Genomic DNA, 56,449 nt, shown 5'->3' on the forward strand with positions numbered 1-56,449 from the left:
ACCACCTTCCCTTAAACTCCCTCTCAAACCCCTCTTCCCTCAACCTTTCCCTATCCCCCCAGAACATCATCGCCCCGGAAGAGCTGCGCATTATGAAGAACTGACACGGCGGTGTCAACGAGGATTTCAATTCCCTTTAATGGTCTGGCCGTTTTGGCGCTAGAATAGCCTTCTCCTAATGTTCCCCGGCGTTTCGCTCCGAGCCATGAGATCAGTCGAGCTTTTATCCCCCGCAGGCACCTTGAAGAACATGCGTTTCGCCTTCGCCTATGGGGCCGATGCGGTTTATGCCGGACAGCCCCGCTATAGTCTTCGGGTGCGCAACAACGACTTTCTGGAGCAGAACCTCGCGACCGGAATTGCGGAGGCGCATCAGCTGGGCAAGAAATTCTACCTGGCCGCCAATGTATTGCCCCACAACAGTAAGGTCAGGACATTCCTGAAGGACATCGAGCCCATCGTAGCAATGGGTCCCGATGCGCTCATCATGGCTGACCCGGGACTGATCATGCTGGTGCGGGAAAAGTGGCCCGAGATGCCGATTCATCTTTCGGTCCAGGCCAATACCATGAACTGGGCCAGCGTGAAATTCTGGCATTCCGCCGGAATTCAACGAATCATCCTGTCACGAGAACTTTCCCTGGACGAGATCCAGGATATCCGCCAGCAATGTCCCGAGGTGGAATTGGAGACCTTCGTGCATGGCGCCTTGTGCATTGCATACTCCGGGCGTTGCCTGCTTTCCGGCTATTTCAACCACCGCGATCCCAATCAGGGAACCTGCACGAATTCCTGCCGCTGGAAGTACGATGTGGCCGGCGCCGAGCAGAACGCAGAGGGCGATTTCGTTCCCGCCAATCTTGGCCTGACTCTGGACACACTGCGGCAAGCGGACTGCGGCGCAGCGAATCGGCACCCGCTGGCCGACCGCGTCTATCTACTGGAAGAAGAAAACCGCCCCGGGGAACTGATGCCCGTGATGGAGGACGAGCATGGTACCTACATCATGAACTCGAAAGATCTTCGAGCGGTCGAACACGTGCATCGGCTGATCGAGATCGGCGTGGACAGCTTGAAGATCGAAGGACGCACTAAATCCCATTATTACGTCGCGCGCACCGCGCAAGTCTACCGCATGGCCATCGACGACGCCCTCGCCTCCAGGCCCTTTGATCCGAAGCTGCTTGGTGTGCTCGAGAACCTGGCGCAGCGCGGCTACACCGACGGGTTCTATCAACGGCATCACACGCACGAACAACAGAATTACCTCCGCGGCCATTCAGAGAGCCACCGCCAGCAATTCGTCGGCGAAATCACTGCCTACCACCCCGACACCGGACTGGCGGACGTCCTGGCCAAAAACAAGTTTGGCGTTGGCGATCGCCTGGAATTAATCCTGCCCGAAGGCAACTGTGACATCACCATCGATCACATGGAAGATTTCGATGGCAACAGCCTGCTGGAAGCACCTGGGGGAGGCTGGGAGGTGCGGATTCCCGTACCTGCGGCGGCATCTGACAAGGGGCTGCTGGCACGCTATCTACGCTGAGTTGGCAACAGGTTCCATCCCAGTCAATCATGAAGAGGGGCCCTTCTTAGCCCCCGTGCGAGAAAAGCAAAAATGCTGGATTTGCAGGACTTGATCGTCCAATACGGCTATTGGGCGCTATTCATCGGAACCTTCCTGGAAGGCGAGACCATCCTGATCATCGCCGGCTTCCTGGCTTATGGCGGCTATCTGGCACTGCCTTGGGTGATTCTGTCCGCCTTTCTTGGCACCTTCGCCGGTGACCAGACATTCTTCTTTCTGGGGCGCAGCAAAGGCATCCAGTTTCTGGAAAAACGACCACGCCTGAAACGCAAGTCCGAACGGGCGTTCAATTTGCTGCATCGCCACCAGATCCTCGTCATCTTGGGCTTTCGCTTTCTCTACGGCATCCGCAACGTGACGCCCTTCGTCATCGGTGCGAGCAACCTCAATCCCTTGCGCTTTTTCCTGCTCAACTTTTTGGGAGCCCTGACCTGGGCGGTCAGTTTCGGTTACCTCGGCTACCATCTCGGCACCCTTGCCGAAACGGCACTGCACGACATACACCGATACGAAAAGGTGATCCTGATCGTGTTGCTGGCAGGCGCGACTCTGGCGTTCCTGATATCCAACCTGCGCAAGAAATAGCGTTTTCAGGCCCCCGGCCTGGGCCACTGGTAGCCGCGCAGCAGGCCTTTCCAGTAGATAACCGGCAGCACATAGCGCTTGAGTTGGTACATGCTCCAGCGTTCCTTGCTCTGATCAAAGGGAAACGTCTCGCAAGGCTTGAGGTCGTAGTCGAACTCCGCCAGGATCAACTTGCCGTAACCCGTGACGAGCGGGCAGGACGTGTACCCGTCATACCGAGCCTCGGGCTGCTGTCCCCGCATGACAGCCGAGAGGTTTGCCTCCAGCACGGGCGCCTGGGCCCGGACGGCTGCCGCCGTCTTGGAAGTCGGCAGACTGCTGGCATCGCCGATGCCGAAGACATTGGAAAAGCGCGAATGCTGCAGGGTTTCCTTGTTCACATCGACCCAGCCCGCCTCATTCGCCAGAGGGCTTTGCTTAACGAAATCCGGCGCACTCATGGGCGGCACCACGTGGATCATGTCGTAGGACTGCACCACCTCCTCGCCGCTTTCAGTGTTGCGGAACACGGCCTCCTTCGCCTCGCCACGGATGGCGACCAGATTGTGCTTATAGCGCACGTCGATGTTGCGAGGGCCCACCACCTGTCGGTTCAACGCCTCGGCATAATGCGGCGCTGAAAAAATGCTGGGCGTCGCGCAGTAATAGATGACATTCGATTTGTCGCGTAGCCCTTGTTTGCGAAAATAGTCCTCCGCAAGGTACATGATCTTTTGCGGCGCGCCGGCGCATTTGATCGGTGGCGGCGGGAAGGTGAAGATCGCGTTTCCACCCTTGAAGCCGCGAATGTTCTGCCAGGTGCTCTCGACCGTGTCGTAGCTGTAGTTGCTGCAGACACCGTTCTTGCCGAGGGCCTCCGGCAGGCCGTCGATCTTGTCCCAGTCGATCTGCAGCCCTGGCGCAACCACCAGATATTCATACTCCACCTCAAGACCGTCCCGGGTTCTAAGAAGATTCTGCTCCGGTCGGAATTCAATCACCGCGTCACGAATCCATTTCGCCCCGGCTGGGATCAATTCAGCCATGGGCTTTCGCGATGCCTCGCGCCCTATCACACCACCTCCAACCAAGGTCCAAAGGGGCTGATAAAAATGATGTTCAGACGGCTCAATAATTGCGACATCATTGCATTGGGCGCCCCGCAACATGCGCGCGGCGACTCCAAGACCCGCGGCACCGCCGCCGATCACAACAAGCTGGTGGTGAATTCTGCTGCTCATGGATGCCTTCCCCCTGGATGAAAGCTCGTGACTGTCGTTATAGTTTTCGACTGAAATAGGCCCTGCAACCCCAGGCCGACGCGGTCGAGGTCATACGGGGATTCTGCATCCCAGTCCCGGGGCTTGACAACCCCACCGCGGGCCACGACAACTAGCGTCACGACCATTAAGAAACCATCCCGCTTATGTCCGCTATCCGCTTGCCCTCGCTTAACACTCAGATAGTGCTCGGCGCTTCCGCCGGCATCGGCCTCGGATACGCCTTCAGGCTCACGCCAGACTCGAACTTTTCAGGCAATGGACTGTTCGTTTGCGGGCTCATCGGGGGGCTGTTCGTGGACCTTCTGAAGATGGTGCTGATACCGCTGATCTTCACATCCATCGCTACCGGCATCGCGAATCTGCGCGCCCACGCGTCCATGCATCGGGTGTGGCAGTGCACATTGGTCTATTTCCTCACCGCAACAGCGCTGGCCACCTTGCTTGGATTGCTTAGCGCAAATATTTTCGCACCGGGCGCAGGCATCGAGGTGACCCTGTTCCAACAGTCCATGGAGCACTTCGATCCTAGCCATCTCAGCCTCGAAGAATTTTTTACCCACTTGCTGCGTGGGCTGTTCATGAATCCGGTAGCCGCCATGGCCCAGGGTGAGGTGCTGCCAACGGTCATGTTCGCGTTGTTGGTGGGGATAGGCTTCGTTGTCTCGGGGGAAAACTCCCAACACCTGCTGACCCTGCTCACAGAACTCCTGCACATCGTGATGCTCCTCGTCAGCTGGATCATGAAACTGGCTCCCCTCGGGATCCTGGGCCTGCTGGCCAAGCTCACGGCGACACAGAATCCGGCGCTGTTTACCGGCCTGGGCAAGTTCATCGCGGTCGTGGTGGGCAGCACCCTGGCGCACGGAATCATCGTATTGCCGCTCCTTTTGTACCTCGTCACCGGCGTGGGTCCGCGGCGCTTTTTCAGGGGTTCCCGCGAGGCCCTCACCACTGCTCTGGCAACCTGTTCCAGCAGCGCCACCCTGCCCATCACCATGCGATGCACCGAAATCCAGCTTGGGGTATCGAAAGACATCGCACGCTTTGTGCCGCCACTCGGAGCCACCCTCAACATGGACGGCACAGCCCTCTATGAAGCCGCTGCCGCGCTCTTCGTGGCTGACCTGACCGGCGCAGAACTGAGCCTTGCCCAGCAGGTGGTGGTCTGCTTCACCGCCATCATCGCCTCCATCGGCGCGCCCGGCATCCCCAGCGCCGGCATGGTGACCATGGTGATGGTCCTGCAATCCGTAGGGTTGCCCGCCGAGGCGGTGGCGATACTACTGCCCATCGATCGGCTGCTCGACACCGTTCGCACCATGGTCAATGTGGAAGGCGACATGATCGGCAGCCTGATCGTCCAACGGCTGGCGGCAAATCCGGATAAAAACACTTCGTAGAAATTTCCGGGAATTTGTGCTGAAGTGAAGATACTAAAACCAAACCTATCGCAAGGTAGGGACGGAAAGTCGCGGATCCTGCCAAACAGGAAAGTCGAACTGCCGAGAATGACCATCGTCATGGTCAATGGGGCGTTCGGCTTTTTTCATTGCTGAAGTTCGGCCCTGCCGCCAGCCCTCTAGGCTGATACGCCGAACCGGAACCCATGCACCAAAAGCCAACAGCCGGACGCACCCTTAACTCATTTTAGGGAGGGGCGTGTCATGTTCCTTTCACTTATACAACTCAGAACAAGCTACCGCGCCACACTCCGCTGGCTCTGGTGTGGCCTGCTAGCCATATGCCTGGGGTTCTTCAGCACGACCGCGTCTTCTGGTGATAACGTGTGGTTTCAGGACCATTTCGGGGATGAAAATTCCTTGCCTAACTGGACCGTGTCTGGCAACGCAAGGATAGAAGATCGGATGCTGCGCCTTTGGACATGTACCTGGCACTATTACTGCGAAAGCCTGGGAGAATGGGCGTTCGATTCCTTCGTTCTGCTAAATCAGTCAAATGAACGGAACTTTGAACTGACCGCGCAATTAAATCCCTCCGATCCCACTTCTGGCCGCATCATTTTCAACGCCACAGATTACGCTATTGACCGAGGGAAGGCTTACTCCGTTTCGTTCGGCAATACGGATAGCACTGCTGCTGATTTGGCAAGTCATTTCAACCAAGCCATCTTGCGACGAATGGATATTGATCCTCTAGGAATTTTCCCTTACGGTGCCGAATCAACCATCGTCGCAACTTCTACATTTGACCCCGTCAATATTCCCGCCGTTGCCCGTTTAGTGGTCACTGGCGGGAAGATTCAGGTATTTCTGAAAGACAAGAAAATTTTGAGCTTTAACGACCAAATTCCGCTGCCAGCCGGAATGGTTGGGCTTGGAACTGGATATGATGGTAGCACTGCGAAGTTCGACGATTTTACGCTCGTAGCACTCCCGGACCTTCGCTGCAGCACTGACGCCAGGGTCGACGGCAAAGACCGTATATGCCAAGGGGGGCTATTCGAACACAAGCTATGGGTTTATCTGGGGCCGGATAACCAGAAAACCGCCCGTGTGGACTTCTACCTAGACGGCAAATTCCGTCGAAGCGAGTTCCATGCCCCTTGGGAACTGGATGGCGGCTCCATGAGCACACTGCTCACCGGGCCTCATGAGATCAAGGCCAAGGTCCATTACAAAGATGGCACCGGCGCAACCCTTTATGCGGGATTCGAGGTCGGCGAAAATTCGCTGCGCTGCAGCCCCGATCCTGTGCTTGACGGGAACGACGCAGCCTGCGACGGCGGCACCTTCGACGCACCGACCTGGGCTTATTGGTGGCCTGAAACCGGTGTCAAATCCATCGATTATTTTGTGGATGGCATTTTTCACCGTACCGAGCGCCTCCCCCCATTCGAGTTGGACGGTGGCGTTTCATCGGCGTTGCTTCCTGTCCGTTACTACGCATACTCCGACAGCCAGATCAAAGCGGTCGTTCAGTTCAAGGATGGACGTCAGCCATTGACCATTGAGTCCAAAGCGAGCGTGCAGCAATCCGCCCCCGCACAGATTCTATGCAGTTCTGATGAAACACTCGATGGCGCCGATCCACGCTGTGCGGACAGTGATTCCGGTTTGCCCCGGGTTTATCTGTGGCCCGAAGATGGCGTCGATCGGGCCGACTTTTACGTCGATGGCAAATTCCATCGCACCGAACGCTACTCACCATACGAACTGGATGGCGGCGCGTGGACAACCTTACCGGCGGGCAGGCATGCCATAACAGCGGTCATTGACTTCACGGACCGGGAGAAGCCGACGACAGCGATCACGAGTCAAATCTACGTGTTCCAATGAGGCTGTCGAGCACACATCACAGCCCTCTTGGCGAAGCCAAGGCCAGGCTTTCGCTAGAGGGCTGCGCTAGGCGCGAAGAGCCTCCCCCTCGAAAGCGATGCCTTCCCAGCCGTATTTCATGAACGCCCGGATGTTGGCATGACCTGTCCCCTCGGGATCCTCAAGGACATCCTTCCAGTAAAAATCGCCAAACAGGGCAAGCGTCTGTTCCGGCGTCAATGCGTGCAATCTCGCAAACGCGAAAATCTTGCAGGACCCCTCGTTCTTCCCGGCTTCGTTGACAACACAGTCCTCACCGCCGCCATTTCGAAACGCCGTCGGCGTATATTCATAGTTCTCGGCGATAACCGACAGGGTGTCCTGAAAAGCGACGCGCTCGCCGTCGCGGACCTTCTGCAAAAATGCTTCGATGCTCATGTTTTCTATGGGTGATATGAAAAGGGAGACGCCTGCGCGCTTAGCAAGCAGGTAGGCTCAGCGAATCAGCGCCGACAGGGATTTGAACTGAGGATGCGCGGCATCGCCCAGCCACTCGAAGACCACCGACTCCACATTGGTGACAATAACGCCGGCGGCCGCCATGCGCGCCAAGGCATTACGCTTGTGCTCCAGCTTGCGTGAGCAGACGGCGTCCTCGGCCACGAATACCTGAAACCCTTCACCCATCAGTTCCAATGCGGTCTGCAGGACGCAGACATGGGTCTCCTGGCCGGCAATGACGATCTGCCCGCGCTCGGTGCTTTTGAGCGCAGCCAGGAATCCATCGGCGGCGCAGCAGGAGAACGCGGTCTTTTCAAAGCGCCGCGCGTGGTCCGGCAAGGCCTCGACCACCTCCGGCGCGGTGGGTCCGAGGCCCTTGGGGTACTGTTCGCTGTACAACAGCGGCAAGCCCAGTTGCGAAGCGGCCGCGGCAAGGATGCACGTCGATCGGGTCACCGCCGCCCGCTCCGCCTCCGGCATCGCGCCGAACAAGCGCACCTGCAGGTCAATCAACAACACCTGGGCCGCATCGGCCCTGCACATCAAGGGATTCATGCTCGTTCCCTGGTTGATTCGATCACTTGGGCGCCTTCAACAAGGGCACCAGTTTCTGCCAGACCAGATCCATCATGACCGGCTGCGCCTCGCCGTTGGGATGCAGCCCGTCGCCCTGCATCAGGGACCGGTTGCCGCCCACGCCGTCCAGCAGAAAGGGTACGAAGTCGGCCTTCTGCTCGGCAGCCACTTGCGGGAACACGCCTTCGAACAGCTCGGTATAGCGGCGGCCGTAGTTGGGCGGTATGCGCATGCCCACCAGCAGCACCTTGGCGCCGGCTGCGCGGCAGCGCGCGATGATGCCGGTCAGATTCTCCTTGAGCCGCGCCGGCGGCAGCCCGCGCAGGCCATCGTTGCCGCCCAGTTCCAGGATCACGACGCCGGGCGCATGGCGCTGCAGCAGATCGTCGACCCGCGCCAGTCCACCGGCGCTGGTGTCGCCTGAAATACTGGCGTTAACGATGCTCCAGTCCGCATGGGTCTGCTGCAAGCGCTGCTGCAGCAGGCCGACCCAGCCGCGTTCCAAATTTTCCAGGCCATAGCCGGCGCTGATACTATCCCCGAGAACCAAAATCGTGCCGGCGAGACTAAGACCGGGAGCCAGCATCACGACGAAACAGAGCAACCAGCGAATGCGAGAGACGATGCCAATCATCGAAGCGGAGAACATCAGCAAATGGGTGGATACAGCCGACGGCCGGCTGGATATATTGACAGCAGTGGGACTCTCGATCAACGCGGCGGAGACCGTCGCCATCGTCGGGGCCTCGGGCTCGGGCAAATCGACCCTGCTCGGACTCCTGGCGGGACTTGACCTGCCTTCCGCCGGAGACGTCCGACTGGCGGGCAAGAACCTATCCGGACTCAGCGAAGACGGCCGGGCTCTGATGCGATCAAGACACGTGGGATTCGTGTTCCAGGCCTTCCAATTGCTGGCGAATCTCACCGCGCTGGAAAATGTGATGCTGCCCCTGGAATTGCTCGGAGCCCCGGACGCCGCCAAGGCGGCGCGGCACATGCTCGCCCGCGTGGGTCTGGATAAACGGCTGCGCCACTATCCGCGACAGCTCTCTGGCGGCGAACAGCAAAGGGTGGCCCTGGCGCGCGCCTTTGTCACCTCGCCGCCGATTCTGTTCGCCGACGAACCCACCGGCAATTTGGACAGCAAGACCGGACGCCACGTGATCGACCTGCTGTTCGAACTGAATCGCGAGCAACGCGCCACCCTGGTTCTGGTCACCCATGACGAGGCGCTGGCCTCCCGCTGCGGCAGGACGGTGCGCATCGAGGAAGGCCGCGTCGTCGAGGACCGCCCATGAGCGTGCGCAGTCAGCTGGTACTGGCCCTTCGGTTGGTTCGCCGCGACTGGCACAGCGGCGAGTTGCTGGTCTTGATGCTGGCCCTGCTGATCGCTGTCGCCAGCGCCACCGCCGTCAGCCTGCTGGGACACCGGCTGACCCGTACCATGACCCTGCAGGCGGCGGAATTCCTGGCCGCCGACCTGTCGGTGCGCGACCACGATCCTTTGCCCGCAGACTGGGACGAGGAAGCCAGGACCTTAGGCCTGCGTCACGCCAGAACGGTGGAGTTTTCCAGCGTGCTGGTGGAAAACGAGGACATGCTGCTTTGCGGCATCAAGGCCGTAAGCCCCGGCTACCCCCTGCGCGGCGCCCTGCGCAGCACGCTGACCGATATGACCGCCGAAACGGCAACCCAGGAGGTTCCCGAGCCCGGCACGGCCTGGGTGGAGCAACGTGTGCTGACTTCGCTGAACCTGGCCGTGGGGCAGACCATCCACGTGGGCGACCAGCCATTGACCGTGACCCGCATCTTGACCCACGAACCCGATCGGCGCGGCGAATTGTGGAGCCTCTCGCCCCGCGTGCTGATGAACCTGGCCGACCTGGAGGCCACCCATGTGCTGCAACCCGGCAGCCATGCGCATTTCTACGCCATGTATGCGGGCGATGAGCCCGCCGTGCGGGCACTGAAGGCCCGGCTCAAACCCAGGCTCGCCGCAACCCAGCAGCTGGTGGATGTGCACGAGGACCGGCCGGAAGTGGGCAATGCCATCAACCGCGCCGAGCGCTACCTGGGCCTGAGCAGCATCGTGATCGTATTGATCGCCGGGGTCGCGGTGGCCATGAGCGCAAGGCGCTATAGCGAGCGGCATTTCGACATGACCGCCATGCTGAAATGCCTGGGCGCCAGCAAGGCCGAAGTGCTACGCCTCTACCTGTTCCAGTTCCTGGCTATCGGGCTGGCCGGCAGCCTGGCCGGCTGCGCCCTCGGCTTCGTGGCGCAGGAGGGCGTGCTCTACTTCTTGGCGCGCATGCTGCCGCACAGCCTGGCAAGTCCGGCCTGGTACGCGCCTCTGTTTGGCGCCGCCGTCGGTCTGCTCATTCTTCTGGGCTTTGCCTTGCCGCCGGTGCTGCAGTTGCGCGGCCTGTCGCCGCTGCGCGTGCTGCGCCGCGACCTGGCGCCTTTGCCTCCCAGCGGATGGCTGGTCTATGGCCTGGCTGCCGCGGCCCTGGCGGTGCTGATCTGGCGCTATACCGAAGACGGCCGCATGACAGCCATGGTGCTGGGAATCGGATTTGCCGCCCTGGCCGGCACCGGCCTTGTTGCCTTGGGCCTGCTGCGCGGGAGCCGACTGCTGCTGCCGCGCCTGGGACTTTCCTGGCGCTTCGGACTGCAGAACCTGACCCGCCAGCCGCGCCTGGCCGTCACCCAGATTCTGGCTTTCAGCCTCACCCTGGTGGCCATGCAGATCAGCGTATTGGTGCGCACCGAACTAATCCAGGAATGGCGTCAGCAACTACCGGAGCAGGCGCCCAATCAGTTTGCCCTGAACCTGTTCGAAACCGACCTGGCCCATTTCCAGGCGCTCAGTGAACGCGAGGGCTTCAAGACCAGCGCCTATTACCCGGTGATACGTGGGCGTCTGACCGCCGTCAACGGCGAGGACGTGCATCGCATCGCCACCAAGGAATCCCAGGGGGAGGCGGCCATCAACCGGGACCTCAGCCTGACCTACAGCGGCGAACTGCCGCCCGACAACCGGATACTGCAAGGCCGCTGGTGGAACGATTGGACACCAGGGAACGAACCGGGCGTCTCGGTCGAGGCCAAGCTGGCCGAAAGCCTGGGGATACGCCTCGGCGACCGCCTGAGCTTCACTCTGGGCGACCGCAGCCTGGTGGCGCGGGTCGCGAGCTTGCGCAGCGTGCGCTGGGATGCGATGACGCCCAACTTCTACATGATCTTCGAACCCGGCGCATTGAAAGACCACGCCCGGACCTACATCACCAGCTTCTATGTTCCGCCGGAACAGAAGTCCGCCCTGTCACGCCTGGCAAAGGCCTTTCCGGCCGTCACCCTGCTGGACGTGGAAGCGCTGCTCAAGCAGTTCCAGACCATCCTTCGCGAGGTCACGCTTGCCATCGAATTCGTGCTGGCCTTTGCCTTGGCCGCAGGCATAACTGTTCTGTTCGCGGCAGTGCGCGCCACCCTGGACAGCCGCTTACGCGAAGATGCGCTGCTGCGCGCCATGGGCGCAAGCCGCAAGCTGCTGCGCCGCAGCCAATGGCTGGAATTCTGTGCGCTGGGCTTTCTGTCCGGGGTGTTGTCCACCGCCATTGCGGAGCTCATCGCCTGGAGCCTGTTTGTCCGCGTCTTCGACCTGGAACCGCACGTGCATTGGGAAATGTGGCTGTCCGTGCCGCTGCTGGGGGCCGCGTCGGTGGGCGTCGCGGGGTATCTGAATACCCGGGTGGTAGTCAGGGAAGCGCCCTGGAAAGCGCTCAGGGATTTGTAAGCCTTTCAAACACGGCGATGAGTCGGGTCACCCATCGCCGCTCGGTTTGATCAATTGCTAGAAATATTGACCTTGGGCGTCCAGCCCGATTTGCCGGCGCATTCGCCGTCTTTCACCGTGACCTTGGCGTAGGGAATGTAGGTGACGACCGTTTCCTCAACCACCGTGGCCGTCGCGCCCTGCTTGATCAGACAGATGAACTGATCCTTCTCCTCCCCCGAGTCCTCGAATCCCATGCGCGGCACAGCCGTCAGCCAGGTATCGCCGACATTGGGGTTGCGTATGACCACGGTCTGCCCGACGCCGACCGCGCCGGTCTTGACCTGACCCATTTCGCCGTCCTTGCCACCCATCATGAGCGCCAAGATCACCACGACCACCGCGCCACCCGCTGCATACAAGGCTTTCGGATTGTTCTTGAACAACTCGACTATGCCGCCGGCCCCGCCGCCCTTGCTTTCGTTTTGTACTTGGTTTTCTTCAGACATTTTTTGTTTTTCCTCCTCTTTATGGGATTCTCCCCTGGGGTTTATTTTGTAACAGCTTAAGGAGCAGGCGCACGTTAACACGTTGACGGTGCATTTGAAACACTGCTTCCCGGGAGCTGAAACCGCGCCTCGTCCGGATCGGTCGAGGCGCTTTGCGACAACCCTTTCCGCGCAGCGGACAGGCGAAATGGCGCATCGAGCCGTTGGACAGCGCCGATTTGAAAAAGTTGTCGCTTCGCGAGCAAATTCCGCGCGCGAGCGTGAGCTCAGTGCTTGCAGCCGCAGGCTCCGGAACCGCACCCCTGAAAGCTGGGTTCCGGCTTGCGCCCGCCGCCCATCACCGCGGGCGCCGACAGGAGCTTGCGCACCTCGCCGCCGCAGGCGGGGCACTTGGGCGCCGGCTCGCTGATCTTATGGTTGACGGTGAAATGGTTCTCGCAGGCTTGGCATTGGTAATCATAAGTTGGCATGATCGTTCTCCGGAATGGACAGCAATTTGACCTTGCAATCCTAGCGCAACTGCAGACCGGATTCACAGAGGAAGGCCTGATCCCGAGGATGAACTTTGTCCCCGGGTCAAGGTCGGAGGTAAAACAAGCAGAACATGCAGCCAGGAGCGCGTGATGCCCGATCCCATCGGCCGTTTCAAAGAGGTCTTCAACCAGCTCGACGCCAGCAATCTGGACCTACTGGGGGAGATCTACGAGTCCGACGTCGTTTTTCGCGATCCGGTGCACGAACTCAAGGGCCTTGAGGCGTTGCGCGGCTACTACGCCCGGCTTTACGAGGGCGTCGTCAGCTGCCGCTTCGAGTTCGAGGATGAATTGATCACCGACGGCCGCGCCGTGCTGGTGTGGGTCATGCACTTCGAGCATGCTCGCTTTTGCCGGGGCGAGACCTTGAGCCTGGCTGGCGCGAGCCACCTGCGCTTCGGCGAAAAGGTCTTCCTGCACCATGACTATTTCGACATGGGCGCATTCATCTACGAGAAGGTGCCGCTCCTCGGCGGCGTGATTCGCGCCATCAAACGCCGGCTTTGACTCAGGGAGACACTCCGTGAAACTCGCCATAGTCGGTACCGGCATTTCCGGCATGACCGCCGCCTCGCAGTTGTGCGAATCCCATGATCTCAGCATATTCGAGGCCGGCGACTACATCGGCGGCCATACCCGCACCGTGGACGTGGAACTTAACGGACAGCGCCTCGCGGTAGACACGGGCTTCATCGTCTTCAACGATCGTACCTATCCGCATTTCGAGGCCATGCTAAGAAGCTTGGATGTTCCGGTTCGCAACACCAACATGAGCTTCAGCCTGTGCTGCGAGCGCAGCGGACTGGAATACAACGGCAACAACCTCAACGCCCTGTTTGCCCAACGCCGCAACCTGTTCCGGCCGTCCTTCCACCGCATGATCCGCGACATACTGCGCTTCAATCGCGAAGCGCCGGCGGAACTCGACAAACCGGGGACGGAATCGACCCTGAGCGAATATCTGGAAGCCAACAACTACAGCCGCGAGTTCCGCGAGGACTACATCATTCCCATGGCCGCCGCCATCTGGTCGGCAGAGCATGACATCATGGGCCGCATGCCGCTGCGCTTCTTCGTGCGCTTCTTTCTCAACCACGGTTTGCTCAGCATCAACAACCGGCCCCAGTGGAAAACCATCGAAGGCGGATCGCGCACCTACATGCAGCGGCTGGTGGAACCCTTCCGCCCGCGCATCCGCCTGTCCACCCCGGTGGCCGGCATCCGACGCCAGGCCCAGGGCGTGGAGATCGAACTGGCCGACGGCACGCGTGAGCGCTTCGAAGGCGTCATCCTCGCCACCCACAGCGACCAGGCCCTGAGCCTGCTGCGTGACGCGAGCGATGCCGAGCGCGAGATCCTGGCCGCCATTCCCTACCAGGAAAACGATGCCGTGCTGCACACGGACACCCGCATCCTGCCGCGGCGCAAGCTCGCCTGGGCCGCATGGAACTACCATCGCCCAGCGCGGGAGCAGGAGCGCGTGGCGGTCACCTACAACATGAATATCCTCCAGGGCCTCAAGACCGCGGAAACCCTTTCCGTCACCCTGAACCACACGGCATCCATCAGGCCCGAGTGTATCATCCAGCGCACGACCTTTCACCATCCCGTATTCACGTTTGCCGGCCTGCATGCCCAGGCGCGCTGGGCGGAGATCAACGGCGTGCGCCGCACCTGGTTTTGCGGCGCCTACTGGGGCTATGGCTTCCATGAAGACGGCGTCAAGAGCGGGCTGCGCGTGGCGGAGCAGATTCTCGAGGGAGCCGGCGAGTGAACTCCTGCCTGTACCTGGGATACGTCCGGCACCGGCGCCACAGCCCATGCCGGCACCAGTTCCGCTATCCCCTGTTCATGCTGCTGCTGGATCTGGACGAGCTGGATACGGTATTCCAGGACCGCTGGCTCTGGTCCGTGGGACGACCCAACCTGGCCAGCTTCCGCCGCGAGGACCATTTCGGCGACCCCGCAACCGATCTCGCCAGCTGCGCCCGCGATCAGGTCCAGCAGGCCCTGGGCCGTCGCCCCGAAGGGGCAGTCCAACTGCTCACGCACCTCAGATACCTGGGTTATTGCTTCAACCCCATCAGCGTCTTTTACTGTTTCGACTCAAACGGCAGGCTGGACGCCCTCATCGCGGAAGTCACCAACACCCCTTGGAAGGAGCGCCGTCTCTATGTCATCGACGCCCAGGCGGCGGAAACAAACGGCAGGCTGAAAACCTGCTTCGCCAAGGACCTGCATGTCTCGCCCTTCATGCCCATGGACCTGGATTATGACTGGCGCAGCAGCCCGCCCGGCAACACGCTGTCGGTGCACATGAACGTGCGCCGCGCGGAGGCGGTTCTGCTGGACGCGACCCTGTCCATGCGTCGCCAGCCGCTCACCGGCTCGAATCTCGCGCGGGTTCTGGCGCGTTTTCCGTGGATGACGTTCAAGGTGATCTTTGCCATCCACTGGCAGGCGCTGCTGTTGTGGCTGAAACGCGTGCCCGTATTCGACCATCCACCCGTCGCCCTGAATTCCCCAGCACCGCCTTCGGAGACCTGAACCATGCTGCAGCTCGCGCCCGCCCCCGGTGAACCCGATTCTGCATCGTCATGCCTGCGCAGCCTCAACCGGCTGGACTACCGGCCATTGTCGCGCCAGGCCCAGCTATTTCGACGCGCCGTCTTCGGACGCTTGTCCAAGCTGGAACACGGCATTGTCACCGTGATCGACCACGACGGCCGGCATCGCTTCGGCCAGGGCGATGCCACCAGCGGCCTGCACGCGGAACTGCATATCACCGACCCGGCCGCCTACCGCCGCATCGCCTTGCAGGGAAGCATCGGCGCCGGCGAAGCCTACATGGAACAGCAATGGCTGGCGGACGATCTGGTCGCGCTGATCCGCATCTTCGCCCTCAACCGAGAGGCGCTGGACGGCCTGGAGAAGGGGCTGGCGCTGCTGTACCAGCCCGTGGCCTGGGCCCTGCACCGTCTGCGGCGCAACACGAAGCGCGGCAGCCGCAGCAATATCGCCGCCCATTACGATCTGGGCAACGACTTCTACCGCTTGTTCCTCGACGAGACCCTGATGTATTCCTGTGGCGTGTTCGAGGATGCGGCAAGCGACCTGCACGCGGCGTCGATGGCCAAGAACGAGCGCATCTGCCGCAAGCTGGAACTGGGACCGAACGACCATGTGCTGGAGATTGGTACTGGCTGGGGCGGCTTTGCCCTGCACGCGGCTTCGCGCTATGGCTGCCGCGTGACGACGACCACCATCTCCCGCGAGCAGTACGAACTGGCGCAGCAACGGGTGCGGGAGGCGGGCCTGGACGACCGCATCACTTTGCTGTTCGACGATTACCGCGACCTCAGCGGCCGCTTCGACAAGCTGGTGTCCATCGAAATGATCGAGGCGGTCGGCTACGAGTATTACCCCACCTTCTTCAGGCGCTGCGCCGAACTCCTGGAACCATCCGGCATGATGCTGCTGCAGACCATCACCATCGCCGACCAACAGTACGACCGCGCCAAGCATTCGGTGGACTTCATCCAGCGCTACATCTTCCCTGGCGGCTGCCTGCCCTCGGTGACCGCCCTGTGCCGGGCCGCCACCCAGGCTTCGGACCTGCGCCTGTACCACCTGGAGGACATTGGTCCCCACTACGCAACCACCCTCAGGCACTGGCGGGAGCGCTTCCACAACCGTCTGGACGAGGTCCGTGCCCTTGGCTACCCGGACAGCTTCGTGCGCATGTGGGAGTTCTACCTGTGCTACTGCGAGGGCGCGTTCCTGGAGCGGGTGATCGGCAACGTGCAGATGCTCCTGGTCAAACCCCTGTGCCGCAGGGATTCCCTGACCCCGGCCTTGTGAGGCCTTATGGCGAAACTCCCCAACTTTCTGCTGTTTCAACTGGGCTGGCTCGGCGTCGCCTTCAGCGCCGCATCCGCCCTGCCCTGGCTCGCGACCGCCGTGGCGCTGCTGGTCCTGGGGCTGAACCTGGCCTTCTGCGCGAGGCCCTCGGAGGAGGCTAAACTGGCGCTGGGCGCCGGAGTCTTGGGCCTGATGCTGGATTCGCTACTGACCGCAACAGGCTTGCTGCGCTTTGACTCCGGCCAGTGGGCCGGTTGGCTGGCGCCCCACTGGATCGTCGCCCTGTGGTTGATGTTCGCCACCCTGCTCAACTCGAGCCTGGACTGGCTCAAGGGCCGCTACGTCCTGGCGGCGCTCATGGGCGCCGCAGCTGGCCCCGTGGCCTATTGGGGCGGCGCCCGCCTGGGCGCCCTGAGCCTGGCGGACCCAACCTGGACCAGCTTGGCGGCGGTGGCCCTGGTCTGGCTCATCGCCATGCCGGCCCTGCTCCATCTGGCCGAGCGCTGGGACGGCGTCCACCCCGAACCGCAGCCCGCGCCGTGATGCTCTTTCTGTGCACCTGGCTGGTAGTCGCATCGGTCATGGCCGGGTTCTGGATGCTGCAACGGCAGTCCGGTTCCGCCAATCTGGTGGATGTGGCCTGGGCCGGCCTGACCGGAAGCCTCGGCCCCTTCTACGCCCTGATGCTGGACGGCGACCCGCGCCGGCGCGGCCTGGTGGCGATGATGGCCGCCGCCTGGGGCTGGCGTCTTGCCTGGCATATCTGGCAAAGGGCGCGCCGCCACCCGCAGGAAGACGGCCGCTACCGTTACCTGCGCGAACACTGGTCGCAGCACACCCAGCTCAAGTTCTTCGCCTTCTACCAGGGGCAGGGCATGGCGGTCATGCTGTTTTCGCTGCCGTTCCTGGTGATCGCCGCAAGCCCGCAGTCCGCCCCCACCGCGGCCCTGGTCGTGGGGCTCCTGATCTGGGGCCTGTCGCTGGGCGGGGAGGCGCTGGCCGATCTGCAGTTAGCCCGCTGGCGCGGCGACCCGGCGCGACGGGGGCAGACATGCCGCTCGGGCCTGTGGCGGTATTCCAGGCACCCCAATTATTTCTTCGAATGGCTGCACTGGTGGAGCTATGTGTTCCTGGCCTGGGGCAGCCCTTTTGGGTGGGTCGCCCTGCTGGCCCAGGCGCTCATGCTCGTCTCCCTGTTCCAGGTAACCGGCATCCCCCACACGGAACGCCAGGCCCTGGCCAGCCGTGGCGACGACTACCGTGCCTATCAGGCCACCACCTCTCGCTTCTTTCCTTGGTTTCCAAAACATGTTGCAGATCGCCATTGACTGGATGGAACGGGGCCTGCTGCCGGACGCCGCCGTGCGTTTCGGCATCCGGCGTTTGTTGCAGCAACGCCTGCAAGAGCTGCACGAGGCTGGCAGCGACGGCCAGCAACGCTTTCTCGCCTCCCTGCGGGAAGGCCCCATCGCCCAGGCGACGGAACAGGCCAACCGCCAGCACTACGAGGTGCCGGCGGCATTCTTCCGCCAGATCATGGGCAAGCACATGAAGTACAGCGCCTGTCTCTGGGAAGCGCAAGTCGAGACCCTGGATGAGGCCGAAGCGGCCATGCTCGCCCTCACCTGCCGCCGAGCCGGCCTCGCCGACGGACAGCGCATACTGGAGCTGGGCTGCGGCTGGGGCTCGCTGTCCCTGTGGATGGCGCGGCAGTACCCGGGCGCCAGCATCCTGGCCATGTCCAACTCCCACGGACAGCGCGCCTACATCGAAGCGGAGGCGGCCCGGCAAGGCCTGAGCAATCTGCGCGTCGTGACCGAGGACATCAACCGCTTCGAGCCGGACCCCGGCTTCGACCGCATCGTCTCGGTGGAGATGTTCGAGCACCTGCACAACTATGAGGAACTATTCCGCCGCCTGGCCGGGTGGCTGAGGGACGACGGTCGGGTGTTCCTGCACGTATTCAGCCACCGCCAGTACGCGTACCCCTTCGAAACCGAGGGTGAGGACAACTGGATGGGCCGCTATTTTTTCACCGGCGGGCTCATGCCCAGTGAAGACTTGTTCGAGCGGGTACAGGATGAGTTTGCCGTGAGCGCGCGCTGGCGCGTCAACGGTCTGCACTACGCAAAGACCTGTGAAGCCTGGCTGCAGAATCAGGATCGCAACGGCGCGGCAATCAAATCGCTGTTTGCCGAGGTCTATGGCGCGGATGCCGAACGCTGGTTCCACCGCTGGCGCGTGTTCTTCATGGCCTGCGCGGAGCTGTTCGCCTACCGCGGCGGCGAGGAATGGGGCGTAACCCACTGCCTCATGGAAAAAGCTCAGTCGGCCAGTTCGTAGACCAGACGCGAGCCCTTGAGGTCCGACTCCAGGCGCACCCACTCACGGTTGTCGGCGTACCAGAGATCCATGTCGATCTCCTTGCCTTTCAGCTTGTAGCGCACAGCATTGAATTGACGCTGCCCTATCTTCACCGATTCGCTGCCCACCGCGCGAATACTCACCGGCTGATATTCACCGGTCTGGGAATTCAGCAGCCGCTGTTGCTTCAGGAATTCCGGGTTCCAGTAGGCGAAGCTCATCACGCAACCGGGCAGCACGGCTTCCCGCCCCTGACTGAGCGCCTTGAGACCGGCGGGCGTCTTCGCGGCATCCACCGCCAACCGATCGCCACCGTCATCGGTCCGCGCCTGCATCGACTCCAGGCAGCCGGATGACCAGACCTCCCGGTTCTGGTGCTGATAGCGGTACACGTCAATTCCGAGAAAACTGACCTTGAAGGCGGCCTCGATATCCACCTGCTCCTTGTCCCCGCTCCGGGAAATGCGGAAACGCTGCTCGCCGATATCCTTGCCATCATAAAACACCTTGAAGCGCCAGGCGCTGCGCTCCGCCGTCGCGACAGCCCCCTGCCACCCAGGAACCAGCAGCAGGCCCGCGCAAGCCGCGGCCAGCCAGGCTCTCTGCCGAAAAACATGCCAGATACCCATGCGCCCCCTCCTCACATTGTCTGACCGCGGGTTCAGTCACCCTGCATTGCGTTTGATGGCGCGGCGGACCCAGAGTTCAAAACGGCTTGATTGTCGCCAGCAGCACGATGGCGAACAGGAACAGCACTGGCACTTCGTTCATCCAGCGGAAATACACGTGGCTGTGGAGATTGCGGTCGTTTTTCAGTTCCAGCAGCCACTTGCCGCACCAGACGTGGTAGGCCACCAGCAGCACGATGAGCGTCAACTTGAGGTGCAGCCAGCCGCTGGCCGCATACATCTCCCAAGCGTAGTCCGCCAGCATCCAGATGCCGAACACCAGGGTCAGCACCATGCCGGGTGTCATGATGCCGAAATAGAGCTTCCGCTCCATGATCTTGAAGCGCTCGATGCTGACCACATCGGAACTCATCGCATGGTAAACGAAAAGGCGCGGCAGGTAGAACAGCCCGGCGAACCAGGTCACCATGAATATCAGATGGAACGCCTTGAGCCACATCAACCTACACCTCCGTCAGCAAAGCTTGAATTCGCGCCGTCAACTCCTGCAGGTCCAGAGGCCCCAGGCGGCGCAGCACGATGGTCCCATCGCCCGCGATGAGCACGCTGTAAGGCACCCACTCCACCCCGGCGAAGGCCCTGGCGTGCTCCCCCTTCAGGTCCAGCGCCACCGGAAAGGGAATCCCCAGTCGGTCCACCACGGACTTCACCTCGCTAGGCATGTCATAGGACATGGCGATGCCGATGACCTTCAGCCCGGCAGGGGTGAATTTCCGGTACAAATCGGCCAGGGCCGGCAACTCCTCGATGCAACTGCGGCAGTTGGACGCCCAGAAATTGACGAGTACCGGCGAACCACCGAGATCACGCAGGGTGATGCGCTCCCCGCTGATCGTCACCAATTCGAGATCGGGCGCGCGCTCGGCCAGCCGCGTCCAGGTCCAGACGGCCGCAACCACGGCGCAAAGCGCGAGGGCCGTCAGGGCCAGCCACTTGCCTCTTGTGGACACGAAATCCCCCATCAATGCAAAGGGCGGCTGGCCCCTCGGCTCAGCCGCCCCTCGAATAATGAATGGGCTTATTGGTCCAACTGCTGGATGCCGTCCAGGAACCAGGTGGGCTGTTTGCTGTGCTGCGGACGCACGAAATGCCAGACCTCCCTAACCTGCTGCGGTTCCTCGCCCTGCGCTTCGCGCATCAAGACATCGAACAGCACGCTCGCCCTGCGCTCAGAGGCCTCATCACGCACTTCCAAGAGACGCGCATCGACATTCAGCAGCTCGGTCCGGTTGTCGCCACTGCGCTCGCGCAACTGATCCTGCAACTCCGCGAACACCTTGTCCGTGGTCAATGCGCGCAGGTCAGCCACGTCACGCTGGTCCCACGCCTGCTGCATCTGCGCATAGGCTGCGCGGGCCCCGCCCAGGAAGGCGCTTGCATCGAAGTCGGACGGAACCGCCGGGGCCGCCGCGGCGCCAGACCCGGAACCCAGGCCGCCCTTGCGGGACAGGATGTCGGTGTCGAACCCGGCAGGGCTGGTCGCGGGACGGGCGCTGTCCGCGCGGCGCTGGTAGCCCGCCTCATAAGCCGCCGGCTCGACGGGCACCTGCGCGGGACCCGCCGCCGTGCCGTAGCGACCTTCCTGTGCCGTTCCCCGGCGCGCGGCCAGCAGCTTGAACAGCAGGAAGGCGATGCCGGCAAAGATCAGGATGTCGAGCAGGTTGATGTGCTCGAAGGCCCCGCCGAACAGCATGGCACCAAGCAGACCGCCCAGGGCGAGCCCGCCCAGCATGCCCATAAGGCCACCACGGCGACCCATGGCGTCCCGGGCCGCCTGATTGCGCTCGCTGGCCGGCGAACGATAGGCCGGGTTCTGCGACTGGAATCCAGGCGAAGCGTTGGATGGCGCGCGGTAGGGCTCACTGTAGGAAGGACGGCTGCCGAAGGACTTGCCGCCCCCCAGGCGCTTGGCGGATGCCTCGCCCACAAGGCCCAGGGCAAGCGTCAGCGCGATAAGGAGGCACAGCAGGAATCGACCGGTCTTTTTCATGATTCACTCATGGTTGTTGAGAAATTCTGTTGGGGCTGCGTTATAGGCCAGGTGCCGCGCTTTGAGCAAGTCACCTGGACTTTTCCCTCTTCATTATGACAAGCCCCGCGGGAATTCTATCCCGAATCGGGACCGGATTCGGCAGGCCCGTTCATTCCGCCTGCGCGGCGCAGCGGAACATCCACGCGCCCAGACCCAACAGAACCACTCCCGCAAGCGGGGAAACCGCAAGAGGCATGGTCCAGCCGGCGACGACAATCTCTATGCCCAGGACCCAACGCAGGATATGCGCGAGGCCCGCCAGCAGAAACAGCGCCGCCGCCGTCATCAAGGCCGCCCGCCCGCTGCCGGCGGGCACGTCCATCGCATCCTCGGCGGCCTCCTCCGTCCCCTCCTGATCGCACCGGGCTTGGGCTTGCTTGAGAGCGCGCTTTCGCGCCCTGTCCCGCTCGCGGGCCTTTTCCTTCTGCTGCTGCTTGTAAAGCGCGATGCCCTTCTCGATACCCTTGGCGATCAGCCGCGTCTGCTCCTTGGTCTGCCCCGGACTCTGCGTGGCCTTGGCCACGCGCATAGCCTCCTCGCGCAGATGCTGCTCGCCCTGGTCCTGGAAACTCGGCGGTTTTAGGCGGTTCGTCATGGCCTTGCTGATCCCATTTCGGTCATTGCCGGCATCGAAGATTTCCGGGGGCTTCTGGTATGCTGCCGTATTTCTGGCTTGTCCGCGAGACCGAGCAAACCCATGCTGCACAACCTGCCCGCATTCACCGCGCGCTGGCGCGCAGGCGCATTGAGCGATGCAGCCTATGCCGGGGTGTATTTCCTGCTGTGGCAGATCGAGCGCCACGGCGGACGCTTCGCGTCCCGGCGGAGCAAACGCGATCCCAGACCGGATGCCCAGGCCTGGCTGGCGGATATCGAGCAGGCCCCGAGCCAGGAACTGCCCCACCTGTTGGGAGACTGGTTTCAGCGCTACCAGTTCCAGGGCGTCATACCCAATGTGCCTGCCGCATTGTATCACTGGCTGACGGGAGCCTGGCCCCTGCGGCTGCTGGAACGCATCCCCGCGCCGCGGGACGTACTGCGGATGCAAGCCGCGGGCGCGCGGCCGGTCACCGTGTTTTCAGAGTTCCCGCGCATGACGCAGCCTGTGCTGGGAAAAGCCGACGCCTTCGCCTTCATGATCCACGACCTGGAACATGCCTACAAGCTGCTGCACGAACCATCCCTGTACCAGGGCCAGATGGCCTTCTTCGCCTGTCTGCGGGACTGCCTCGATGGGTTCCAGCCCTATCTCGAAGATACCGCGTTCGCCGCCAAGTTCGATTACCTGATCAGCGACATGAATACCCATCCGGCCCACAGCCTGCAGTATCTACAGGCCATCCTGCTGGACTGGCACCTGCGACGGGAAGGCAAGGCGGCCAACGACAGGGTCTCGACGCCCGCCTGGGCAGCGATCGAACGGCTGTTGGAGGATTCGGGGCTGCGGGCGGCGGCGGACCTCAGGGAACCGGCTTGCCGGACTTGAGCCCGAGGCTCTCGCGGGTGCGCTCCTTGGCCTTCTCGCTCTTGCGCAGCAGCAGGTAGACCGCGCCGGTACCGCCGTGAAACTTCTGCGCGCTATGAAAGGCCATGATCTCCGGGAACATGGGCAGCCAGCGGGCCACGCAGCTTTTGATCACCGCCTGGGACTCGGGATTGCGCGTCCCTTTGCCGTGGTTGATGAGAGCGGTGCGGATGTCATGCTGCATGCAATCGCGAATGAACTGGAAAACCGCGCGCCGCGCCTGCTCGATACTCAATAGGTGCAGGTCCAGGGTTGCCTCCACCGGATAGCGGCCCTGCTGGAGGCTATGAAACACGCCGTTCTGCACGCCCTGCCGCTTGAAGCTGAGCACCTCCAGGGGATGCACCGCCTGAATGAAGCCCGAGGGGAGGAAGTTCTCGTCTCCGCCATGCGGATTCTGCGCGGCGGCACGGCGGTAGACCTGGCCCGGCGTCGGCTTCGCGTTCCCTCGCTGGTGCAGAACCTTCGACTCCCGGCTCTTGAGCGGCTGCACCCCGGCCATCTCCTGCTCAAACAGGGCTTTTTCGTCTTCGTTCATCAGTACCATGGGGAGACCTCAAACAGAACGCGCGCTTTTGGCGCGACGCTGTTATCTTACCCCAGCCGTCCCACTATGTCCGGGTTCCGCGGCCGTCCGCTCCGCGGCTCACCAGTTCAACGATGTCACCGGTGTCCTGTGCCAAGGCGTAGCCATTTCGGCCCTGACGCTTGACTTCGTACATGGCGCGATCCGCCAGTCTGAAAAGGTCGTCGGCGTTCTGCGCCGGGTTGGTCTGCACGGCGACACCGATGCTGGCCCCGACCTCCACGGACTCGCCCAGAGCCAGCAGGATGGGTTGACAGATGGCGAGGACCAGTTCCCTGGCGATCGCCCCCGCCATGTCCCCGGAACCGCAGTTGGCCAGGACGATCACGAACTCGTCGCCCCCATGCCGCGCCACGATGTCCCCGGCGCGCACACAGGCCTTGATCCTGCGCCCCGTCTCGACCAGCACCTCGTCACCGGCGTGGTGTCCGAGGCTGTCATTGATGGTCTTGAAGTTATCCAGATCGAGCACCAGGAGCACGGCGGGCGGCCGACCGCCGGACGAGCCCTTCATTAGCCGCAGCAGTTCCCGTTCGGCGGCGCTGCGCCGGAGAAGGCCGGTAAGGGGATCGTAATTGGCCTCGTGCTGGGCGCGCGCCTCCGCTTCGAGGCGCTCGGTCACATCGTATAGCACGCCCTGAAAATACGTGCTTCCTGACGCATCGGTCTGACGGGAGATCAGGCAGTGCACCCAGACCATGTCGCCGTTGCGCGGGTTCTTCAGCTGCAGGTCCAGGGCCACCGCCTGGCCACGCTCCTCCGCCTGGCGCATGAGTTCCCTGACCCTCTCCGGTTCGGCAAATACCAAGGCAGCGAAATCCTGCCCCAGGCGCTGCCCATCCGGGCTCTCATGCAGGCCGGCGACACGCTCGAGACTGGGATTGGCGGTCAGCAGGCGGCCTTCGCCGTCCAGCACGAAGATACCGGCGCTGGTGGTCACGAAGATGCTGCGCAGTTGCTGCTCGACCGCCTGGATCTCCTCCCGCAGGGCGCGCTCTGCCGCGAACTTCTGCTCCAGCGCATCCAGAAGCCCGTTGATGTCCCGCACCAGTTGACCCAACTCATCGTTGTGGTTGCGCGGCAATACCTCCAGCCGCTGCGCCTGGCCGACGCTGATGGCGTGCAGCGCACCGGAAACCTGCATCAGCGGCCGGGACATGAACCAGCGCACCACCGCCAGCACGATCAGGGCAGTCAGCCCGATGAGCACCGTCGAGTTGATGGCATTCACCAAGGCGCTGTAGCGTGCCTCCTGCAGGTTGAAGCGGGCTTCCGGGACTACCGTGATGGTGCCCACCACTTCGCGATCACCGAATGGGGAATACAGGTCGCGCTGGACCGCATGCTGGGTGACCACCGAGGTATCCCGGGCCTGGCTCAGGTTCAGCCCGCGACTGTCGCTGAGCCGCGCCTCATGCACGATCTGGTTGCGCAACAAGCCTTTCAGGACGTCCTCGCCGATCTGACGGTTTCCCGTGTAGGCCGCGATGGTGGCGGTGCTCTCCACAGTATCCAGCAATTGTTCGAGCATCAGCGTCGTCTTCTGCGCCGAGCGCCGCAGTTCCGTGGCAAAGAATACGCCCGAGGTAATGGCGGCGATGACCAGGGCCACCCCGATCACCGACAGGGCCAGCTTGCGCTCCAGGCGTCGCCTCTTGAAAGGCTTCATCAGTTCAGTTGCAACAGCACGCGCACCGTCTTGTCGGCGTGCGGTTTCGATACATAGCCAATGGCCCCCTCATTTTCGCGCACCACCTTCAACACCGCTTCGTCATCCGGCAGTTGCAGGGGCGGCGAGGCCTGGCCAGTAAACATGATGCGCGCCCAATAGGCGTTTATCTGCTCCACCGGGCGCGAAGTCAGTTTCTGGTAGAACTCGCCGCGCAAATCGGAAGACTGGTCGATGGGCAACGCGAAACGCCCGTCCGGGAAGGTGCGCGTCCGACCCAGAAAAATGTCCTGTACCTGCTTGGCACTTAGTGCCTCGCTGGGATTGCGCAGGTTGCCGATGACGGCGACCTCGGCGTGGACCGCGAACACCATCAGCAGCAGAGGCAAGGCCAAGATTCGCATGGCTAAAACATGAAGTCCACGCCCACCGACCACACATTCACCTGGTCGGGTGTCGGGCCGCTGGCCGGCTCGACCCAAAGCTGAGTGCCGTTCTGACCCAGCCAGTAGTGACTCCATTGCGCCTTGACTGCGATGTTCTCGTAGACATCCCAGCGCACACCCAGGGAGACCGATTTCTCATCCACTCCGTTGCCGTTCAGCGCCTGGTCAACCGCCGAGCGAAAGGCCTGCAATTGGGGAACCGGCAACAGCAAAGGCGGCACATCCACGACCTCGTTCAGGGTCTCCGCGATTCCCAGCAACACGTAGGGGGTGAAGCTGCCCAGGCGCCGGCCGATGCTGAAATAACCGTTGGCCACGGTTGGATAAAGGTTGACCTCCGAGTCAATATAAGCGCCCTCGATCTGGCCCAGCCACTCGCCATCGTCGTAGGCCAGTCCAATGGAGCTGAACTGGACAGCTGCATTCTTGACCTTGAAATCATCCTTGAGGCCGCTCGCACCCGGCCAGAAGGCATTGACGGTCGGGTTGTCCAAGGCAGAAGAAAGCGGCCCGAAGGGCGGGTCGCTGAGGTTCAAGGTATAGACATACCCGATACGGGCGCGCCAATTACCCAACTCATACACGGCGCTCGCTCCCCCGAGCGCAGAGGAGGCATCAAACAGCGTCGAGAAGGGACCGGGCACCTGGTAATAGGCATAGCCTCCGAAGCCCTTGAGGGTCAGTTGTCCGTCTCCCACCTGGAAGCGATGGGCGATATCAGCGCCATCGAAGTGGTAGACCGGGAGTCCGCCGTAAAATTCGTGCGGAGGCCGCACCCAGGGATAGGCATATCCGACATTGCGATAATCGGACAGCATGAATACGTCGAATCCCAGGCGGCCGACCCGCAGGTCCAGATCCGCCGCGGGCCGCCAGCGCAGGAAGGCCCAGTCCAGGTTCTGCTCGAAGAAATCCCCGGGATGCTGACGGGCTACCCACTGCACGGTGGTGTGCAGGGTATCGGTGATGTCCACATCCAGTTGCAGCCCCAGTCGGGAGTCGATATCGATCCCCGCGGAACGGGTAACGCCGCTGGCCTGCGAGATATCCCGGCGGTATTCCAATTGATCGGTATCGGTTCCGCTGACGCCGAAGGTCCCGAAACCCTTGATGGACCAGTTACGCCCCAGGTCCTGGGCAAGTGCGGATGTCGCAAAAACGAGAGACACGCAAAAGAAACTGGCTGCGCCGGCATTACTCCCCAACCGCATCACACAGGAGCGAACACGCTCGCCGACAACCCCTTTGCCCGCTTCCTGAAAACGGCAAGACACCTGTGGCCTCCTCTTGAAAACGATCCACGGAAAGAAGCCTGGATGGTACGAACGAGCCGGATGCCGTTTGCATCCGTGGCCTCAGACTAGGTTCCGCTGATGTAGTCTTATTCTTGAGGCAAGCATAGCAACGAAACGCAGAGGCAGGGCGCTCTAGCCAGCCCGGAACCCGCCCTTCAGAGGCAGCCGGCCGACGCCTTGAGCTGTTCGTCGATGCAGGGAATCACCACCACCGGCGCGAACCCACCGCCGGGCGTGCGGAAGTTGGTGGTCTGTCCCTGGTAAAGTCGGGTGGTGACGGCCTGTACCTCTCCGCGATACACGTAGTTGCGCAGATCCACCTTCAGGTCGATGGCCGCCCCATCCATCTGCAAATGCCGCTCGCTGGGCGGAATCAAATGCTGAGCCACATATTGGCCCCTTAGAATCTCCTCGAACACGCGGCGGGTCAGTTTGTCCCCGCGATACGCCGCCTTGCTCCCGTAACCCGCGGCCGGTTTGAAAAACAATCGCTTGCGCGATGCCCAGAGTTCATCGGCGCGCGCCGGATCCACCGTCTCCGTGTGCGCGATGCCCGAGGTAAGCAATGACCGGGTATCCTCATCCACGCCCAACGCCTGCAGGGCCGCCGCGTCGCTCAACAGGCCCAGGTTGCGCTTGTCCGCGTACAGGGCATGGGCGCGCGGATGCGGCGTGACCACCGCCGCACCGGCTTGATAGGCCTCCCTGAGAGGAGCGAGAGCCGGCGCCTCGAGGCCGAAATCGGTTAGCCGGTTATACACCAGATCGATGTCTTGCCCGCCGGCCCGGAGACGCTGGCCGTCGAACTGCAGTTCCTGTGGCCCGCAGATCACCGCCGCGATGCCCTGCCGTTCGAACAAAGCCTTGAACAGCAGAAACTCGGGGTAGAGAAACTGGTTCGCCGGATCATCGTCCACAATCGCCACCGATCCCAGCGGCCGCTCGGGATGCTCGAGGCGCCATTCCGTCTGGAACATCTCCAGATAGGTCTGATCCAGGGCGCGTTCCTCTGCCCGGTCCGGCGCCGACGGACGCGTGGCCTGGGCGTGCACGCTACCCGTACCGCAATCCAGCTGAGCCCGCATCAGCAGGGCATTGATAAGGGCTCCACCGGCATTGGTATTGATCTCGATCAGCTGCGGACCGGATGCGGATAGGTGAAAGTCGTATCCGAAAAACACCCCTCGCGCACGAGTAAGAGTCCTGGCCGTGACCGGCGCATAGGCCAGTACCCGGTCCTGGTAGGCCGGCAGCGCCACGACCCGCTCGATGGCCTGGATGATGAGTGCCTGCCGTTGCAGGCAGGCCTGAGGGATAAACACGGGCGAGTCGGCGAACAGATGCGGACGTTCTTCAACGATCATGCGGAACAAGGCCTTGCCGTCGGGTAGCTCCAGCAACTCCTCACGCATCCTGGCCCGATCGAACGTCACGCAATGACAATCGCGGTTCAATTGCTGCGCCTGCTCCTCGCAGTCGGTTTGCGGACTGCAATGTACACTGCTGCTCATGAAATCTGCCCTCGCTGGCGCCGATGGCGCATATTACAGATACCGGACGTCACCGGCCAGAAGGCCGCCGCCAGATCAAGCTACTGCGTCATATGACTCATGGTGAGGCATTTCACACACCTCGGCATGAACCATCGCCGGTTAGGGCTGTCTGCGCAATTACCACGCCGGACAGGCGCCCGCTATCACCAGAATCCAAGCCACGGACCTATCCGCTCCTTTATTTCAATGCTTTATGCGCCACCGAGCTTGACCGGATTGCTGGGGTGACACCCACGCCGAGGTAATGGCGGGCGGCCCAACTGCGGCATTTGACACACTTTAGGCGCCTTTACCGGATGACCAGGCGCCGCCAGGGTCTTGCCGAAGACCTGAATGAGCCTTGCAGGATCGAGCGGCCCACCTGCGTCCCACACCATACTTCCAACGCCAACCCGCTACACCTGTATATACCGCGACCCGTGTCACATAGGGCAGAGGAGGCTGAGCGGGCTTCGATTCCCACGGAGAGCGGCGAACGCGGCAGGCCTCGGGCCGCGCGCCTATAGATCGCGTCAGCTAATTCCCTACCGGAAAATGCCGTAGGGCAACCGCAGACGGCATCCCAGCGCCCCCCCTGCACGGCAAAGTGTGTCATATGCCACACCTCACATAGGGTTTCGCCGCAGTTCCAGCCCCCGCCACCTCTCCCTATCTCGCGGAAGGCCAGTAAACACGGGCACCTCGTCATTGGCACAAGAGTTGATTGTTAATTGATAGAAAAAAAACAATCCCGTCGTTTTTTTCGCTGAATGAGGCCGACATGAGCACCAAGCACATCGCACTCGCCACCAGTTCTCTGCAAGGCCCGGACGCCAGCCTGTTACTGGCCACCGGTCTGACCTTCGCATCACTGATTCTAGTCCCCGCCATCGCCGCCCAGATTGGGCTGAGCGCCAGCGTCACCGGCGCCCTGCGCATCGCGCTGATGAAGGCCTCCAATCGCGCGCTGAAAGGCTGATTCACAAGGGTTCCGCGCACACGCGCAGAACCCTCACGCTCGATTGCCCAAAACGCGCCCGACCGGCTGCAGGCAAGCACCAGCGCACGCCGCCGGGCTCGCGGCCCCTACCCCTCCGTCGCCTGAGCCCCTATACTACCGGAGCATAGCGTCCCTCTCGGCCGCACCTACGCCACGCTCACGACAAACGCCGCCATGACTACCGAACAGTACGCCTGCGACCTGTGTTCCCTGCCGGTGGAGACATCGGCCTATCACTTGAACACGCTGTCGGGACTCAAGCGATTTTGCTGTGAGGGTTGCGAAGGCATTTATCAGATGCTTCACGGCGATGAAATCGTAGCGGACCCGCCTGCGGGAGACGGCAGTTCCCAGGCACCGTCTGCTGACGTCTGACGGCCTGTCTGCGCCAGATTTCTGGCGCGGCGGCCGCGAGCGGCGGACCCGCTGCGGCACGCCGCAGCCCAATGATTTCGTGATCGCGAGGACATTGAATGAACCAGACTCATGGAGGCATGGACCCCGAAACGGGGCGCAGGGCGGAGCATGGAACGGCTGCCGAAGCGGGACTCGCGGGTTCCGCGGTAACGGACACCGAAGAGAAACGGTCCTTGCTACGCCACATGCCATCGGCCGAAACACTGGCGAAAGGCGTGGCGACGGGCGTTGCAGTCTCAACAATTACACAGACGGGGAGAAAAGTAATGAGTGTCCTGGTTCGAAATCCTGTAGTGATGTTCGGCGTCGGTTTTGCGGCGGGCTATTTTGTTCATAAATACCGCAAGGAAATCATTGCGGCCGCCTCAAACGCAGCCGACCAGAGCAAGGACTTCGTGCTGCGGCAGAAGGAGAGCCTTGAAGACCTCCTCGCCGAATCCAAGGATGAGGCGGATGAGGCCGGCAATGCCGGCTGAACCAGCACCCAGCCAGCGCATTCAGACCCGTAAGCTACCGTGTCACTGCTGAAACAGACCACGCTGCGTTACCGCGGGCACGGCCATCTCCGCTTCGACCTGCCCGCCACCTTCCCGGAGGAAGCGCGGCGGCAGCTCGCGCTGATTCTGCGCCGTAGAGACGGGATTTACCGCGTGAGTCTGGCGTCAAAGCCAGGCAAGCTCTCCCTGCGCTACCAGCCCGAGTTGATGAGCTTCGAGCAGGCCTTGCAGGCCGTGGCCGAAGCCTTGTGCAGCGCGGCGACCACACCGCCGTCCGAAGAACCGCCCAGGCCCGGCCCGCCCTGGCGCAGAGCTCTCGGCAGCGGAAGGCACTGGATCGTGGCCAAGTCGCAGGAAGCGCGCGAAACCGCCGATGCGCTGCGCATCGTTGCCCGTCAACGGCTCGCAAATCCCTGGATGGCGCCCGGAACGGCGCGCACGGTGTTCAACGACCTGCTCATCCTCTACCTGATCAAGACCCACTGGAGCCTGGTCTACCGCTATTGGCTGCGGCGGCCCTTCGAGCACAAGAATCACTGGGTCGCCCTGACTTATCTGCTGTTCCTGCTGCTAAGGGCACGCCGCGCGCACCTCGGCTGAGCTTCTCTCAGGGCGGCGCGTCCGTTCCCGTGGCAACGGCCTCCACCATGAACGCGCCGGGCAGCATGCCCATCCAGCAACTCCAGGGAATGAGGCCAGCCTCCATCGGCGTGAACTCGATGATCTGCTCACCCTCTCGAACGTCTAAGGCCAGTCCCAGCCCAGGCACCACGATGGCGCGGTTGCATTCGGTCAACTCGGCGCCGTTAATGATCCAACGCACGGGAACGCCTTGTTTCAATACGAAGCGGTTGGGGACGAAACCCTTTCGGTTTACCTCCATCCTTATCTCCTGAACCCCTCCCTCCGGAACCAGGGCAGGTGCGTAGGTCCTGGCGATCAGCCTCAACTCGCTTGAGGCCCTGGTCATCAAAGAGGTGAAATCATAGCCGCTGCCGCCCAGCACCATCCCGCGGTTGAGCATGATCAATCCCAGGGTTACCACCAGCACGGCGGAGACACGCAGGATGGAGCCGGTGACGCGGCGCGATAACGCGCTGGCGAGAAAGCCGAAGCCCATGAGCAGAGGCAAGGTACCGGCGCCGAACAGGAATAGCACGGTCGCTCCCTCCAGCATGCTGCCGGTGCCCGCCGCCATGATGTACATGGCTTGCAATGGTCCGCAGGCCAGCATCAGGCCATTGAGTATGCCGATCACGAAGGGGCTTCGGTGCCGGCGCGACTCGCGGTTTACAAAGCGCGCCAGAAATGCCGGCGTCCGCAACCCGAACCAGTGCCAATGCGGCAGGAGGTGCAGCATGTTGAGCCCGAACAGCACCAGAAACGCGCCGGCGGCAATGGCGGTGGCGCTGCGGATCTCAGGCGTGAAGGTGATGATGGACCCCAGGTAGCCGAACCCGGCCCCGATGGCCGTGTAGGCGATGGTCTTGCCCAATCCGTAGGCGAGATGGGACAGACCGTGGCCACGTCCCTTCAAGGCGCCGCCAGTGGTGTACCCAACGATGAAGCCGCCGCACATGCCCACGCAGTGAAAGCCGGTGAGCAAGCCGACCACGAAGATCATCCCGTGCCCCATGTGCTGGCCGAAGGCAGGCAGGCGCTCACGTACGTCCAGCCAGGTGCCGGCGGCGAAGATCAGGCCGATTCCCGCCAGTCCCAGCAGGATTTCACCCAGCTTTATGAACGTGTCGCGCCAGGAATGCGGCGGTTTGGCCAGGGAGCACTCATACCCGGCCCGCTCCACAGCCCCGATGATGCGCAACAGAGGCAGCTTTTTCGGCTCGTAGCTGACCTCGAGAATCTCTGCGCCGAAATCCGCCTTGGCCCTGCGCACGCCCGCCAGCCCGCGCACCGCCTTCTCGATCACGGTCTCGCAGCCGGGGCACTGCATGCCCTTGACGGAAACCCTCAGACTCTCGATAGTATTCATCTTGGCAGGCAGATCTGGTTCTTGTCGCCCCAAGCCGGGCGTAATCCCCTCTTGGACCATCAGCGCCGCCAGATTCTCCGGCCCCGAGAAGTGCAACCCCATCAAACTTTTGGAGGACTGCAAGGATGAAGAATGACCGGCACCACTATCGCAAGAGCCTTACCCTGACGGCCTACCTGTTAAAGGAGGACGACGAGCAGCATCCCTTCACCGTGCGCAACCTTTCCCTGCGCGGCATCATGGCCCACTTCGACACACCACCCGATGCATTGTCCCCGGAAAGCGCCGTGCGCGTGCGGCTGCCCACCTTGCAACTGGAGGGTTGCATGTTTCCCGTCTGGGAGCGGCCCACCCTGGAAGGCGGTCTGGAAGTGGGGTTCGAGTTCAGCAGCCTGCTGGGTTTCGGGGGCAACCAGTACATCTATCGCGACGACCACTTGGAAGCCGCCTGACCGAAGGCCGCTCAGCCTCATGAAGCCGGGGACGCGCCCCGGCTTCGGCGCTGCACACGGCTGAGAGTTTGGATCGGATGATTGCCGATGGCCAAGGCTTCCCTAGCCTTTCCAAGCGAGAAAATAGCACCACATGCTTGCGGCGCAGCTTCCCGAGCACGTGAATAACTTAGCGTCAATAAGGCGGGGCAGAGCCACCGACCCGCACTCCGACCATCAATAACCGAACACCTCACGCGGCCTGCTTCAATCTTCCCGCCCAAATCCGAAACCCTCGCACTCTGCCACGAAACGCGAGCACCACCCCCCTGATCTTGTAAGTCACCCGGAAATCTGGCTTTCCTGTGACGGGCGCAGAGAAATTCAGGATGGATTGATGCCGAGTTTTAAATTACCCGCGATCAGCCGGTTTCTCGGAGCACAAATCCCCTTTTTCCAGATTAAAAGGCTCACCCAATTCGCCGCCCGCACCCACTGCTTCGGCGCGCCGATCACTTCAATCTAAAGTACATTAAAAGGCGCAAGATCAACAATATCTGGCAAGCTGACGGTGACAAACCGATCGAATTGGCCCTTCATTGTTCAGAACGACAAGATAACCAACTTGATCCGCATCCATACGTATTCTATCGGCCCAATGGTGAGCGTATATACGTAACCAACGAAGCACAAATACACGTTTTGCTTACTTTGGTAACGGCGCAGCCATAGGATGCGGATATACGAACGTCATGCTGACCAGTTGTACAGCGTGTCGGACGTTCAGGCCAGGGTTAGGTCACAGGCCCGCTAGTGCGGGTCGCCCCTCCGGCCCCATTGAAAGCCGGGGGGCAACGAACAATTGAACTGGACAATATTTCGGAGAATGTCATGAACACCTTGACTGAAAAACTGAAGGGCTTCTGGAAGGAAGAGGAAGGTCTTGAAATGGTGGAGTACGCCGTAACGGGTGGACTCATTCTCTTGGGCGCGGTCGCCGCGTTTCTCTTGGTGGGCGGTGACGTAAATCGGATTATTACAGCAGTACACACAGAGTTAGGTACCGTAGGAGGTGGCGCGGGCGGTGGCTAGTAATCAGCTATGTTGCTTGTAACATAAACGGCCAAAACTGATGCCTAATCAGCAATGGGCAAACGCTCATGGGCGACGAGAGTAGCGGGCAGTATCCGCTCCTCTCTCCCCAACAAGACCGCCGCGCAGGCGGTCACCCAAAACCCAATAACACGTTCCTGGCTTGGGCAGCGCCCAGGACCAGGCGGATGAACCTCCGGGCCGGGATGCCATATCAGCAGCCCGGATCTGTAGAGCCGAGATTCCGCCATGACCTCCGTGGGCGACGCGCCTCCAGCAGCCCTGACCGCCCTGCTGGCAATCCTGACCGAGCATCTGCAGACCCTCCTGGTGTGCCTGCTGGTCATCGCGGCGACCATCGTCGATTTTCTCACCCATCGCATCCCCAATGCCTTGTGCGTCAGCGGACTGGCTGCGGGACTGCTTCTGTTGTCCTTCCTGCATGGATGGGGCGGGTTGCTGAACAGCCTGGCGGGGTTCGCCACCGGGCTGTGCATCTTTCTGCCCCTCTACGCCATCGGCTGGATGGGGGCCGGGGATGTCAAGCTGATGGCCGCCACCGGCAGTCTACTAGGCTGGCCCGTCAGCCTGCTGGCGGTGGGCCTGAGCAGCGGGGTGGGCAGTCTCATCGCGCTCTGCCTGATCGGCCTGCGCGGCGGATTGGGGGCATACCTGGCGCGCTACTGGCTGATGTTCAAATGCCTGCTGCTCACGGGTCTCTGTTCCTACACCCCGCCCCGTCCGGCCAGCGCCGCAACGCTGCGGTTTCCCTATGCCATCGCCATCGCCCTGGGCACGCTCGGGGCACTGGCCTGGACCGGCGCCTTCACTCCCATTTTCAAGTGTCTTTGGGCGGGATGAACCATGAACGCCGTCGCCAACCTGCCAACGGGCGAATCAGCGCGCGGGCTCGCGCCGCGGCCCCGCAGCGTCGAGGAAACCGGCCTCGGCCGTGATTTCCTATGCGACCTGCTAGCCAAGCATCTCTACTGGGGCGGCGTGTTGGACCAACAGCAACTGGTGCAGCGACTCGCCCTGGCCTGGCCGGTGCTGGAGACCCTGCTGCAGTTCATGCGTGGCAACGGCGTCATCGAGGTGCGCTCCCCCCGGGAAGGCTCGGGCCTGTTGCGCTATGCCCTGACCGAGCGAGGACGCAACCAGGCCCTGGATGCCCTGCTGAAGAGCGGCTACAGCGGCCGGGCGCCGGTCCCGCTGCCATTATATCAACGCGTCGTCGAGGCGCAGTCGGTGCACCGGCAGCGGGTCGGCCGCGCCGACATCGTCAGGGTGTTCAACGGGATGGTGATACGCCCCTCGGTGCTGGAACAACTGGGCCCCGCCATGCATTCAGGGCGGCCGATCTTCGTCTACGGCCCGCCCGGCACTGGCAAGACCTATATCAGCCTGCACCTGGCGCGCCTGCTGGCGGGAACTGTGCTGATCCCCCAATCCCTGGCGGTGGGGGATTACGTAGTGCAGTTCTTCGATCCCTCGCTGCACCACCCTGTCGCGGATAAGGCCGATCCGGCCCAGCTTCTGCTGGATGCGAGCCATGACCAGCGTTTCCTGGAGTGCCAGCGCCCCGTGGTGGTCACCGGCGGAGAGCTGACCCTGGACATGCTGGAACTGTCGCACGACCCAATGACGAAGCAGTATTTCGCGCCCTTGCAGCTCAAGGCCAATAACGGCATCTACATGGTGGACGACCTAGGCCGGCAGCGGGTGGACAGCAAGGACCTGCTGAACCGCTGGATCGTGCCCCTGGAGCAGAAGCTGGACTACCTCACCGTGGGCAGCGGCACCCGCTTCCCGGTGCCCTTCGATGTGGTGCTGATTTTCTCCACCAACCTGAATCCGCTGGAACTGGCGGATGAAGCCTTCCTGCGGCGGCTGGGCTACAAGGTGCGGTTCGACACCCTGACGGTGGAGGAATTTGGAGCCATCTGGCGGCAGGTTTGCGATTCGCAGGGGATCGAATTTGACTCGGCGGCGCTGAGCCATGTGCTCAGCCTGTATTTGCGGGAGCGGAGACCGCTGCTGCCCTGCCAGCCCCGAGACCTGATCGGCCTGGCGCTGGATCAGTGCCGCTACGAGGGGTTGCCCAACCAGGTTACGGCGGAACGGACGGAGCGGGCCTGGAACAGTTATTTCGTGCGGCCGGCGTGGAACAGCACTACCGGGAGTGCGTGAGCCCGGAATCTTAGAGACAAGGGGACACCCATGTTCACTGGCAGAACTTTCATTCTTTTCCTGGGCGCGCTGATCCTGGCGTTCGCTGCGGTCTTCATTGCCCAGCGCTGGGTAACCTCCCTGTCGGGCGGTCCCGTGATGAAGTTGCAGTATGGCAAGGTGCTGGTCGCGGCGCAGGACATCCCGCAGTGGCAGAAGGTTGAGCCGTCGCAGGTCAGGGAAGTGGAATGGCCCAAGGACGCCATCACCTCGGACATGTTCACGGAAAAGGCCCAGGTGCTCGGCAAGATCGCCATTGACACCGTGTTTGCCGACGAACCGCTGAATGCCCGGCGTGTGCTCGACCCCAAGGGCGGCAACGTGTTTTCCCTGCGTATTCCAGAATACATGCGCGCCTTCACGGTGCGGGTGAACGACGTCAGCGGTGTGGGCGGCTTTCTGCTGCCAGACAATCATGTGGACATCCTGGCTTCGAGGAAGAGCGGAAGCGGCCAGGGCCCGACCCAGGCGGAAACCATCGTGCAGGATATCAAGGTGCTGGCCGTGGATCAGGAAGCCACCAGCGACAAGAACAAGCCCATCGTGGTGCGCTCGGTCACCCTGCAGATGACGCCGCAACAGGCGGAAGCCGTGTTCAAGGCCGAGGAAGAGGGCTCCATTCAGCTTGCCCTGCGCAACCCGGCTGATGCCGCGGTCGTGGAGAAGACCCAACCCGGACCCTTCGCGGCACACGCACCCGAGCCCGCGCCGAGGCCCATGGCTTCCGTCGGCAGAAGCGTGACGATCATTCGGGGCACGTTAGCCAGCAAGGTGAGGTGCAACCCTCACGAATGTTCCGAATAGCCGCGTGAATAAGCCAAAAAAGCAAAAAGAATAGGACGGGAGTTAGCCCATGAATACGCCCACCAAACTGATCGCCCGGATGCGCCGGCACGGCCGCTCCGTCGTCGTCGCGCTGTCCGTCTGGGCGGCCCTGGCGTTCGTCCCTTCGTGCCTCAGGGCGTCCGACGACTTTAACGTCACCGTGAACAAGGCCGGCTTCGTTCATCTGTCCGCGGCCACCACCCGCATCACCGTAGGGAACCCGGAAGTGGCCGACGTCCGCCTGCTCGATCCCACCCATCTGTATGTGTTGGGACGCCGGCTCGGCAATACCAATGTGGTGCTGTGCAGCCAGGCCAGTTGTTACCGCACCATCGAGGTGGAGGTAACGCATGATCTGGACGGGCTGAAGGCCAAGCTGCACGAACTGTTCCCCAACGAGCATCCCAAGGTGCTGTCCTCCCAAGGCGCGATCGTGCTGTCGGGACAGGTCTCCAGCCTGCAAAAAATGGATGCGATCATCAAGATCGCCAACACCTTCGCGCCACGCGGCGAGCAACAGCCCTCCGAATACCGGACCGGCAACCAGACCATCACCAATATCGGCGAGAACGCCGCAGCGGGAGGTGGACGCCAGCCCGGGTCTTCGTCTGCGGCGCCGCAGGGCCAGGAAACTGGCGTCATCAATCTCATGCAGGTGGGCGGTCCACAACAAGTGATGCTGGGCGTAACCGTGGCGGAAATCAACCGACGCCTGGCCCGCAACCTGAAGGTAGACTTCTCGGCCGTGGGCGCGAGCGGCGACTTCAGCAGCGGGACCATCAGCGGCAATGCTGCAGTCAGCGCCCTGACCCAGGCATTGGCCGTGGGAGCCAGCGCCATCAATCCCTACGGCATGTTCTTCCGCTTCATCGGCCACGATGTGGCGGTCAAGACTGTGATCAACGCCGCCAAGGAGAACGGACTGGCCAAGATCCTGGCCGAGCCGAACCTGACGGTGATTTCCGGGCAGGATGCGGATTTCCTTTCCGGGGGCGAGTTCCCGGTGCCGGTTCCGCAGAACATCGGCGTGGGCGGTGCGGGCACCGTCACCGTTCAGTTCAAACCCTTCGGCGTCATGCTCAAGTTTCTGCCGGTAGTGCTGGATACCGGCAGGATAAGCATGAAGCTGAACATCGACGTCAGCGAGTTGTCCGCCGACAACGCGGTCGTACTGCCCGTCGGCAACAGCAACGAAAGCTTCGTCATTCCCTCCCTGACCAAGCGCAGCGCCAATTCCTCGCTGGAATTGGACGATGGCCAGACCCTGGGGATTGCCGGCCTGATCAGCGACAGCATGCGCGAGAGCATTTCCAAGTTCCCGGGTCTCGGCGACATCCCCATCCTGGGGCAGTTGTTCACCAGCCAGAAGTTCCTCAAGAGCGAGACGGAACTGGTGATCTTCGTCACCCCCCATTTGGTCAAGCCCGTATCGCCGGACAAGATCGCCCTGCCCACGGACAAGTACGTCGAACCCAGCGATATGGAGTATTACCTGATGGGCCGGACCGAGGCCCGTCAGGCGCCGGCGCGGAGCGGTGGACCGGGACAGGTCTATAGCGGCGGCCTGCGTGGCCATTTCGGACAGCAACCCTGACAGGAGCGGGCAGCCATGAAACAAACGACACGGCAAGGGGCGGCGAAACTGGCCCTGGCGATCGGCCTTCTGAGCTTGCAGGCCTGCGCCGAGTGGAGCGCCACCCCGGCGCGCACCGAGGCCAGTTACGGCGACTCGGTGCGCAATATGGTCAACAACCAGACCTACAACCCGGCCAAGGCTCAGCACCCGGAGGCGCTGGCGCCCGACGGCATTGAAGCCAACAAGGCCGACGCGATCCTGGGCAAGGCGTATCGCGGCGACATCGGCAAGCCCGAGTCGGTGCGCGAGCACACGGTGCTGGGCACGCCCGGACGATCCAGCAGCGGATCTTCGGGGCGCTAGGGCACCGCCGCGGCATGGGAGATCGCAAACATGATGAACCAAGGTGGTTCCACCCTCAGGGCCGGCCAGGACCGGAACCGAAGGGCATGTAAGTCGTCCGGGATATCGCCCGGTCCGTTCCGGACCCGTGAATTGCAGCGCGGCGCCATCCTCCCGCTGTTCGCCATCGGGGTGATCGCCCTGATCGCCATGGCGGGCCTGGCCCTGGACATGGGGCACGCGTACCTCAACCGAACCCGGCTGCAGAATGCGGTGGATGCCGCTGCCCTCAGCGGAGCCAAGACCCTGGACGAGACGAATGACACCAGCTTGGCAACTGCCGCCGCACGGTCCGCGTTTTCCATGAATGCCGCTGCCAGCGGCAACTCCGAGCTAAGCAATATCGCTGGCGACGCCGTGATCGTGGAGTTTTCGGAAACGCTGAGTCCCTTCGCTCCAGGCGGCGCAAGTCCGAATTTCGTTCGCGTAGGAGTTGCAAACTTCTCCCGCCCCGCCTGGTTGATCCAGGTGATCGGCGTGCATACCGTTGACGTCAGTGCCCGTGCCGTGGCCGGGCCCAGCCCGGTGCTGCCCTGTCCGACAAATGTCGTGCCTCTGCTGGCCTGCGGTGATCCAACAAAGAACACACCGCCGACCATGGTATTCGGCTATCCGGTAGACCCCGATGCGCCTGTGGTTTCGCCCTTGATAAAGGATTCTTCCAAGACGCAGGTAACGCCCGGCAATTTCCAATTGCTGGAACTGGGCTGCTCCGGCGCCGCCTGCCTGCGGGACAATCTTGCCGGCGGCTATCAGAGTCCCTTGTGCGTGGGCGACACCACCAACGTGGATACCAAGACAGGCAACACCGTAGGCCCTGTTCACGATGGCATCGCGGCCCGGATCGCTTCGGACGTGATTACCACGACCCCCCTGAGTTACGCGGCATACAAGACCACGTTGTCCCAGCAGGGAACTTGGGACAACCCGGCCGGCATCCAGAATCCCCACCCACGAATCATGACGGTGCCTTTTGTGGATTGCACCGGCCTCGATTCGGGCAAGAACAAGAATGTCCCAATACTCGGCTACGGCTGCTTTTTCCTGAACGATCAGCCCACGCATAAGGGAAACACACAGACGATCAACAGCGAACTGCTCTACGAATGCATCAATCAGAGCGGCGGTATGGGCACTTCCACCGGACTCGGGCCGGGGCCCCACACCATCATCCTGTACAAGGATTTTGGAGCGGCCGACTCATGAAACCGCGACGAGACTTTGAAATGGGTTTGCGGCAACGCGGGATTGCTCTCGTGGAATTCGTGATCGTCGCGCCGATCCTGCTGCTCCTGATGCTCGGTGTGACGGAGATGGGACGCGCGCTGTACCAGTACAACACCTTGTCCAAGGCGGTTCGCGACGGCGCAAGATTTTATTCCGCAAACGTGTTCGTGGACGGCGGAGCGGCCGGCAAGTCGGTCAGTCTGGTGCGTTTCGGGAACACTCTGGCGAGCGGCCCGCCCATCTTGCCAGGTCCCCTGCCCACCGTTTCCGCGAGCCTGGATGGCACCGGAAACTGGGTCACTGTCACCGCGAGTTACACGTTCCAGTTTCTGCCGGGTAACCCACTCAGCGGCATCATGAGCTTTTTCGGTGGGAGCGGTCCCAAGGCCCTGAGCTTCACCGCCACCACGACCATGAGGGCGATATGAAACGCCAACGGGGTCTGCACACCGTGGAATTCGCGCTGGTGGGGGGATTGTTCTTCGTCCTGCTGTTCGGCGCGATCGAGTTCGGCCGGGCCCTATTCGTCTGGAACACACTGTCGGAAGCGACACGGCGGGGGGCCAGGCTCGCGGCCGTGTGTCCGCTTAATCACCCTTCGATCGCCAATGTCACGGTGTTCAACGCGCCGGCCAGTTCGGGCGACAGCGCGCTCCTGCATGGACTGGATACCGGCAACGTGGTGACGGAATACCTGGACGAGGGCGGCGCGGTGACTGGAGTTCCCGACGACATTCGCTTTGTGCGGGTTCGGATCACGGGGTATCGGCATCTCCTCCTGATCCCGTATTTCAATCTGACACTCAATGCACCGGAATTCGCCACGACCTTGCCTCGCGAGAGCCTGGGCGCGGTTCCCGATGCCGGTGGGGGTTCCAGCCAGTGCCCTTGAAGATTGGGCGGGTCCGGCGCCATCGAGCCCCCAGTGCGTGGTGGCACTTTGGATAAACAATTGGTCAGCGGCGGTCATCGCAATGCGTACGACGATCAACATCCTGCTTTCGGGGCACGACGAAACCGATATGGAGATTCTCCATCGGTCGGTCCAGCCGTTACCCCAGGTGAAGGTCCGCGTCAGGGCCACGGATGGCAATGTCTCCGAGCTATTCTCGGACCCCACCTTCAGGCCGGATATCCTGGTGCATCTCCTCGGCCCCGCGCCGGAGCGGGAGTTGGAATGCCTTTCCAGGCTTAACGCTCCTTCCCGTCCCGCCATGCTGGTCATCTACAACGGGGGCGCAGCCAGTTCGCAGCTCATGCGCCTGGCCATGCAGGCTGGAGCCCGCGATTTCGTCCTGGGGCCGCAGTTTCTGGATGACGCGCTGGCGGCGATCCGCAAGATCCTCAAAGAGGAACTGGCGCGCCAGCAGGGCGGGGAGCAGGCGGTGACGGCCGTGGTAAACGCCAAGGGCGGTGCCGGCGCTTCCACCATCGCGAGCGGCATTGCCCATGCCCTGTCCACGTCCCACGATTCCCATACCCTGCTGCTGGACCTGGATTTTCAGTTCGGGTCGCAGTGCCTGCGTCTGGACCTCTCTCCGGAACAGGGCTTGATGGAAGCTCTGGCCGCGGTCGACTCCCTGGACGAGATCGCGCTGACCGGTTATGTGGCGCAGCATGCCAGCGGCCTGCATCTCCTTACCTGCCTGAGTTCGCAGGTGGTGTTGCCGGGGGAGGTCAGCGAGGCCCGGCTGGCCCGGCTCCTGGACCTGGCCGTAGGCAGCTATTCCCACGTGGTGGTGGATCAGCCGCGGCTGATCGACCCCATCTTCAGCCTGGTGCTCGAACGGGCCGAGCACATCATCGTGGTCCTGCAACAGGATTTGACCAGTCTGCGCGACGCCCAACGTCTGCTTAAGATCATGACGAACGATCTTGGGACCCCGGAAACTCGGATCAAACCCGTTATAAACCGCTACTCGCGCAACAATCCGATCAGCGCGGAGGACATGCGGCAGGCCCTGGGAGTGGATGACCTCTTCCTGGTGGCGAACGATTTTGCCAATTTCCAGAAAGCGGCCAACCTCGGCGTCCCGCTTGCCGAGTACGCGCCCCATTCGGCGGCCACCCTGTCCATTCAGAAAATTGCCTTGGCGCTTGCAGGCAACCAGGTCGCACCCCGACAGGGGGCTGTGCGGCGATTCCTGTCCAGATTCCTGTCCGGAGATTGAGCTATGGATCTTAAAAATCGCATTATGGAAAGGTTGGGGCGGACGGAAGCAGTGTCCAGGATTGCCGAGCCCGGTTCGACGCCACCTGCCCGAATCCCGGCGAAGCCCCAGGAACCATTGGCGGTGAGGGCGCTCAGCGAGTCTGAAATGGACTGGCTGCAGCGCATTCACCAGAAGCTGATGAGCATGATCGACCTGTCGCTGATGGGGCGCCTGGAGGACAAGCAGGCGAGAGCGCAGATCCGCGAAATTTCCGAGCGCATCATGGACGAACAGTCGGTCCCGCTGAGTGCCGCGAGCCGCCAGTTTCTCGCCAAATGCATCGAGGACGAAATCCTGGGCCTAGGGCCTATCGAACCCCTGCTGGCCGACTCCACCATCGCCGACATTCTGGTCAATGGCAGCGGGCGCATTTACGTCGAGCGCTACGGCAAGCTGGAACTCACCCCCCTGCGATTTCAGAACGACGCCCATTTGTTGAACGTCATCGACCGCATCGTGTCGTCGGTGGGAAGACGCATCGACGAATCCTCGCCCATGGTCGATGCGCGACTCAAGGACGGATCCCGCGTCAACGCCATCATTCCGCCGCTGGCCATCGATGGCCCGACCCTGTCGATCCGCCGTTTTACCATCGACCGACTGCACATGGAGGACATGATCGAACTGGGCACGCTCACCGCCACCATGGGCGAACTCCTCAAGGGCATCGTCAAGGCACGCCTGAACGTGCTCATTTCAGGCGGCACGGGTTCCGGGAAGACCACGCTGCTAAATGTACTTTCCGGCTATATCCCGGAAACGGAGCGGATCATCACCATCGAGGACTCGGCGGAACTGCAGTTGCAGCAACCGCATGTGGTCCGTCTGGAAACACGCCCTCCCAACATCGAGGGCAGGGGCGAAATCAGGCAGCGGGATCTGGTTCGCAACAGCTTGCGCATGCGGCCCGACCGCATCGTGGTGGGCGAGGTGCGCAGCGACGAGGCTTTCGACATGCTGCAGGCCATGAACACCGGGCATGACGGATCGCTGACCACGGTCCATGCCAATTCATCGCGGGACGCCTTGGGGCGGCTGGAAAACATGGTGGCGATGACCGGACTGGATCTGCCTGCGCGCATGGTGCGCACGCAGATCGCCTCGGCCATCAACGTCGTGCTGCAACTGGCGCGACTGGAAGACGGTCGCCGCAAGCTCATCAGCGTGCAGGAAATCCAGGGGATGGAAGGGGACATCATCACCATGTCGGAGATATTCAGCTTCCAGAGGAAGGGGGTGGACGAGAACGGCAATGTGCTGGGTGCGTTCAGGGCAACCGGAATCGTGCCCAAATTCCACGATCGCCTGCAGAAGCGCGGCATCGATCTTTCCTTCGATATCTTCGATCCGGAACGCAGTGAATAGACGGGAGGCATTATGGACCGCGACACCCTGATCATTTTCCTGCTGATGGTGTTCGGCGCCGTCTTTCTGCTGACGCAGTCCATCGTCGTACCGACGTTCGGCACGAGCGGCCGCGAGAGCCGCCGTTTGAGGAACCGGCTGGGCGCCATCGCGGATGCCCGCCAGACGGACAACCAGATATCGCTGATGCGGAGCAAATACCTCAAGAAGCTATCTCCGCTGGAGAAACGCCTGGAAGCCCTGCCGGGGATGCAACGGCTGGAAACCTTCATCGAACGTTCGGGCCATGCTTTTCCCGGTTACCGCCTGGTGTTGATCTGCGTCATGCTGGCCGCTGCGGCCGGATTCGCGAGTTGGCACATCATCCACAGCGGCTTCGCGGTCGTCGCAAGTTCCGCGATGGCTGGCTGGCTACCACTGTTGACGTTGAAGGCCGACCGCAGCAGGCGCTTTGCCCTTTTCGAAGAGCAACTGCCCGACGCGCTGGATATCATGACCCGAGCGTTACGCGCCGGTTACCCGTTCAACGAAACGCTGAATCTGGTGGCCACGGAAATGGAAGCACCGATCGCGCCCGAATTCCGCATGGCGTTCGAGGAGATCAATTTTGGCGTCGAAATGCGCTGGGCCTTGCACAACCTGGTGGATCGCATGCCGAGCCTCTCGCTGATGGCCATCGTCACTACCGTTCTGGTGCAACGGGAGACCGGGGGTAACCTGGCCGAGACTTTCGAAAACATCGGTCGCCTCATTCGCGGGCGCTTCCGCTTCCATCGCCGCGTGCGCACGCTGACGGCCGAGGCGCGCATGTCGGCATGGATACTTGCCATGGTGCCGTTCCTGATGTTCGCTGGCATGTCGATCCTCAGCAGTGATTACGTCATGACCCTGGTGCAGACGCCCATGGGGCACAAGTTGGTTTTCACCGGATTGGGATTGCTGATCCTTGGCAATCTCTGGATTCGAAGATTGATTTCCATAGATGTCTGAAGCCATGAACAGCATGTATGAAACGCTGACGGGCCTTTTCGGCGATGCGGAAACCGCGCGCCTGATGGCGATGCTGCTGCTGGCCAGCGGGATCTTCGTCGCCGGCATGGCTTTTCTGCTCGCGCTGGCCCGCTATTTCGACCCGGTACGAAAGCGCCTGGACATTCTGAACGATACGGCGGTTGCGCCGAGCTCTGCAGTGGAGCGCATGGCCGAAAAACTGGACCGCTTTTCGGGGCTTTTTCTACCCCGCAACCAGCAATTGCGGAACAGAACGGTAGACCGCCTCAGCCACGCTGGCTATCGCTCAACCAACCGGTTGCTGATTTACTACTTCGTCCGGCTCAGCATGATGGTCGCTTTGCCAGTGGCGGTGCTGCTGGCCGCGCCGGCGTTTCCCAGGGTGCCGCCCAGCCAGTTCACGCTGTACGGGGCAATTGCCTTTCTGCTAGGCATGATCTTGCCGAGTTATTTCCTGGACAAGAAAGTGGCCGCCCATCAGCGGACATTGCGGAACGGCTTGCCCGATGCCATCGATTTGCTGGTGGTTTGCACCGAGGCGGGGTTGGGTTTGAACGCCGCCATCCTGCGGGTGGCTCAAGTGCTGGTGGACATCCATCCGGCCCTGGCGGAGGAGTTGTTTCTTGTCACCACCGAGATGCGCGCCGGTGTCGATCGCAGCCGGTCGCTGGCAAACCTTGCCCAGCGGACCGGCCTGGATGATATCAAGGGCATGGTGGCAGTGCTCGGGCAAAGCATGCGCTTCGGCACGAGCATCGCTCAGACCTTGCGCATCTATTCGGAGGAGTTCCGCGACAAGCGCATGCAGAAAGCCGATGAGGAAGCCGCCAAACTCGGCACAAAGATGATATTTCCACTGGCATTCTGCATTTTGCCCGGGTTTTTCATCGTTGCCCTGGGACCGACCATCATCAGGGCGCTGGAGGTCCTTCCGACGCTGACCAAGTAACGAATTCACCCACACACCGTTTCACACAGTGCGGCTCATACCATGAACAATTCAACGACAGTCAATCAAACCCGCGCCTCTTCGGCGAAGAGCGGCTCGCCCGCCTTGCAGCTAAGGCGGCTGGCGCTTCTGCTGCTTGTCGCGACGGCGCTCGGTGGCTGCGGCATCGCGTCAAAGTCGGCGAAGCCCTCCATCACCCGTCTCTACAATGGGCCATCGTCGGCAGTCTACGAAACCCTCGAAAGCCCCAAGGATGCCGAGTCCGCGCTCAAGCGGGCGGATTACTCGACTCAGCTCGGAAATATCGACGAGGCGCTTTACTACTACGTCAAAACGCTTGAGTTCGACCCCGGAAACCGGCAGGCGCTGAACAGGATTGGCGACATCCACCTTGAACGAGAAAATTATGATCCCGCCGAAGCTGCCTATCGTTTGGCCTTGAGCGCCGATCCGAAAAATGCGAACGCCTTGATGGGGCTCGGACTCATTCAGTATCACCACGGCAAGGACACGGATGCCGCGCAGTCGCTCTCCGCCGCGTTGTCGGTCGACCCGAAGCTTTGGCGGGCGCGCAGCGTTCTAGGGCTGCTCGCCGACCGGCGCGGTGAGCACGCGGCTGCGGCGCAGGAATTTTCGAAGGCGCTGCAGATACAACCCAACAACCCTGCGGTCCTGAACAACCTGGGGTACTCAAAATACCTGTCCGGCGATCTGAGCGGCTCCTTGCAGATGTTTGATTTGGCCCTGATGGCCGACCCGAAGTACCCGTCCGCCTGGCTCAACAAGGGCCTGGTGTATGCTCGCCTGAACAATGAGCAAGCGGCGCTGGGGGCTTTCAAACGCGTGCTCCCCGAAGCCGATGCCTACAACAATCTGGGATACATCTGGATGATGGATGGCAGAACCGACGCCGCCTACGAATGCTTTCAGCGGGCGATTTCCCTGTCACCCACCTACCACTTACTGGCCCACGAAAACCTGAAACGGCTGGACGCCATGAATCAATAGAAACCATCGAATCACGGCCGGCGCCTGTTGCCTTGGCCCTGCATTACCCTTTGGAGAGCCGACATGAAAACCATACTGATCTCCACGCTTGTTGCCGCATGTCTTGGTGGAGGAGCTTCGTACGCCGCGCAAAGTGAATGGGAGCCGAATGACACACCGGGAGAAGCCAATGCGAATGCCTTCAGCAATCTCGATATCAAGGATGAGAGAGTCGGCCAATTGAAATCCAGTGATATCGACTTTTTCTACATCGACGTACCCGAGAGGGCGGACCGCCCGATAACGCCAGTGTATTTTGGCTGCAATGTGCTGCTCGATGACTTCGTTTCCGGCACATGCCCCAGTGGGGCGCCAAAGTCGGAAGGCAGTGATCAGTGGACCATCGCCTATTACTCGCCAGACGGCGCTAAGCAGAGCGAATATGCCCTGAACTCCAGGTATTGCAAACAGGGCAGCGCCGATGTCAAAGGGCCATACCGGTTCCAGATGAATACCGCCACCCCTGGCCGCTACTATGTCAGCGTGACCTATATTCTCAAGCAATGCGAGGAAGACAGTGCCGTCTATGGCATAACGCCGACTGCGGACTACACGCTGCGCGCCTTTACCACGCGCACCAAAGGAATGCCGGAGCCGAACGATGGCCAGATCGAGGCGTCGAAGATTCTGAACAACAAGCCGGTAACTGGACAGTTCGCCTCCATGTATGACCAGGACTGGTACAAATATGCAGTAACCAAGGGAAGCGATAAACCGACCCAGGTTTACTTTAGTTGCAAGGGGGCGCCATCCGGCGCTCATTTCTTCCTGAGTTGGTTCGACCCGAACGGCGTGCTGCAGAGCAGCTATGAAGTGACGGCCCCGGAATGCCTGGGAAAGAAGTTCAACTTCGAGATGACCACCCCGGCGGCTGGCGATTACTATTTGGCCGTCACGCCGCCTACTTATCTACTCGGCGGTATCGATGTCGCAGGACCAACCGACTCATCTAAGGTTGATAACACGGATCCCGGCAGCCAAGGCTATGCCAATGCCCTCGAATTCAGCAGTCACGACTACGTGCTGAAAGTCGCGCCTGGCAAGAAGAAGAATGCCAGCAACAGCACTGCCGCAAAAACGACTACCACCACGGCTACGACAGCAACAGGATCGAGCGCCGCCTCGGAAAAATGTTCGGGGATTTCCTGCTTTAACCAGCCGTTCTGAAGCAGTCCGGCGCCGACGGCTGGACATCGCGGCCATGGTCATTGAGCGGATGGTTTTCCCGCAAGATCGCCGCGGATTGGCCACTCAATGCAGGGTTGCCACCACAGCGGTGCCAATTATTCCACGCATCGCGCGTTGCGATGCTTTCGTAAGTATTAGGCGCGGTGACGGCCTGCAGGCCTCGGAACACGGGAATGCTCAAAGATTGTCGTAGCGGTTCAGGTCGAAGCGGCCTGAAGTGATGGGCTGCAGGTTGGCGTAGCGTTCGTAGAACCAGTCGGACAGCGGCCAGAAAGCCTGGGAATTGCGGCGCACGCCATAGGCATCGACCAGGGCAGACACATCGCTTTCACTCTTGAGGGCGACGATGCGCTGCACGAAATCCCCCACCTGGGCCAGTTCCAGATCGAAGAAGAAATTGGGAAAGCTTCCGATGAAATCCGGCAGCACCGTCAGCGTGTCCTCCTGCGGCCTGCGCCGCAAATCCTCCAGGAACAAAAACGCCACGTTCTTCAGTGCCTTGTTCAGAATCAGGCTGTACACCAGCTCGCCTTTGCCTGAACGGATGCGGATATAGGACAGTTCCGGCAGCAGGTGAATCCCACCCCCCTTGAGGCGCGCCAGCACCCGCAGCTCGCGCTCCGCGCGCTGCTCCTCGGGGCTCGCGCCGGGGCGAACGCAGAAGGGCGCCTCGCAGCGATTCAGCACGTCCGCTTCGCCCGCCGCCTGCCCGGGCCGGGTGCGCAACTGGGTGAACAGTTCCCGCTTGGGATCCTGGGTACGGAACACCACGCCGGTTTCCCGATCCAGTCCATACAACGGATTCTTCAGGTCATTGCTGATTTCCGCGGCGGCGCCCCGATACCAGGAGTCGCGTTCGCGCTGGCGCATGGCCGCGGGCAGAAATCCCAGGAAATTGTTTTCCGCCTCCATGCGCATGAAGTCCATGAACAAGCGTGTGGCGAGCTGATGCCTGAGGCTGCCGAATACGTCGTAGCCCGCCACCAGCAGATAATGGATGCGCTCCATGAGGGGATAGTCCAGCACCCAGGCGGTCTTGGGCACCGCCCCCACCAGGCCGTGACTCAAGGACGCGCTGTCAAAGTGGCGGAACACGGTGAGCAGCGCCGAGTTGTTGTGTCCGTCGCCGTCCCACAGGGCGGCCAGGGTGTTGCCATCCCCGCCTCGCAGTTTGCTGATGTAGTCTTCCTTGGCCTTGAGGTATTGCAGTTGCAAGTCCGAGTAGGTGCTCCAGATATCCTCCACGGTCGGACTCTCCAACTTCTCGGTGGGCAGGCGCAATCGCTCGCCCTGCGCGACGAGGAAATGGGCGTCATTGCTGATGCGGTCCTTGTCCGGATCGAAAAACGCCACCCAGAAATGGTCCTGGATCACGTTGAGCGCCACCTGGCCGCGGCACACCGGGCCCTTCATGAAACCCTCGATGAAGAAATAGGCATCGTCCAGCAAGAACTGGTAGCGGGACTTGGGCGGCAGAGCGACGAAGGCCTTGAACGGGTTCGCCGCGATTTCAGGCTGATACCCGGGCAGGCGTGTCACATTGTATTCAGGGTCGAGGAACAGCGTCCGGTAGCGCTGCATGCGCTCGCCACTCAGTTCGTAGACCATGTGGTTCTTGTCCACGATGGTCCCCACCACTGGACGCAAACGGTAGTAGAAGCGGGCAACGCCGGGGTCGTCGAAGGGCCTGACGCTGGGGATCTCGCGGATGGGAAAACCCGGCGGACTGTAGGAGCGCACCAGCTTGAAGAATTCGCGCTCGGGTCCGCCGCGAAAATGCAGGTCGCCGGCGAACAGGTGCTCGTAAAGATAGCGGGAAACCAACCGCTCCTTGAGCGACTCGCCGTTGAGAAACGCCTCCCATCGCTCCACCTCGGCTGTCGCGAAGGCGGACACCGGCGGCGGCGGTTCCGTCCTGGCGCCCTGGCGCAACCAGGTGACGATGTCGCCGAATTGCTTGTCAGAGAGTCCCGGCATCCCATAGGGCATGCCCCACAGCGGGTGATCGGCGGCGAAGTCGGCAAATTCCTGAGGCTTTGGGCACTGCAGGTTGCGGTCCAGGCTGAAATCGAAGCTGTCCGGCAGCGCGCCCCCCTCCGGGAGGGGCTGGTCCTTTTTCAACCGCAGCATGCGAAATAGCAGCGAATCCGCCAAACCACCCGCGCCGTCCCCGTCCACCACGGAATAGAAGCCACGCTGGCGCCACTCCGAGGTATTGCGCGCATCCACGAACAAGCGTGTCGGGGAGATGGCGTGCCGGCGCAGATCATAGACCAAAGTCTTGCTGGCACCGCGATCAAGCCCTTCCCCGGACTCCAGCTTCAACTGGCAGGGCGCGTCATAGCAGCCGTGACAGACCACGCAGCGCGAGTCCAGAACCGGCTTGATGTCCCGATTGAAGGCGATGTGCCAATCAGCACCGCTGGCGGGCTCTGCAGCAATGCAGGAGAAAACCGGCAGCCACCCCAGGACGAAACCCAGCGTCAACCCGAGCGCCGAACCGTTCATGACTTGGGTGCCGAAAGATGCATGCCCACCAGGCGCGACACCAGGATCGCCAGGTACATCTGGCCGAAAATGGCCTCCAGGTAGCTCAACATGCCCGCCACCCGCGTCGTCGGCAAAATATCGCCGTACCCCACCGAACTCAGGGTGATGAAACTGAAATAGATGAAGACCGGGGGCCGGTAGTCCCCTTGGCATTGGGGCGAGTTGCACTGGTAGGAGCCAGGGACCATGGTGTCGACCGCCAGGTGCGCGTTGGCGAAAAACACGCCCACCAGCAGGTAGACGCTGACGGCGCCGTAGAGCCTGCCCGAGTCAATGTGCTCGCGGCTGGTGAAAATGTCCTGCGCCAGCACCAGGGTGACGTGGGCAAAGAACGTCATGCTCACGAAAAGCCATGCCAGATCAATGCTGCGCATCCCGTGAGGGAACAGCCGCACGGTTCCCAGAACCACCAGCAGCACACTCAGCACCATGGAGAAGGCACCGCGTGCGCGACCGTCACTGACCGCCAGGGAACCGGTGGTCAGCAACCCGACGATGATCACCAGTTCGATGATCCGGCCCGGAATCCAGCCGCTGGCGTCGGGGGTCAGCACCATGAACAGCACCAGAGCCACCATCAGGTGCTTGTAGTACTGCTGCCGGTGCCCCTGGCGCAGCTTGGAGATATAGCCTTTCACCACTAGGTCGCCCGACTAGGGAAAGACCGAGGGTTCCAAAGGCTTGGGCAGCGTCGCATCCGCCTGCACCACCCAGCCCCCACCCATGGCCCGGTAGAGTTGAACCGAGGAGGTGAGCTTGGCGCTCTGCGCCTGCAGGCGATCGATCTGCGCCTCGTACAACTGGCGCAGGGCGTCGAGCAGGGTGATGAAGTCGGTGTACCCCTCGTCGTAACGCACCTGGGCCAGGTTGACGTAGTTCTGCACCGCGGTGACCCGCTTGCGCTGCTTTTCCTCCTGCTCCACGGTTTTCTGCGTGCTGACCAGGGCGTCCTCGAACTCGCGGAAAGCCGAGATTATGGCGCGCTGGTAATTGGCCAGGGTCGCCCGCTGCACCGCCTCGGCCGCCTGTACCTGTCCTGCGATCTTGCCGGCGGTGAAGAGGGGGGTGAGCACAGCCGAACCGATACTCCAGAAATTGGCGCCCGGCGTGAACAGGGCTGACACCTCGGAGCTGAGCTGGCCCACGTCGCCGGTCAGGGAAATACGCGGAAAATACAGGCCGCGCGCCACGCCGATGCGCGCATTGGCGGCGATCAGTTCCTGCTCCGCCTGCTCGATGTCGGGCCGGCGCGCCAGGATCTCCGAGGGCAGTCCCGCCGGCACGGCCGGCTGCCGGATTTCGTCGATGGTCCGTCCGCGCTGGATAGACCCGGGATTTTCGCCCAGCAGCACCTTCAAGGCATGCTCGGCCAGGGCGATCTCCTGTTCCGCCGCCGGAATCAGCGCCGCGCGCCGCTCATATTCGGACTCCACCTGATTCACTTCCAGTTCCGAGGTATAGCCCTCGCGGAAGCGCACCTGGGCGATGCGCAGTTCCTCAGCCAGGGTGGCGACCACATTGCGGGTGATCTCCAGATTCATGTCCAGGGTACGCAACTGGATGTAGGTCTGCGCGATCTGGCTCACCAAGGTCAGAATCACGGCGCGCTTGAAGGCGTCCTGGGCCAGCATGTCGCCCATGGCCGCCTCGTTGGCACGGCGCAGGGCGCCCCAGACGTCCAATTCCCAGTTCATGGTGGCCGCCAGGCGCGCGTAGTCCGTTTCCTTCGGATTCAAGCCCGACCCGTCCGGCAGATTCAGAACCCTGCCGCTGGCCTGCCGGTGCAGGTAGTTGCCCTCCCCGGAAATCTGCGGGAACAGGTTGGAGCGGGTGGACCCATACAGGCCCATGAAGCGGTCCACGTTGGCGACGGCGATCTTCAGATCCAGGTTCTGCTGGATGCCGCGCTCCACCAGGCGGTTCAGCGCCGGGTCACCCAACTGCTCCCACCATTTCAGATTGGTCGTGTCCTTCGCGCCTTTTTCGGCGAAACGCCAGTTCTTGGGCGTCGCGATTTCCGGGCGCTGGTAATCAGGCCCAACCTTGAAACACCCGGCCAGCATGGCCGCCAGGGACAACAACAGGATCTTACGCATGGCCCTGCTCCTTCACGCCGGTGGTTTCTGTGGACTCCTTGTGCGACAAGCGCTCGATCACATAGAACGTCACCGGAATCAGGAACACCGCGATGGCGGTGGCAGTTGCCATTCCGCCGATCACCGCGAAACCCATCACCTGGCGCGACAAGGCGCCCGCGCCACTGGCCTTGGCCAGGGGCACGCAGCCGAGGATGAAGGCGAAGCTGGTCATCAGGATGGGACGAAGGCGCAATCGCGCTCCGTCCAGGGCCGCATCCACCAGGGGCTTGCCCTGCTCCACGCCCATCTTGGCGAACTCCACGATGAGGATGGCGTTCTTGGCCGCCAGGCCGATGAGCATGACCAGACCAATCTGGGCGTAGATATTGTTTTCATAGTGGCCGATCATCAGGCCGGCGAAAGCCCCGAACACCGCGATGGGCGTTCCCAGCAGCACGCTGAAGGGCAGGCTCCAGCTCTCGTACTGAGCGGCCAGGATGAGGAACACGCACAGCAGCGAGAAGCCAAAGATCACCATGGGAGACACGCCCTCTTGGGCCTTCTTTTCCTGATAGCTCATGCCCAGATAGTCGTACCCCATCTCCCGAGGCATGGTCTGTGCGAATACTTCCTCCAGGGCGCGCATGGTTTGCTCGGAGCTGACGCCCGGCTTGGGCGTCACGTTGATCTGCGCGCTGCGAAACAGGTTGAAGCGCATGGTGAACTCGGGCCCCTCAGCCTTGCGCACGTTGATCAGCGCCGCCAGCGGCACGGTTTCGCCTTTGCTGTTGCGCACGTAGAACTGGCCCAGGTCCTTCTCGCTGGTGCGGTATTCACCCTCGGCCTGCACATACACCTGCCACTGTCGCCCGAAACGGTTGAAGTAGTTGATGAAGCCGCTGCCCATATAGGCTTGCAGGGTCTGGTAGACGTCCGAGAGCTTCACGCCCTGCTTGAGCACCTTGTCCTGGTCCACGTCCACATACATCTGAGGCACCGAAGGCAGGAAGGTGGTGAACACCCCGGCGATCTCGGGCCGCTGACGCGCCCCTTCGAGGAACTTCATCACGTTCTGCGCCAGGAAGCCGATGTCGCGGCCGGCGCGGTCTTCCAGCACCATGGTAACGCCGCCGGAGGTGCCGACGCCGGGAATCGCTGGAGGCGGGAACACCAGGGCCATGGCCTCGGGGAGCTTCTGCAATTCCCGGTTGATATGGGCGCGTATCGCCTGGTACTGCTCCTCCGGCGCCTTGCGTTCCGACCACTCCTTGAGTGATATGAAGAAGAAGGTGTTGTAGGTGGTATTGGCCTGGCTCAGCATGTTGTAGCCGATGACCGAGGAGTAATACTCCACGCCCGGCGTGTTCTTGAGGACCTCTTCCACCTTTTTTGTGACCTCGTCCGTGCGCTGCAACGAGGACACATTGGGCAACTGCAGGGCGCCGAAAATGTAGCCCTGGTCCTCGTCCGGCAGGAAGCTCATGGGCACTTTCTTGCCGAGGCCGCCCGCCATCACCGCCACGCCCAGCAGGAACAGCAGGCTGAAAAAGCTCTTGCGGATCAGCACGCCGCACAGCCCGACATAACCGTCGGTGGCCTTGCCGAACACCTTGTTGAAGACGTCGTAGAACTTCTGCAAAGGGCCGGTGCCGCGCTGCTTCGGCTTAAGCAGCAGGGCCGAGAGGGCGGGGCTCAGGGTCAGGGCGTTGAAGGCGGAGATGATCACCGACAGGGCGATGGTCACCGCGAACTGCTGGTACAGCCGCCCGGTGATGCCTGGAATGAAGGCCGTGGGCACGAACACCGCCGCCAGGATGATGGCGATGGCCACCACCGGCCCCGACACCTCCTCCATGGCCTTCAGCGTCGCTTCCTTGGGTGACATGCCGTGCTCGATATGGTGCTCCACCGCTTCCACCACCACGATGGCATCATCCACCACCAGGCCGATGGCCAACACCAGACCGAACAGAGACAGGGTGTTGATGGAGAAGCCGAACAGCGGAAACAGAGCAAAGGTGCCGACGAGGGACACCGGCACCGCCAGGAGCGGAATCAGGGTGGCGCGCCAGCCCTGCAGGAAGATGAACACCACGATGATGACCAGCACCAGGGCTTCGAACAGGGTGTGGACGATCTCGTTGATGCCCTCGGTCACCGCCAGGGTGGTGTCCAGGGCGATGACGTAGTCCAGGTCCTCGGGGAAGCGGGTCTTCAGTTCCTCCATCATCTTCTTTGCGCCATCCGCCGCCGCGATGGCATTGGAACCCGGCAACTGATAGAGCGCCACCAGGGCGGCGGGCTTGCCATTGAGGCGGCCCATCATGTCGTAGGACTGCGCGCCCAGTTCGATGCGCCCCACGTCCTTGATGCGAACGATGGAGCCGGACGAATCCGCCCGCAGCACGATGTTGCCGAACTGCTCCTCGGTCTGCAGACGGCCCTGGGCGCGCACCGCATAGGTGAACTCCTGGCCCGGAGGCACTGGCTCGCCGCCGATCTTGCCGGCCGGGTTCACCGTGTTCTGGGCCTTCACGGCGCTGATGATTTCAGGGATGGTGATGTTGAGCTTGGCCAGTTGGTCCGGCTTTACCCAGATGCGCATGGCGTATTGGCCGGCGCCGAACACCGTGACGCTGGCGATCCCCGGCACGCGGGTCAACTGGTCGTTGATGTTGATGTTGGCGTAGTTGGCCAGAAAGACGTTGTCGTAAGAGCCGTTGGGCGAATACAGCGCGAACATGATCAGGGGTGAGGCCGTGGATTTCTTCACGGTGACACCGTAGTCGCGCACGTCCGAGGGCAGTTGCGACTCCGCCTGGGATTCGCGCATCTGGGCCAGGATCTGGTCCGTGTTGGGATCAGTCTTGACGTCGAAATTGACGCGAATCGTGGTCGAGCCATTGTTGGCGTTGATGGAATACATGTAATTCATGTTGTCCACGCCGGACATCTGCTGCTCGATGGGCGTCGCCACCGCCTGCTCCACCGTCACCGCGTCGGCGCCGGTGTAGGTGGTCTGAACCTGCACCTCGGGGGGTGCGATATTGGGAAACTGGGCGATGGGTAGGCCCACCATGGACACCAGTCCGATGATCACCATGAGGATGGAGATCACCATGGCCACGATGGGCCGGTTGATGAAGAACTTCGACATGGCCGCTTACCCCGCAGCCTTGGGCGACGGTTTGCCCGCCGGAGGCGCCTCCACGAAAGGCTTGGTCTCGACTTTCATGCCTTCCTTGACCTTCATGGCGCCTTCCACGATGACGCGGTCGCCGGGCTTCAAGCCCTCGTCGATGACCCACAGGTTACCGATCCGCACCCCCGGCTTGACCATGCGCATGGCCACGGTGTTGTCGGGCTGCACCACCGCCACCAGGGACTTGCCCTGCAGATCGTTCACGGCGCGCTGGGGCACCAGCAAGGCGCCCGCCTTCTCCGCCACCACCGCGCGAATCTTGGCAAATAGCCCGGGGCGCAGGATATGGGTGGGATTGGGAAAGGCGATCGCCAGCTTGATGGTGCCGGTGTTCACGTCCACCTGCCGGTCGGCGAACAGCACGGTGCCGCTATGAGGGTAGACGTCGCCATTAGACAGGATCAGTTCGATAGGAATGCTCCCGTGCTTGTCCCCGTCCTCGCGGCCCTTGGCAAAATTCAGATACTGCTGTTCGCTCAAGGGGATGTAAGCCTTGATGGGATCCACCTGGGACACGGTGGTCAGCTCCGCATTGGCGCTGCCAGGCCCGATCA

At 61.9% G+C, this 56,449-nt stretch carries 56 protein-coding genes and 1 riboswitch (1 of these 57 cut by a window edge); of the genes, 34 read left to right on the forward strand and 22 right to left on the reverse strand.

Annotated features, from left to right (window positions below):
- Positions 1-205 precede the first annotated feature (205 nt).
- Positions 206-1,549 carry a prephenate-dependent tRNA uridine(34) hydroxylase TrhP gene (gene trhP, locus EK23_RS16640; protein WP_045226530.1) on the forward strand — a complete coding sequence of 448 codons (1,344 nt, stop codon included), beginning with the start codon at positions 206-208 and terminating at the stop codon, positions 1,547-1,549.
- A gap of 72 nt (positions 1,550-1,621) precedes the next feature.
- Complete coding sequence (locus EK23_RS16645; RefSeq protein ID WP_045226531.1) at positions 1,622-2,176, forward strand: DedA family protein; 555 nt, start codon at positions 1,622-1,624, stop codon at positions 2,174-2,176.
- A gap of 5 nt (positions 2,177-2,181) precedes the next feature.
- Here EK23_RS16645 and EK23_RS16650 read toward each other — a convergent pair whose 3' ends face one another.
- Positions 2,182-3,396, reverse strand: a complete 1,215-nt coding sequence (locus EK23_RS16650) for an NAD(P)/FAD-dependent oxidoreductase (RefSeq protein WP_045226532.1) — start codon at positions 3,394-3,396, stop codon at positions 2,182-2,184.
- A 185-nt stretch (positions 3,397-3,581) separates the two neighbouring features.
- Here EK23_RS16650 and EK23_RS16655 point away from each other — a divergent pair, with 185 nt between their 5' ends.
- Positions 3,582-4,838: a dicarboxylate/amino acid:cation symporter gene (locus tag EK23_RS16655; RefSeq protein ID WP_200892180.1), complete on the forward strand. Its 1,257-nt coding sequence runs from the start codon at positions 3,582-3,584 to the stop codon at positions 4,836-4,838.
- A 28-nt stretch (positions 4,839-4,866) separates the two neighbouring features.
- Positions 4,867-4,945: riboswitch (cyclic di-GMP riboswitch) on the forward strand.
- A 157-nt stretch (positions 4,946-5,102) separates the two neighbouring features.
- Complete coding sequence (locus EK23_RS16660) at positions 5,103-6,734, forward strand: hypothetical protein (protein WP_145998711.1); 1,632 nt, start codon at positions 5,103-5,105, stop codon at positions 6,732-6,734.
- 66 nt (positions 6,735-6,800) lie between these two features.
- Here EK23_RS16660 and EK23_RS16665 read toward each other — a convergent pair whose 3' ends face one another.
- The 3 genes from EK23_RS16665 to EK23_RS16675 are packed head-to-tail and all read right to left on the reverse strand — an operon-like array spanning position 6,801 to position 8,424.
- A complete protein-coding gene (locus tag EK23_RS16665) occupies positions 6,801-7,151 on the reverse strand; it encodes a HopJ type III effector protein (RefSeq protein WP_045226534.1) in 351 nt (116 codons plus the stop codon).
- 57 nt (positions 7,152-7,208) lie between these two features.
- Complete coding sequence (locus EK23_RS16670; RefSeq protein WP_045226535.1) at positions 7,209-7,769, reverse strand: isochorismatase family protein; 561 nt, start codon at positions 7,767-7,769, stop codon at positions 7,209-7,211.
- A gap of 22 nt (positions 7,770-7,791) precedes the next feature.
- Positions 7,792-8,424 carry an arylesterase gene (locus EK23_RS16675; protein WP_082054281.1) on the reverse strand — a complete coding sequence of 211 codons (633 nt, stop codon included), beginning with the start codon at positions 8,422-8,424 and terminating at the stop codon, positions 7,792-7,794.
- Between EK23_RS16675 and EK23_RS16680 the strand changes: the two genes are divergently transcribed.
- A complete protein-coding gene (locus EK23_RS16680) occupies positions 8,414-9,088 on the forward strand; it encodes an ABC transporter ATP-binding protein (RefSeq protein ID WP_200892181.1) in 675 nt (224 codons plus the stop codon). The genes EK23_RS16675 and EK23_RS16680 overlap by 11 nt on opposite strands.
- The gene (locus EK23_RS16685; RefSeq protein ID WP_045226537.1) at positions 9,085-11,586 is read left to right on the forward strand and encodes an ABC transporter permease; all 2,502 of its coding nucleotides are present in this window, start codon (positions 9,085-9,087) and stop codon (positions 11,584-11,586) included. The genes EK23_RS16680 and EK23_RS16685 overlap by 4 nt, the downstream gene beginning before the upstream one ends.
- Before the next feature lie 50 nt (positions 11,587-11,636).
- Here EK23_RS16685 and EK23_RS16690 read toward each other — a convergent pair whose 3' ends face one another.
- Positions 11,637-12,074 (reverse strand): hypothetical protein, encoded by a 438-nt coding sequence (locus EK23_RS16690; protein ID WP_045226538.1) that lies wholly within the window; start codon positions 12,072-12,074, stop codon positions 11,637-11,639.
- A gap of 266 nt (positions 12,075-12,340) precedes the next feature.
- A complete protein-coding gene (locus EK23_RS16695) occupies positions 12,341-12,544 on the reverse strand; it encodes an FmdB family zinc ribbon protein (RefSeq protein ID WP_045226539.1) in 204 nt (67 codons plus the stop codon).
- A 153-nt stretch (positions 12,545-12,697) separates the two neighbouring features.
- Here EK23_RS16695 and EK23_RS16700 point away from each other — a divergent pair, with 153 nt between their 5' ends.
- Genes EK23_RS16700 through EK23_RS16730 form a run of 7 tightly spaced genes read left to right on the forward strand, consistent with a single transcriptional unit; the run spans position 12,698 to position 18,811 of the window.
- Positions 12,698-13,114: a nuclear transport factor 2 family protein gene (locus EK23_RS16700; protein WP_045226540.1), complete on the forward strand. Its 417-nt coding sequence runs from the start codon at positions 12,698-12,700 to the stop codon at positions 13,112-13,114.
- Between the two features lie 16 nt (positions 13,115-13,130).
- Complete coding sequence (locus EK23_RS16705) at positions 13,131-14,381, forward strand: NAD(P)/FAD-dependent oxidoreductase (protein WP_045226541.1); 1,251 nt, start codon at positions 13,131-13,133, stop codon at positions 14,379-14,381.
- Positions 14,378-15,154, forward strand: coding sequence for a DUF1365 domain-containing protein (locus EK23_RS16710; RefSeq protein WP_045226542.1), 777 nt, complete (start codon positions 14,378-14,380; stop codon positions 15,152-15,154). The genes EK23_RS16705 and EK23_RS16710 overlap by 4 nt, the downstream gene beginning before the upstream one ends.
- 3 nt (positions 15,155-15,157) lie before the next feature.
- On the forward strand, positions 15,158-16,468 hold the full coding sequence (locus EK23_RS16715) for an SAM-dependent methyltransferase (protein WP_082054282.1): 1,311 nt from the start codon (positions 15,158-15,160) through the stop codon (positions 16,466-16,468).
- A 6-nt stretch (positions 16,469-16,474) separates the two neighbouring features.
- Positions 16,475-17,011 carry a DUF2878 domain-containing protein gene (locus EK23_RS16720; RefSeq protein WP_045226543.1) on the forward strand — a complete coding sequence of 179 codons (537 nt, stop codon included), beginning with the start codon at positions 16,475-16,477 and terminating at the stop codon, positions 17,009-17,011.
- The gene (locus EK23_RS16725; protein WP_045226544.1) at positions 17,011-17,796 is read left to right on the forward strand and encodes a DUF1295 domain-containing protein; all 786 of its coding nucleotides are present in this window, start codon (positions 17,011-17,013) and stop codon (positions 17,794-17,796) included. The genes EK23_RS16720 and EK23_RS16725 overlap by 1 nt, the downstream gene beginning before the upstream one ends.
- Positions 17,777-18,811 carry an SAM-dependent methyltransferase gene (locus tag EK23_RS16730; protein WP_082054283.1) on the forward strand — a complete coding sequence of 345 codons (1,035 nt, stop codon included), beginning with the start codon at positions 17,777-17,779 and terminating at the stop codon, positions 18,809-18,811. The genes EK23_RS16725 and EK23_RS16730 overlap by 20 nt, the downstream gene beginning before the upstream one ends.
- Here the strand turns inward: EK23_RS16730 and EK23_RS16735 are convergent.
- The 5 genes from EK23_RS16735 to EK23_RS23395 form a co-directional block, all read right to left on the reverse strand.
- Positions 18,793-19,461: a DUF6134 family protein gene (locus EK23_RS16735; protein ID WP_045226545.1), complete on the reverse strand. Its 669-nt coding sequence runs from the start codon at positions 19,459-19,461 to the stop codon at positions 18,793-18,795. The two genes, EK23_RS16730 and EK23_RS16735, sit on opposite strands and share 19 nt — an antisense overlap.
- A gap of 76 nt (positions 19,462-19,537) precedes the next feature.
- A complete protein-coding gene (gene hemJ, locus EK23_RS16740; RefSeq protein ID WP_045226546.1) occupies positions 19,538-19,963 on the reverse strand; it encodes a protoporphyrinogen oxidase HemJ in 426 nt (141 codons plus the stop codon).
- A 1-nt stretch (position 19,964) separates the two neighbouring features.
- A complete protein-coding gene (locus tag EK23_RS16745; RefSeq protein ID WP_158002532.1) occupies positions 19,965-20,471 on the reverse strand; it encodes a peroxiredoxin family protein in 507 nt (168 codons plus the stop codon).
- A 68-nt stretch (positions 20,472-20,539) separates the two neighbouring features.
- The gene (locus EK23_RS16750; protein WP_045226548.1) at positions 20,540-21,511 is read right to left on the reverse strand and encodes a Tim44 domain-containing protein; all 972 of its coding nucleotides are present in this window, start codon (positions 21,509-21,511) and stop codon (positions 20,540-20,542) included.
- A gap of 151 nt (positions 21,512-21,662) precedes the next feature.
- Positions 21,663-22,148 carry a DUF2956 domain-containing protein gene (locus EK23_RS23395; RefSeq protein WP_145998712.1) on the reverse strand — a complete coding sequence of 162 codons (486 nt, stop codon included), beginning with the start codon at positions 22,146-22,148 and terminating at the stop codon, positions 21,663-21,665.
- A gap of 102 nt (positions 22,149-22,250) precedes the next feature.
- On the opposite strand from EK23_RS23395, the gene EK23_RS22000 reads away from it, so the two are divergent.
- Positions 22,251-23,039 (forward strand): hypothetical protein, encoded by a 789-nt coding sequence (locus tag EK23_RS22000; RefSeq protein ID WP_052808273.1) that lies wholly within the window; start codon positions 22,251-22,253, stop codon positions 23,037-23,039.
- Here the strand turns inward: EK23_RS22000 and smrA are convergent.
- From smrA to EK23_RS16785, 5 genes are all read right to left on the reverse strand, one after another.
- Positions 23,014-23,625, reverse strand: a complete 612-nt coding sequence (smrA, locus tag EK23_RS16765) for a DNA endonuclease SmrA (protein WP_235282161.1) — start codon at positions 23,623-23,625, stop codon at positions 23,014-23,016. The genes EK23_RS22000 and smrA overlap by 26 nt on opposite strands.
- A gap of 64 nt (positions 23,626-23,689) precedes the next feature.
- Positions 23,690-25,333 carry a sensor domain-containing diguanylate cyclase gene (locus EK23_RS16770; protein ID WP_045226549.1) on the reverse strand — a complete coding sequence of 548 codons (1,644 nt, stop codon included), beginning with the start codon at positions 25,331-25,333 and terminating at the stop codon, positions 23,690-23,692.
- Positions 25,333-25,737, reverse strand: a complete 405-nt coding sequence (locus EK23_RS16775; RefSeq protein ID WP_045226550.1) for a type 2 periplasmic-binding domain-containing protein — start codon at positions 25,735-25,737, stop codon at positions 25,333-25,335. The genes EK23_RS16770 and EK23_RS16775 overlap by 1 nt, the downstream gene beginning before the upstream one ends.
- Before the next feature lie 2 nt (positions 25,738-25,739).
- Complete coding sequence (locus tag EK23_RS16780) at positions 25,740-27,053, reverse strand: hypothetical protein (RefSeq protein WP_235282162.1); 1,314 nt, start codon at positions 27,051-27,053, stop codon at positions 25,740-25,742.
- A 176-nt stretch (positions 27,054-27,229) separates the two neighbouring features.
- Positions 27,230-28,585: a hypothetical protein gene (locus EK23_RS16785; RefSeq protein ID WP_045226551.1), complete on the reverse strand. Its 1,356-nt coding sequence runs from the start codon at positions 28,583-28,585 to the stop codon at positions 27,230-27,232.
- Positions 28,586-29,387: 802 nt separating this feature from the next.
- Here EK23_RS16785 and EK23_RS16790 point away from each other — a divergent pair.
- The 4 genes from EK23_RS16790 (at position 29,388) to EK23_RS16800 (ending at position 31,120) form a co-directional block, all read left to right on the forward strand.
- Positions 29,388-29,585 carry a hypothetical protein gene (locus EK23_RS16790; protein WP_045226552.1) on the forward strand — a complete coding sequence of 66 codons (198 nt, stop codon included), beginning with the start codon at positions 29,388-29,390 and terminating at the stop codon, positions 29,583-29,585.
- Positions 29,586-29,780: 195 nt separating this feature from the next.
- Positions 29,781-29,981: a heavy metal translocating P-type ATPase metal-binding domain-containing protein gene (locus tag EK23_RS22685; protein WP_082054284.1), complete on the forward strand. Its 201-nt coding sequence runs from the start codon at positions 29,781-29,783 to the stop codon at positions 29,979-29,981.
- Positions 29,982-30,079: 98 nt separating this feature from the next.
- Entirely contained in the window at positions 30,080-30,499 is a 420-nt protein-coding gene (locus EK23_RS24285) for a hypothetical protein (RefSeq protein ID WP_235282164.1), read from the forward strand.
- A gap of 39 nt (positions 30,500-30,538) precedes the next feature.
- The gene (locus tag EK23_RS16800) at positions 30,539-31,120 is read left to right on the forward strand and encodes a hypothetical protein (protein ID WP_045226553.1); all 582 of its coding nucleotides are present in this window, start codon (positions 30,539-30,541) and stop codon (positions 31,118-31,120) included.
- Positions 31,121-31,127: 7 nt separating this feature from the next.
- Here EK23_RS16800 and EK23_RS16805 read toward each other — a convergent pair whose 3' ends face one another.
- Complete coding sequence (locus tag EK23_RS16805; protein ID WP_045226608.1) at positions 31,128-32,510, reverse strand: urease accessory protein UreH domain-containing protein; 1,383 nt, start codon at positions 32,508-32,510, stop codon at positions 31,128-31,130.
- Between the two features lie 125 nt (positions 32,511-32,635).
- Between EK23_RS16805 and EK23_RS16810 the strand changes: the two genes are divergently transcribed.
- The 16 genes from EK23_RS16810 to EK23_RS16885 all read left to right on the forward strand — a co-directional run bounded on the left by EK23_RS16810 (position 32,636) and on the right by EK23_RS16885 (position 48,044).
- A complete protein-coding gene (locus EK23_RS16810; protein WP_045226554.1) occupies positions 32,636-32,962 on the forward strand; it encodes a PilZ domain-containing protein in 327 nt (108 codons plus the stop codon).
- A gap of 870 nt (positions 32,963-33,832) precedes the next feature.
- A complete protein-coding gene (locus EK23_RS16815) occupies positions 33,833-34,033 on the forward strand; it encodes a Flp family type IVb pilin (RefSeq protein WP_045226555.1) in 201 nt (66 codons plus the stop codon).
- 249 nt (positions 34,034-34,282) lie between these two features.
- A complete protein-coding gene (locus tag EK23_RS16820) occupies positions 34,283-34,894 on the forward strand; it encodes an A24 family peptidase (RefSeq protein ID WP_052808275.1) in 612 nt (203 codons plus the stop codon).
- 3 nt (positions 34,895-34,897) lie between these two features.
- Positions 34,898-36,223: a DUF8689 domain-containing protein gene (locus EK23_RS16825; protein ID WP_045226556.1), complete on the forward strand. Its 1,326-nt coding sequence runs from the start codon at positions 34,898-34,900 to the stop codon at positions 36,221-36,223.
- A 30-nt stretch (positions 36,224-36,253) separates the two neighbouring features.
- A complete protein-coding gene (gene cpaB, locus EK23_RS16830; protein ID WP_045226557.1) occupies positions 36,254-37,066 on the forward strand; it encodes a Flp pilus assembly protein CpaB in 813 nt (270 codons plus the stop codon).
- A 49-nt stretch (positions 37,067-37,115) separates the two neighbouring features.
- Complete coding sequence (locus EK23_RS16835; RefSeq protein ID WP_052808276.1) at positions 37,116-38,681, forward strand: type II and III secretion system protein family protein; 1,566 nt, start codon at positions 37,116-37,118, stop codon at positions 38,679-38,681.
- Positions 38,682-38,696: 15 nt separating this feature from the next.
- The gene (locus EK23_RS16840; RefSeq protein ID WP_045226558.1) at positions 38,697-39,026 is read left to right on the forward strand and encodes a hypothetical protein; all 330 of its coding nucleotides are present in this window, start codon (positions 38,697-38,699) and stop codon (positions 39,024-39,026) included.
- A gap of 30 nt (positions 39,027-39,056) precedes the next feature.
- Entirely contained in the window at positions 39,057-40,271 is a 1,215-nt protein-coding gene (locus EK23_RS22005; protein ID WP_082054285.1) for a pilus assembly protein TadG-related protein, read from the forward strand.
- Positions 40,268-40,720: a TadE/TadG family type IV pilus assembly protein gene (locus EK23_RS16850; RefSeq protein ID WP_045226559.1), complete on the forward strand. Its 453-nt coding sequence runs from the start codon at positions 40,268-40,270 to the stop codon at positions 40,718-40,720. Before EK23_RS22005 ends, EK23_RS16850 begins: the two co-directional genes overlap by 4 nt.
- Positions 40,717-41,184 carry a TadE/TadG family type IV pilus assembly protein gene (locus tag EK23_RS16855; RefSeq protein ID WP_045226560.1) on the forward strand — a complete coding sequence of 156 codons (468 nt, stop codon included), beginning with the start codon at positions 40,717-40,719 and terminating at the stop codon, positions 41,182-41,184. Before EK23_RS16850 ends, EK23_RS16855 begins: the two co-directional genes overlap by 4 nt.
- An 82-nt stretch (positions 41,185-41,266) precedes the next feature.
- The gene (locus tag EK23_RS16860) at positions 41,267-42,463 is read left to right on the forward strand and encodes a CpaE/TadZ family protein (protein WP_045226561.1); all 1,197 of its coding nucleotides are present in this window, start codon (positions 41,267-41,269) and stop codon (positions 42,461-42,463) included.
- Between the two features lie 3 nt (positions 42,464-42,466).
- On the forward strand, positions 42,467-43,870 hold the full coding sequence (locus EK23_RS16865; protein ID WP_045226562.1) for a TadA family conjugal transfer-associated ATPase: 1,404 nt from the start codon (positions 42,467-42,469) through the stop codon (positions 43,868-43,870).
- 12 nt (positions 43,871-43,882) lie between these two features.
- A complete protein-coding gene (locus EK23_RS16870; RefSeq protein ID WP_045226563.1) occupies positions 43,883-44,860 on the forward strand; it encodes a type II secretion system F family protein in 978 nt (325 codons plus the stop codon).
- Positions 44,853-45,830, forward strand: coding sequence for a type II secretion system F family protein (locus tag EK23_RS16875; protein ID WP_052808279.1), 978 nt, complete (start codon positions 44,853-44,855; stop codon positions 45,828-45,830). The genes EK23_RS16870 and EK23_RS16875 overlap by 8 nt, the downstream gene beginning before the upstream one ends.
- A gap of 42 nt (positions 45,831-45,872) precedes the next feature.
- On the forward strand, positions 45,873-46,838 hold the full coding sequence (locus tag EK23_RS16880) for a tetratricopeptide repeat protein (RefSeq protein ID WP_045226564.1): 966 nt from the start codon (positions 45,873-45,875) through the stop codon (positions 46,836-46,838).
- A gap of 63 nt (positions 46,839-46,901) precedes the next feature.
- Entirely contained in the window at positions 46,902-48,044 is a 1,143-nt protein-coding gene (locus EK23_RS16885; protein WP_045226565.1) for a hypothetical protein, read from the forward strand.
- A gap of 198 nt (positions 48,045-48,242) precedes the next feature.
- Here EK23_RS16885 and EK23_RS16890 read toward each other — a convergent pair whose 3' ends face one another.
- The 5 genes in view from EK23_RS16890 to EK23_RS16910 are tightly spaced (at most 15 nt apart) and all read right to left on the reverse strand, a layout consistent with a single transcriptional unit that may run on beyond the window.
- Entirely contained in the window at positions 48,243-50,573 is a 2,331-nt protein-coding gene (locus tag EK23_RS16890) for a fatty acid cis/trans isomerase (protein ID WP_052808280.1), read from the reverse strand.
- Positions 50,570-51,253, reverse strand: coding sequence for a potassium channel family protein (locus EK23_RS16895; protein WP_145998713.1), 684 nt, complete (start codon positions 51,251-51,253; stop codon positions 50,570-50,572). Before EK23_RS16895 ends, EK23_RS16890 begins: the two co-directional genes overlap by 4 nt.
- A gap of 15 nt (positions 51,254-51,268) precedes the next feature.
- Positions 51,269-52,711: an efflux transporter outer membrane subunit gene (locus EK23_RS16900; protein WP_045226567.1), complete on the reverse strand. Its 1,443-nt coding sequence runs from the start codon at positions 52,709-52,711 to the stop codon at positions 51,269-51,271.
- Positions 52,704-55,850, reverse strand: a complete 3,147-nt coding sequence (locus EK23_RS16905) for an efflux RND transporter permease subunit (RefSeq protein ID WP_045226568.1) — start codon at positions 55,848-55,850, stop codon at positions 52,704-52,706. Before EK23_RS16905 ends, EK23_RS16900 begins: the two co-directional genes overlap by 8 nt.
- Positions 55,851-55,856: 6 nt before the next feature.
- Positions 55,857-56,449 carry the end of an efflux RND transporter periplasmic adaptor subunit gene (locus tag EK23_RS16910; protein WP_052808281.1) on the reverse strand. Its footprint extends 604 nt past the window's final position, so only the last 593 of its 1,197 coding nucleotides appear in the window; its start codon lies off the right edge, out of view; the stop codon is at positions 55,857-55,859.

The sequence above is a fragment of the Methyloterricola oryzae genome (genome assembly GCF_000934725.1).
In the GTDB taxonomy this organism is placed as follows: domain Bacteria; phylum Pseudomonadota; class Gammaproteobacteria; order Methylococcales; family Methylococcaceae; genus Methyloterricola; species Methyloterricola oryzae.

Bases quoted from the DNA above. Each gene is read 5' to 3' on its own strand.
- trhP (WP_045226530.1), top strand. From the start codon at position 206: ATGAGATCAGTCGAGCTTTTATCCCCCGCAGGCACCTTGAAGAACATG.
- EK23_RS16645 (WP_045226531.1), top strand. From the start codon at position 1,622: ATGCTGGATTTGCAGGACTTGATCGTCCAATACGGCTATTGGGCGCTA.
- EK23_RS16650 (WP_045226532.1), bottom strand. From the start codon at position 3,396: ATGAGCAGCAGAATTCACCACCAGCTTGTTGTGATCGGCGGCGGTGCC.
- EK23_RS16655 (WP_200892180.1), top strand. From the start codon at position 3,582: ATGTCCGCTATCCGCTTGCCCTCGCTTAACACTCAGATAGTGCTCGGC.
- EK23_RS16660 (WP_145998711.1), top strand. From the start codon at position 5,103: ATGTTCCTTTCACTTATACAACTCAGAACAAGCTACCGCGCCACACTC.
- EK23_RS16665 (WP_045226534.1), bottom strand. From the start codon at position 7,151: ATGAGCATCGAAGCATTTTTGCAGAAGGTCCGCGACGGCGAGCGCGTC.
- EK23_RS16670 (WP_045226535.1), bottom strand. From the start codon at position 7,769: ATGAATCCCTTGATGTGCAGGGCCGATGCGGCCCAGGTGTTGTTGATT.
- EK23_RS16680 (WP_200892181.1), top strand. From the start codon at position 8,414: ATGCCAATCATCGAAGCGGAGAACATCAGCAAATGGGTGGATACAGCC.
- EK23_RS16675 (WP_082054281.1), bottom strand. From the start codon at position 8,424: ATGATTGGCATCGTCTCTCGCATTCGCTGGTTGCTCTGTTTCGTCGTG.
- EK23_RS16685 (WP_045226537.1), top strand. From the start codon at position 9,085: ATGAGCGTGCGCAGTCAGCTGGTACTGGCCCTTCGGTTGGTTCGCCGC.
- EK23_RS16690 (WP_045226538.1), bottom strand. From the start codon at position 12,074: ATGTCTGAAGAAAACCAAGTACAAAACGAAAGCAAGGGCGGCGGGGCC.
- EK23_RS16695 (WP_045226539.1), bottom strand. From the start codon at position 12,544: ATGCCAACTTATGATTACCAATGCCAAGCCTGCGAGAACCATTTCACC.
- EK23_RS16700 (WP_045226540.1), top strand. From the start codon at position 12,698: ATGCCCGATCCCATCGGCCGTTTCAAAGAGGTCTTCAACCAGCTCGAC.
- EK23_RS16715 (WP_082054282.1), top strand. From the start codon at position 15,158: ATGCTGCAGCTCGCGCCCGCCCCCGGTGAACCCGATTCTGCATCGTCA.
- EK23_RS16720 (WP_045226543.1), top strand. From the start codon at position 16,475: ATGGCGAAACTCCCCAACTTTCTGCTGTTTCAACTGGGCTGGCTCGGC.
- EK23_RS16725 (WP_045226544.1), top strand. From the start codon at position 17,011: ATGCTCTTTCTGTGCACCTGGCTGGTAGTCGCATCGGTCATGGCCGGG.
- EK23_RS16730 (WP_082054283.1), top strand. From the start codon at position 17,777: ATGTTGCAGATCGCCATTGACTGGATGGAACGGGGCCTGCTGCCGGAC.
- EK23_RS16735 (WP_045226545.1), bottom strand. From the start codon at position 19,461: ATGGGTATCTGGCATGTTTTTCGGCAGAGAGCCTGGCTGGCCGCGGCT.
- EK23_RS16750 (WP_045226548.1), bottom strand. From the start codon at position 21,511: ATGAAAAAGACCGGTCGATTCCTGCTGTGCCTCCTTATCGCGCTGACG.
- EK23_RS23395 (WP_145998712.1), bottom strand. From the start codon at position 22,148: ATGACGAACCGCCTAAAACCGCCGAGTTTCCAGGACCAGGGCGAGCAG.
- EK23_RS22000 (WP_052808273.1), top strand. From the start codon at position 22,251: ATGCTGCACAACCTGCCCGCATTCACCGCGCGCTGGCGCGCAGGCGCA.
- smrA (WP_235282161.1), bottom strand. From the start codon at position 23,625: ATGGTACTGATGAACGAAGACGAAAAAGCCCTGTTTGAGCAGGAGATG.
- EK23_RS16770 (WP_045226549.1), bottom strand. From the start codon at position 25,333: ATGAAGCCTTTCAAGAGGCGACGCCTGGAGCGCAAGCTGGCCCTGTCG.
- EK23_RS16775 (WP_045226550.1), bottom strand. From the start codon at position 25,737: ATGCGAATCTTGGCCTTGCCTCTGCTGCTGATGGTGTTCGCGGTCCAC.
- EK23_RS16785 (WP_045226551.1), bottom strand. From the start codon at position 28,585: ATGAGCAGCAGTGTACATTGCAGTCCGCAAACCGACTGCGAGGAGCAG.
- EK23_RS16790 (WP_045226552.1), top strand. From the start codon at position 29,388: ATGAGCACCAAGCACATCGCACTCGCCACCAGTTCTCTGCAAGGCCCG.
- EK23_RS22685 (WP_082054284.1), top strand. From the start codon at position 29,781: ATGACTACCGAACAGTACGCCTGCGACCTGTGTTCCCTGCCGGTGGAG.
- EK23_RS24285 (WP_235282164.1), top strand. From the start codon at position 30,080: ATGAACCAGACTCATGGAGGCATGGACCCCGAAACGGGGCGCAGGGCG.
- EK23_RS16805 (WP_045226608.1), bottom strand. From the start codon at position 32,510: ATGAATACTATCGAGAGTCTGAGGGTTTCCGTCAAGGGCATGCAGTGC.
- EK23_RS16810 (WP_045226554.1), top strand. From the start codon at position 32,636: ATGAAGAATGACCGGCACCACTATCGCAAGAGCCTTACCCTGACGGCC.
- EK23_RS16815 (WP_045226555.1), top strand. From the start codon at position 33,833: ATGAACACCTTGACTGAAAAACTGAAGGGCTTCTGGAAGGAAGAGGAA.
- EK23_RS16820 (WP_052808275.1), top strand. From the start codon at position 34,283: ATGACCTCCGTGGGCGACGCGCCTCCAGCAGCCCTGACCGCCCTGCTG.
- EK23_RS16825 (WP_045226556.1), top strand. From the start codon at position 34,898: ATGAACGCCGTCGCCAACCTGCCAACGGGCGAATCAGCGCGCGGGCTC.
- cpaB (WP_045226557.1), top strand. From the start codon at position 36,254: ATGTTCACTGGCAGAACTTTCATTCTTTTCCTGGGCGCGCTGATCCTG.
- EK23_RS16835 (WP_052808276.1), top strand. From the start codon at position 37,116: ATGAATACGCCCACCAAACTGATCGCCCGGATGCGCCGGCACGGCCGC.
- EK23_RS16840 (WP_045226558.1), top strand. From the start codon at position 38,697: ATGAAACAAACGACACGGCAAGGGGCGGCGAAACTGGCCCTGGCGATC.
- EK23_RS22005 (WP_082054285.1), top strand. From the start codon at position 39,057: ATGATGAACCAAGGTGGTTCCACCCTCAGGGCCGGCCAGGACCGGAAC.
- EK23_RS16850 (WP_045226559.1), top strand. From the start codon at position 40,268: ATGAAACCGCGACGAGACTTTGAAATGGGTTTGCGGCAACGCGGGATT.
- EK23_RS16855 (WP_045226560.1), top strand. From the start codon at position 40,717: ATGAAACGCCAACGGGGTCTGCACACCGTGGAATTCGCGCTGGTGGGG.
- EK23_RS16860 (WP_045226561.1), top strand. From the start codon at position 41,267: ATGCGTACGACGATCAACATCCTGCTTTCGGGGCACGACGAAACCGAT.
- EK23_RS16865 (WP_045226562.1), top strand. From the start codon at position 42,467: ATGGATCTTAAAAATCGCATTATGGAAAGGTTGGGGCGGACGGAAGCA.
- EK23_RS16870 (WP_045226563.1), top strand. From the start codon at position 43,883: ATGGACCGCGACACCCTGATCATTTTCCTGCTGATGGTGTTCGGCGCC.
- EK23_RS16875 (WP_052808279.1), top strand. From the start codon at position 44,853: ATGTCTGAAGCCATGAACAGCATGTATGAAACGCTGACGGGCCTTTTC.
- EK23_RS16880 (WP_045226564.1), top strand. From the start codon at position 45,873: ATGAACAATTCAACGACAGTCAATCAAACCCGCGCCTCTTCGGCGAAG.
- EK23_RS16885 (WP_045226565.1), top strand. From the start codon at position 46,902: ATGAAAACCATACTGATCTCCACGCTTGTTGCCGCATGTCTTGGTGGA.
- EK23_RS16890 (WP_052808280.1), bottom strand. From the start codon at position 50,573: ATGAACGGTTCGGCGCTCGGGTTGACGCTGGGTTTCGTCCTGGGGTGG.
- EK23_RS16900 (WP_045226567.1), bottom strand. From the start codon at position 52,711: ATGCGTAAGATCCTGTTGTTGTCCCTGGCGGCCATGCTGGCCGGGTGT.
- EK23_RS16905 (WP_045226568.1), bottom strand. From the start codon at position 55,850: ATGTCGAAGTTCTTCATCAACCGGCCCATCGTGGCCATGGTGATCTCC.